This window comes from Haploplasma modicum ATCC 29102, from assembly GCF_000687835.1.
GTDB classification, from domain to species: domain Bacteria; phylum Bacillota_I; class Bacilli_A; order Acholeplasmatales; family Acholeplasmataceae; genus Haploplasma; species Haploplasma modicum.
In genome coordinates this window covers 115,343-173,013 of sequence record NZ_JHYB01000003.1, presented here as the reverse complement: position 1 = coordinate 173,013, position 57,671 = coordinate 115,343, and the positions used below count along the sequence as shown (strand labels likewise).

Genomic DNA, 57,671 nt, shown 5'->3' with positions numbered 1-57,671 from the left:
TAACATCTAAATTTTTCTCAAAGTAAGTTGTTAATATTTTTGGTCGTTTATCTGGAATGTTATTTAAAATATCATCATCAGATAAACCAATATTTAAGTCCTGTTCAACAAAGTAAGCATGAATTTTATTGTCTTTCACTTGCATTTTACTAACCTCAAAGAACCTATCTCCCCCTGGTTCACGGTATCCTTCCCAACCGCCTTTTTTAATAATTATTCCGAATTTGGTTGTCTTAGTTAAATTTTCTTCAGATAAATTGACTTCCCTGAATGCTCCAAATTCATCAATATCATTTTCATAAAATTCAAAATCTTTTCCAGGCATATCTTTTGGTTCCTTTTCCCATAAATGGAAATTGAATCCTTCATAGTTATTATCATATCTATAATAATGAACTACTAATTTCATATTATTCGTGTTTGCTTGAACTAAAACTAAAAAATTAAGAAAAACAATCATAGTAGTAATTAAAGCAATAAATATTTTTTTCATTTTTTCCCCTCCCGAAGTTTTGATATGCTTATTATAGTTTATAAAAATATATGGTTCAATGTGGTAACGGTTGCAAAAAGGAAAACCTCCTAAAGCGTTTACACTATCTAGGTTATGTGATATTATAAAAATGTAATATTCAAAAAAAATAAAATAGTTTAGGGAGGAAAGAAATGAAAAAACTATTATTATCTTTATCGATAATATTTTCAGGAATTTTAATGTCTTCATTTTTATTTGCTGCAGAAGAAGCAGATAAAGCGACATTTATAGTTCATTATCAAAATTGGGAGAGTGACTATACTAATATAGGAGCTCATGCATGGGGTGGAACAGCAGGTCCAATGGCAAAACCAACAGGAACCGATGATTTTGGGATATTCTTCAAATATGAAAATATGCCAGTTCAAGGGGAATTAGGTTTTATAGCTGTTAAGTTTACAGATACCGAAAATAACAGTAGTCAAGACTGGAATGGAAAACAAACAGATGATGTTAAAATAAAATTAGATGACTTTGCAAAAGATCAAACACATCATATTTATGTATTCCAAGGTGCAGCAACATCAGCAACTAATCCAGCATACTATGCAGCTAAAAATGATAAATATAATTTATTATTAGTTTATGCAGACCCTGCAAATAAATATGAGGAAAACTTAGGCGTTCACATGTGGAATTCAGATGCTGATCCAGGATGGGGAGAACCAGCAAAAGTGTTTACTAAAGGTGGGTCACATACAGCAATTTCAGAAATTAAGGTTGCAATGATTTCATCATCAAACGCTGATTTAGGAATGTTAATTTATGCTGGTGGAGATGAAAACAAAAAAACAGGTGACGTTACATTTAAAAATGCAATTGGCGAAGAAACAACAGCTGCTTTAGGTCAAGTTGGCGTTGCTTATGTATATAGTAAGGGTGATGCATATACAAAGAATGATAACGTTGTATATAGTGTTGAAGAATTTGCACGTGAAGCATTTTCATTTAGATTACTTCCTATGGGAAGAGATAACCAAGGTTTATTAACTGGTACATATGCACCAAGACCAAATCAAGTTTTTGTTGAAACATCTTCAAACGTTGCAAATCCAGTTAAAGATGCTGTAGATAAAGAAGCAGCAACAAAAGAAGTTGCTTCATGGTTTACAGTTAAAGATAGTGCAGGAGCAGTAGTTAAGATTAAAGAAGTTCAGTTCAATGCTGCTGCTGAAACATTAAATAAATTTGTTATTATCTTGGATGCAAACTTAGATAACACTAAAGAATATGTAGTAACATTTGATTTAAAATTAACAACAGAGGATAACAAAAAAGCATCATTAGCAATAGATTTAGATAAAGAAGCTCCAGTTATTTCTTTTGTTTCACCAAGTGAAATCGTAGGGGAAGAAGAAGGAGACCGTATTATTATTGTAGAATGGAATAAAAAATTTGACCAAAATAAATTCCCAGGATTCATCTCTACAGATGATAGAGATGGCGATTTAACAAAATTAGTTTTCGTTCCAAAAGGGGAATTCTCAAAAATTAATACAAATGTTTTAGGCGACTATAAAATTGTATTAAGAGTTGAAGACACATGGGGTAATGTAACAGAAGAAACATTCATTTTCCGTGTTCAGAAAGTCAAATAAGGGGGGAAGAACTATGAAAAAACTATTAGGAATATTAATTATTTTAACATCTGTAGTTCTACTTGTATCATGTAATAAAAATGTTGGTAAGAACGGTGAAATTATTGACTTTTCAGAACAATATGGACAAAAGAGCAAAATTAGAGTTTGGATTGATGATGAAAATGGCGATTACATGAAAGAAGTAATTAAAGAATTCAATAAATTATATCCAAACATTCAAGTTGAACATCAACATAAAGGTTCTGTTGATGGTAGAGAACACTTAAAGACATTTGGTCCTTCAGGAAATGGTGCTGACGTATTCCAATTCCCACATGACCACTTATCACAAGCTGTTTTAGAAGATTTAGTACTACCATTACCAACAGCAACACAAGAAAAAATTGAAGAACGTACACACGAATTAGGAACAAGTATTGCAACACTATACTATGACGAATCAACTGGATCATTTGATCCAAGTAATCCTAATGCACAACCTAAGTTATATGCAGTACCAATGTCAATTGAGTCAGTAGGTTTATTCTACAATAAAAAGTTTGTTGAAACACCAGCTGCAACATATGAAGAATTAATTGCTGCTGCAAAAATTTGGAATGATAAGAAAGATGCTTCAGGAATAACTAATGCAGTAAACGGTAACTATTATTTAGGTATCTCAAGTCACTGGGCAGATAGTTACTTTATTCAACACATCTATTCAGCATTTGGTTTCTTACCATTCGGTGAAAATTTAAATGATCCAAGTGCTGTTGGATTTGAAAATGCAAAAGATGCTTTAACATGGATGAAAACTGAATTACAACCAATTACAACAGGTACTGGTGATCATAATTCAATTGAAGGTGGGAAATTATTTGAAGAAGGTAAAATTCCTTACGTTATTGGAGGACCATGGAATCACGAAGCATACCTTAAAGCAGGAATTGACTATGAAGTGGCAAGTCTTCCAACAATTAATGGAAAAGAAGCAAAACCATTTGCAGGTGCTATGATGGCTGCAGTATATAAATATTCAAAAAATCAAGCAGATGCAATTAAGTTCGTTGAATTCTTAAACTCAGACATCGCAATGGAATTACAATACAAAATGAAATCTAAATTGCCAGCTTTAAAAACTGAATTATTAGATAACATTGAAGGCATTAAAGCAGATAAAAACTTAATGGCTATGTCAAAACAGTTAGAAAGTGCTATCCCAATGCCAACAATACCTCAAGTAACATACTACTGGGGACCAGGTGAAACAATGATTAAAGAAGTTTGGAATGTTGGAAAAGATATTTTAACTGCAACTAAAGAAGCAGAAGCATCATACCGAACACTATCCGGATTAACATCTTAAAATTATTAGACAAAGATAAATCAGGGTGTCAGTAAATACTGCACCCTAATTTATTTTTATAGAAAAGAGGAGAGTATGAAAAAAAAGAGCTATTTAAAAGGGACAGCATCAGCGATAATACCAGGTTTAGGACAACTTTTAAATAAACAAGTGCTAAAAGCAATTTTCTTTTTTCTAATATTTGCTTTATTTATTAGTTTAGAATTGCAAACAGGTAATTATTTTGTTAAAGAAGAGTATGAAAATCAAGTTGCATATAATAAAATACCAGGTAAGGATTTTGGTGATTCTTGGTATAATTCAATGCTTGAGAACTATTATGGAGTCAAAATCAATTCATCTGTTTCTTCTAGTGATAAAGCAAGATATTTAGATTTAGAGTTTGAAGAATACTTGGATGAAATAGGTGTAGATGTTGTTTTTAATGAATCAAAAGGAAAATACGATATTAAAGGAATGGAGAACTTAACGGAAGATAAAGCATTAAAATATTTTGCAATGCAACTATCCAAGTCAAGTCCTAGAACCTATACTAACTTAAAAAATGGTGATGTTATTTCTTATGAGGATTTTGATTCAACAAATTACAAAAATATTAAAACAAAAGAAGTTTTATTCTATAACGAAGAAAGTGAAATATTTTTCTATGAACTAAGAACAGAACTTCCAGACAAGTCAGTCAAAAAAGAGTATGTTCAAACAAATTTGTTTACAAATAATATGATTGAAAATCCAATTGTTTTAGACAAAAATGATGGATTAATAGAAGTAAATAAATTAAATAGTTTTTTTACTGATGAAAATAATAATATCTATTTATCAGTAGAAATTAAAGAAGGAGAAACAAAAGAAGTTAAGTTTATCAAAATAAATTTTGATAATAAACTTGAATATTCGTTAGAAAACATAACTTTAACTAAAAAAGTGATCCAGGGACCAATTTATATATCTGAAACAGATTTCTTTGAGTACTATGAGCCATCATTATTACATAATGGGGTTAGATTACAGTATAAAGAACCAAAAATTATGAATATCTTTAGATTTACAATGGGTCAAACATTTAGAACACCAGGTAACAACTATAATGCAACTGATTTTGAAAAGTTAATGTTGAAGGTTTATTTTGAAATAAATCCTGATATTAGGGACAATTTTGTCTTACAGTATGATAATTTCTTTCATGATAAGGCAGGAATGTTTATTAAAGGTTATTGGTCAGTTGTAACACTAGGTAATGCAAAAAAACAAAACTTTACTAGTTATAATGCACTTAGAGAAGCAATGATCGGTAAAGCAACAAGTAAAGATAACATAAGTCAATATATAAGTTTAGTGGAAAGTGTTCCAATCCAGGGACATATCTCAACTATGATGTTAATTGAAGGACTTATTGCAGTAATTCTTTCTTTATTCTTCTTTATTTTTAATGTATGGTCAGCAATGGACGCATACAAAGTTCAAGAACAAAGAAGAAAAGAAGAAAAAGTTTTTAAGACAAAAGAATATTTTAAATCTGTATGGGATAATGGTTTTGAATATATAGTATTATCTCCAGCATTATTTGTTTTAGCGTTTATTTCAATTATGCCGATATTGTTTGGATTTATTATTGCATTTACATCAATCAGTGGTAACCAATCAATGGTTGAGAACTTTAATTATGTAGGGCTTAAAAACTTTATTGCTTTATTTGATTTTAATAGTAGTCTAGGTTCGTCATTTGGTAAAGCATTTTGGGGTGTTCTAGGCTGGACTATTATATGGGCAGTTTTATCAACAGTTACCGTATTTTTCGGTGGATTTATTCAAGCTTTAATTTTAAACAGTGATAAAGTTGTTTTAAGAAAATTATGGAGAACTATTCTAATTCTTCCATGGGCAATTCCAGCACTACTATCACAAATGGTGTTTTCAGTTATGTTTAAAGAAGTTGGTTTTATTAACCAAATATTAAGAGATATTGGCGTATATAATATCTTACAAAACATTGGAATATTAGGTAAACCGTTTAGTGAAATGACGGGATTCTTAAAATATTTCTGGCTAGGAAATGAAAACATTCAGTGGTTTACTAATGCATTTAACACCAACTTTGTTAAAACAACTTTAGTTGTTGTAAATATTTGGTTAGGTTTCCCATATTTTATGGCTTTAATGACTGGAATTATGACAGCAATTGATAAGACACTTTATGAAGCATCAGATATTGATGGTGCAACCGGATTCCAAAAAATAACTAAAATAACGATTCCACTTGTATTATATTCAACCGCTCCAATTTTAATTATGACATTTTCAGGGAACTTTAATAACTTTGGGGTAATCTATTTTATAACGGGTGGGGGACCGAATACAGGACTTGCATCTAGGGGTTATGCGGGATCTACCGATATTTTAATTTCTTGGATGTATAGTTTAACGGTAGATTACAGTATTTATAATATGGCTTCGGCATTTAGCGTTTTAGTCTTCTTGTTTGTAGGATCCATTACAGCATGGAACTTATCTAAGACAAGAGCATTCCAGGGGGACTGATTATGATAGGATTAATTATAATATTATTTTTAATTGTTTGGGCGTTATTATTTCAATATTTCTTAAATAATGATATTTTAAAAATGAAAAATATTGATGATAAAAGAACAAAATTACTATCATATATTCCAGTATATGGATATATCTATGTTAAGAAGCTTGAAATTAGAAGTAGAGAATATAAGAAAGAAAATATAAAATATTTATTTACTAGAGAACAAGTATTAAAAAGAATTGGTATAACATTTGTAATTTCACTATTAATAGTTATAGTTTTAGTACCAGTTATTTTAATATTATATTTACAAACCAAAAATAATTTAATTAGAAAAGCAGTACTTTATTATTTGATTTTATTATTAATATTATTAAATCAAGGATTAACTGTTGATTTCGGAAAAAAGAGAGATACAGAAAATTTAAAGATTGCATTAATTGGTTTAATTCCAATTGCAAGTTTCTTTATAGTTAATAAAATGTGTCCAAGCAAACGAACCTTTGTTAAAGGAAGAAGATTAATTGATTGCTTTACGCCTAAAAACATTATTAGTAGAATATTAATTCAGGGCCAAGTAGCATTAATGGCAATTATCGTTATAATACCAGTTATTTATATCTTTGGTATGGCATTTAGTGATTTAAAATCGGGTGTTCCAAACTCAATCTGGCCAGACAAACCAACATTTAATGCATTTGTAAGACTATTTAGTGAAACTAAATTTACAATGTGGTATAAAAATACAATTATTATTGCTTTAATTAACATGGTTGCTGGTACTGTAATTATTAGTGGTGCTGCATACGTTTTTGCTAGATATAATTTTAAAGGAAAGAAAGCAGGATTACTATCTATTTTAGTACTTCAAGCATTCCCTTCATTTATGGGATTACTTGCAATGTATGTATTGTTTTGGAAGTTTGGCCTATTAGGTAAACCAACGGCATTAACCATTCTTTATATTGGTGGCAGTATTCCTGGTAACCTTTGGTTAATTAAAGGTTTCCTAGATCAAATTCCAAGAGATTTAGACGAATCGGCAGAGATAGATGGTGCAAGTAAATTAAAAATATTTACATCAATTATCTTGCCACTTTCTATTCCAATTTTAACCTTTGTTGCTGTATCAATGTTTATGGGTCCTTGGATGGATTATATGCTACCAGGTTATTTATTAAACCATCCACCAAAAGGTGCCCCAGTTGATTATGATATTCAGCAGCAATGGACTTTAGCTGTTGGTATATTTAACTTTATTAATGATATTAACAATATTGATTATTCTGCCTTTGCAGCTGCATCATTAATTGTTGGTATGCCAATTGCGATACTTTACATGGTTTTCCAAAAATATTTAATTGAAGGAATCATGGCTGGAGCAACAAAAGGATAATTATAGAGGTGATATAATGGCATTAAATACAAATATTAATTTAAGAAATAAATCAATTTATCAAGTTTTTGTTAGGCAACATAGTAAAACTGGAGACTTTAAAGGTCTTCTAACTGATTTAGATCGTATTAAAAATATGGGTTTTGATATTGTATATTTACTTCCATTTCATCCAATCGGTAAAATTTCTAGAAAGGGTTCCATCGGGAGCCCTTATTCTATTATTGATTACTATGAAATAGATGAAAATATTGGTAACTTGGAAGATCTAATCTTACTTAAAAAAGAAGTAAATAAACGTGGTATGGATTTAATGATGGACATTGTTTTTAATCATACATCAAGAGATTCTTATTTAGTAAAGCATAAGCCAGAGTGGTTTTATAAAAATGAAAATGGTTTATTTGCAAATAGAGTCGGTGACTGGAGTGATATCACAGATCTAGATTTAAACAATTTAGAGGTTAGAGAATATTTAATTGACGTCTTAAAATATTGGGCTAAATATGTTGATGGTTTTAGATGTGATGTTGCACCACTATTACCAATTGATTTTTGGAGTGATGCAAGAGTTCAAGTAAATAAGGTTAATGAAAATATTTTATGGTTAACAGAATCAGTTGAATTAAGTTTCATTAAGTATATAAGAGACTTAGGTTTTGATGCATCAAGTGATTCACAAATGTATGACGTCTTTGATGTTTGTTATGACTATGATATTTTTAAATATATGGATAATTATTTAGATGGAAGTATGCCATTAAATAGATGGCTTACAAAAATAATTGAACAAGAAAGTATTTATCCCAAAAATTATGTAAAACTTAGATCATTTGAAAACCATGATCAAGCTAGAATTGCAAGCAAAGCCAAAAACAAAAATCAATTAATTAACTTAACTGCAATGCAATTTTTCATTAAAGGAATGCCGATGATTTATGCCGGTCAAGAACATCAAATTAAGCACCGACCAGACTTATTTGAGACGGATTTAATTATGTGGGATGAAAAGAATTCAATTGAAGACTATATTAAGACATTAAATGAAATTAAGAAAGATTTAGTATTTAAAGATGGAATTTTTAATCTAGAACATGAAAATGAAGCTGTCTTTTCATATCTTAAAGATCATACATTTATGTTAGGTATTTTTAATCTTGAAAATAGTAAAAGTATTAAAGTACCATTAAAAGATGGTCTATATTTAAATCTAATCAATAATGATATGATTAATATTAAAAATAATCTAATAAGTGATTATCTTGAACCAATTATTATAAAGACTGAGGTTATTAATAAAATATGAAAGCATATGTTGATAATTTAAATTTAATTAGAGTTGAAACTAACGAACCAATTAATAAAATTTTGTTACCAAAATATAAGTTAAAAAAAATATCAGATAATTTATATGAAACTGATAAAGAAATAGAACTACATTTAAGAGATGAAATAGTAATTAATGAAGTAGCGATTCCACTACTTTTAGGAAATGTTACTATAACTAATGAGTTTGACCAAAAATATCGTTATGATGGGACTCTTGGCTATAAATATAGTAAAGAAGAAACTAGTTTTAAGATTTTTAGTCCAGTTGCTAAAGATATAATTATTGTAATCGATGAATTAGAATATCAAATGAAATATCAACAACCAATCTGGCACTTAACAATTAATGAAGATTTACTTGATAAAAAGTATTACTATAAAATTAAGATTGAAGATACTTATGAAGCTGTTTTAGATCCTTACTGTTTTTCAATTGCAGAAGGTGAATGTTATATTATTGACTTTAGTAAAACAATCAAACTAGATAAAACACCTATTAAGATTAAAGAATATGCTGATGCTGTAATTTATGAAGGTCATGTTAGGGATTTAACCTTAAACCTAGATGTTAAAAATAAGGGACTGTTTAAAGGTTTAACTGAAAAAAGCAAAATATTAAATTCTACAATTCTTGATTACATAAAAAACTTAGGAATTACAAATCTTCAACTCTTACCTGTCTTTGACTTTGAAGATGTCGATGACTTAGATAAAGAAAAGTACTATAACTGGGGATATAATCCAAGTAATTATTTTAGTGTTGAAGGTTGGTACAGCAAAAATCCTAAATATCCCTATGCAAGAATTAATGAATTTAAGTCAGTAATTTCTTATGCTCATAGTATTAAGTTAGGAATTAACATGGACGTTGTTTATAATCATGTTTTTAATCATGAAACTTATCCTTATAATAAAATAGTACCTAACTATTTTTATAGACATGACAAAGACCATAAAATGACTAATAGTTCATATTGTGGCAATGATATTGAAACAACTAGATTTATGGTTAGAAAATTAATTGTTGATTCGTTAATTCATTTTACTAAGAATTACAAAATAGACGGATATAGATTTGATTTAATGGGACTTATGGATTTAGAAACAATGAGAGAAATTGAGTTGAAACTAAGAAAAATCAATCCATATATTATGTTGTATGGTGAAGGTTGGAATATGGATACAACCATTAAGGAAGTTGCTGCTAATATGAGTAATCAACATATGTTAGATGGATATGCTCATTTTAATGACTTTTTTAGAGATACACTAAAAGGTGATCTTCATGGAAATAATAAAGGTTATCTAAATGGCAACAACAAAAATATTGATAAAGTATTTAAATTATTAGTAGGTAGTCCTAATTTATTTGATAGTATTAACAAAAGTGTTAATTATATTGAATGTCATGATAACTTAACAGCATTTGATAGAATGCTTCTAACTAAAACTAAAGTAGATAAAATTAAAGATTATCTTGATTTTGGGAATAGTATTATTGCTATAAGCATGGGAATTCCTTTTTATCATGCTGGGCAAGAAAGTTACAGATCAAAAGAAGGAGATGAAAACTCCTATAAAAGTAGTGAAAAATTAAATGCTATTAAATGGAACTTTAAAGGACAAAACATTACTAACTTTAAAGAAATATTAAAGATAAGAAAGAAATATTTAGATCATTATAAAAATCCAAGTGATGCATCAATTACATATAATAAAAAAGTATTAAGATATGTTGTTGAGCATAATGGAATTATTTTAGAACATATCTTAATAAATGACTACAAACGAAGAAAGATTAAATTTGATGGCAAACTAATATTTAAAAATAAAGAAGTAAATATTAAAAAAGATTCATTCATAATAAATAAACCAGGTGTTTATATCTTATTGAAAAGTAGATAAAAACAATACTAAAATTAAAACTAAGGACTATTATTAATAGACTTTAGTTTTTTTTACATAAAAAAATCCCTAGAATACTAGGGATAAATATTAAATTGAATCTCTTTCAATTAAATCAACATCAATGACATCATGAAGTGTTTCTAATTCATAGTTTCTAATTAGTCTAGCAAGCTTTATAAATGTTTGTTGCCCCATTAGTCTTACAGGTTGATTAATAGTTGATAGCCTTGGTGATGACCAACTAGCAAAAGCAGTATTGTCATAGCCAACAATAGAAATATCTTCAGGAACTTTTTTTCCAATCTTTTTAATGATATTCATTGTTGCTAGGGCTATTGTATCAGAAAATGCAAATATTGCATCAGTTTTTGGATTGTTAATAAGAATTTGTTCAATTAATTTTGTATCAGGCTTTACTAAGTCAAAATCAAAAATATCAACATATAAATTATTATCTTTAAACACATTTAAGGCACCAATAGTACGTTCAACAGTTGTTAGTAAGAAAGATGGACCGCGAAAGACCATAATATTTTTTCTGCCACGTTTTACTAAGGCACTTGCTCCAAGTTCACCACCTCTAATGTTGTTAGAAGTAATTGAGGGAATATTTTCATCTAAAATATGATCGATTGTAATAATTGGGATATTTAGAGTTTCTAATTTATCTTTATTAGTAAAGTTAGAAGCTATAATTAAACCATCAACACTATATTCTTCAAAGAATCTTAAATATTCTAATTCACGTTCAGGATCATCACCAGTATGACAAAACATTGTTTTATAACCACTTGATGCTGCTTGTAGTTCAATACCTTCCAGCAATTCCCCGTAAAAAGTCGGTCCAATATGTGGAACAATAACACCAATGATTTTTGATGATCTACTTGATAAGCTTCTAGCTAACTGATTTGGAACAAAACCTAACTCATCAATAATCTTTAAAATAATATCTTTTGTATCTTTATGAACATAACCTTTTTGATTAATAACTCTAGATACAGTAGACACACTAACATTTGCCTTTTTAGCAACATCTCTAATTGTTGGTTTCAAAAAATCACTCCTTATATAGTAAAATAAATTTGTATTTATCTAAACTTATTTTATCATAAAACATCGTTTTATTTGTAAAGAGATTTAGATATGTATCACTAAGATTTTCATTCAAGTTAAAATTAATACTATCAGTAGAATTATTAATAACTACTAATAATGTTTTTCCATCTATTTCCTTAGTAAATGCTAATACGTCCCCATCAATAAAATTATAATCAGATAATTTAAATACCTCATAATTATTTCTTAAAGTTATAAGCTTCTTTATAAAATCAAAGAGTTCTAAATCTTGTTTGTCTTTATCCCAAATCATTGGTCTTCTATTATCAGGATCATGATTTCCTGTTAAACCAATTTCCCCACCATAATAAATATTTGGTGCACCTGCCGATAAGAACATAAATAAATAAGCTAATTTCACACGGTCTTTATTGTCTTTTAATCTTCTTAGTATTCTAACTGTATCATGACTATCAATTAAGTTGAACATATTATTAATCACATTTTTAGGTGTTAATGCTAAGTAAGTATTAATGATATCTTTAAATGTTTGTAGATCTATTTTATGTTCAAAATATTCCCAAATTGGATAAGCTAAATCATAATTCATTACAGAATCCATTTGGTCACCTAATAGCCATGGAAGTGATTGATCCCAGTTTTCTCCAAGAATAAAACTATCTGGGTTAGCTTTTCTTGCTGTTTTCTTAATCTCTCTTAAAAAGTCATGACTAATTTCGTTTGAAACGTCTAAGCGCCATCCATCGATGTTATATTCTTCTAGCCAGTATCTAATTACTTCATTTAAGTGAATTTTAGTATAAATATCATCAGTATTCCACTTAGGCATAAAAGGAGTATAAGCAAACGTTCTATAATTTAATTTATTATCTTCATTTAAGTAGTGATTTCCAAGTTCATCTTTAAGTTTAGGTTCACCATTTTCATCTAGAGGAAAATTAAGGACTGGATAATCTAAAATATGAAAACTATTTTTATAAACACTATTTTCATTGTTTTTAATGACATCTAAAAAATATGGATGTAAAAAACCACAATGATTAAAAACACCATCTAACATTATCCTAATGTTATTTTTATGACATTCTTCGACTAACATTTTAAAGTCTTCATTAGTTCCAAATGAAGGATCAATTTTAAAGTAATCAATTGTATCGTATTTATGAGCTGTTCTTGCTTCAAAGATTGGAGTAAAATAAATCCCTGTAATACCTAATTCCTTTAAATAAGGAATTTTTTCCATAATTCCTTTTAGATTACCACCAAATATTTGGTTATTTCTAACTGGATATGTATCAAAGCTTAATTTTGGATCACTAGTATAAAATCTATCTGGGAAAATTTGATACCAAGTAGTATCTTTAATCCACTTAGGTGAGTGGTGTAAATCTTCATAATTGATATATGGGTAATTAAAGTAGTTTGATAGATTAAATGTATCTTCAATAGTTGGATTAGTAACTAACCTTTTAGCCCCATAAAGACTAAAATTCCCATTATTATCTTTAAGACTAAAAATATATTTTACTCTTAAATCTACTAATGAAACCTCAGCAAAATAATAATCAAAGTCACTTGTTTGATATCTTTTTACCATTTTTTCTTTCTTATAAACCCAACCATTTTTGTTCCATTCAAAAGGATCCCCGTAAATAAGTTTAACTTCTTTTAAATCATTTCTTGCAGTTCTTAGAGTTAAATGAACTCTGGATTCATCATAAGCATAGGCATATTCAGATTTTGACCTATGTAATAAAGCATGTATATTCATATTATCACCAACCATATTATAACATTTTTAAAAGGGCTTTCATTGTGAGACCGATAACACAATTTACTAGTTAAAAACTTATGATAAAATATACATAGTAAAGGCGGGCGATTTGATTGAGAAAGTGGTGGATGACTAGAAACGGTTATCAAATTTATCCAAGAAGTTTCTTTGACTCTAACAATGATGGAATTGGTGATATTAAAGGTATTACTTTAAAGTTAGATTATTTGAAAGAACTTGGTATTGATTTAATTTGGATTTGTCCTTTTTATGATTCGCCGATGGATGATAATGGATATGATGTAAGAAATTTTTTTGATGTAGCAAAAGAGTTTGGTACCTTAGATGATTTTAAAGAATTATTGAAGAAAGCTAAAACTTTAGATATTAAAATAATTTTAGATTTTGTCTTAAATCATACATCAGATGAACATCCTTGGTTCATTGAATCAAGAAGTAGTATAAATAATGATAAAAGGGATTATTATATTTGGGAAGAGGGTAAGTTAGTTAATGATAAATTAATGCCACCAACAAACTGGGGTTCTTTTTTCTCGGGAAGTGCTTGGAATTATGATCAACAAACAAATATGTTTTATATGAAAATTTTTTCAAATAAAATGCCTGATTTAAACTGGAAAAACAAAGAAGTAAGAAATGAAATGATTAATGTTGGTAAATGGTGGTTAGATTTAGGTGTTGATGGTTTTAGAATTGATGCTGTAAGTCATTTAGATAGAGCACCTTTTATTGATTCAACTAAAAGTAATGAAATAGTTCTAGATTGGAATAAGTTTTCTAATCTTCCTAAAGTACATACATATTTAAAAGAATTAAATGAAAAACTATTTAGTAAATATGATGCTTTAACAATAGGTGAAGTTGGAGGTGCAGCCTCAATTAAGTCAGGATTAAAATATAGTGCATTTGATAGATTTGAATTATCAATGGTATTTAATTTTGATCATAATTGGTGCAATAATCTTAATGATATTACTGACTATAAGGATTTAAAGACTGATGTTTTATCACTTAAGAGAGTATTTAATAATTGGCAAACGGCCTTTACGGATAAAGGGTGGTTACCACTAAACTGGTTAAACCATGATCAACCAAGACTAATGAGCCATTATGGTGACTTAGCATTTTTTAAGGAGTCTGCGAAAATGCTTGCAACCGCACTTTATTTAATGCGAGGAACACCGTTTATTTATCAAGGTGAAGAAATCGGTATGACAAATTATCATTTTACAAAATTTAGTGAGTTTAATGATGTTTCAAGTATTAATCATTATCATTCGTTAGATAAAGATTTAAGTGAAAAAGAAAAGTTGAGAATTGTTGCTAAGAGTTCTAGAGATCACGCTAGAACGGGAATCCAGTGGGAAAATAGTGAGTTTGCTGGATTTAGTAAGGTTAAACCTAAAGTATTAATAAATAGTAACTATAAAGATATTAATGTATTAGATAACATTAGTGATGAATCATCTATTTGGCACCATTATAAAAAAATTCTAGAACTTAGAAAAAATAGTGAATATCAAGAAGTTTTAGTTTTCGGTAAATATAAACAATTAAAATTAAAAGATCCTAATTTATATATTTATGAAAGAGAAAGTAATGATAAAAAGATATTAGTAATTAACTCTTTTTCTAAAGATGTATATGAGTATAAAGTTACTTATAAAGTAAAAAACATTTTATTAAAAAATTATGAAGATATCTTAATAAAAAATAATATAATTAAATTAAGACCGTATGAGTCGGTTGTCTTGGAGGTATTCAAATGAAAAGGGAAACAGGAATATTATTACACGTAACAAGTCTACCTAGTGAGCATGGAATTGGTACATTTGGAAGAGAAGCTTATAAGTTTGTTGATTTTTTAGAAAAAACAAATCAAACTTATTGGCAAATTTTACCACTCGGACCAACATCTTATGGTGATTCACCATATCAAAGTTTTTCATCAAATGCATTAAACCCATATTTTATTGATCTAGACTTTTTAGTAATTGATCATTTATTGAAAATAGAAGATATTAAAATATCTGAGTTTGAAGATAAAATAGATTACGGAAGACTATATCAAGAAAGATATCTTATTCTTAGAAAAGCATTTAAAAACTTTGACTTAAATAAACATGAATTTAAAGAGTTTGTAAGAAATAATGACTGGTTATATGACTATGCACTTTTTATGGCTATTAAGAAGGGATATGACGATATCTCGCTTCTTTATTGGCCAAATGAAGTAAGACTAAGAGATCCATTAACTATTAAAGAGTTAGAGGAAAAATATCACGATGAAATTAACTTCCAAATGTTTATGCAATATATTGCTTATTTCCAGTATTTTAATCTAAAAGAGTATGCAAATAGAAGAGGCATTAAAATAATCGGTGATATTCCAATATATGTATCATATGACAGTAGTGATTGTTTTACAAATCCTAAATTATTCCAATTAGATAAAGATAATAAACCAACCCATGTTGCAGGAGTACCACCAGATAACTTCTCAAAAGATGGACAGTTATGGGGGAATCCATTATACAACTGGGAAAAACATAGGGAAGAAAACTTTAAATGGTGGATTGAAAGAATTAAACATCAAACTAATCTTTTTGATATGATTAGAGTAGATCACTTCATTGGATTTGTTAACTATTTTAGCATTCCAGCAAATGAAGAAACAGCAAAAAACGGTAAATGGGAAAAAGCATTAGGAAGGGAACTATTATTAAAAGTTAGTGAAGAGTTAGGTAACCTTAATATTATAGCTGAAGATCTAGGAGTTATTACTGATGAGGTTAGAGCACTGCTTAAGGAAACAAACTATCCAGGAATGAAGCTATTGCAGTTTGCTTTTGATTCAAGAGAAGAAAGTGATTATATTCCTCATTTATACTCAGAAAATTCAATTGCTTATACAGGAACTCATGATAATGAAACAACAAAAGAATGGTTTACAAAGCTAAATGAAAATGATTTAACTTATTGCCTTGATTATATTAATTGTGATAACCTAGACTTAGCAACCGATTCTTTAATTAAAGAAACGTTAAAATCAAAAGCACGAATAAGTATCATTCCAATGCAAGATTACTTAAACTTAGGAAGTGAAGCAAGAATGAATACACCTTCAACACTTGGTGGTAATTGGCAATGGCGCTTAAATAAAGATTATCAAACAGAAAAACTAATAAATAAGGTAAGACACTTCACAAATCTTTATGGAAGAAACAGATAAAATAATATGGTCAACTGAATTTATAATTCAATTGACCATTTTTTAAATACTTATTTATTCAATTATTTTTTGATTATCTTGTAAAAAGAGTAATTAAAAGGTATTATATATAAAGATAGAAAGAAGTGATTAGATGAGAAGCACAGCATTTAAAATAATATATGGAATAATGGTTTTATTAATAGGATTTATGTTTATCTCAAATGCCTTAATGGATAGAACAAGAAATTTCTTTGAACAAGAAGCACTAGTAAATTTAAACGAAGGAAAAATAACAGACTTTGTTGATAATACAATGTTAATTGTTGGTTCAAACAAATACTTAGAAGAACCGATTTATAGATTTGTTTATAATAGTGAAGATATTAACTTTAAAGTTTATATTTATCATTTCACAAAAGAAAGCAAAAAATCAGTAACAGAAGGAATAATGTTATATCTTCATGATTTTAGCTCAAAAGAAAATTTTGATGGAATAAGATTAGAAATAAAAGAAAACAGTAGTACATTTATTTCAAACAATTATAACCTAAAATTCAAAGAGGGAATATTAAAAGGATTTGTAGCCGAACCTATTTATTTTAGTGAAGTCAAATTTTATAACGATACACAAAATAATTCAACAAGTTTAAGTAAAATCAATCAAATTAACTTCAAAGGAATTAAAGAAGATAAAGTCTTAGACGATAGTTTCCTAGAAATAAACAACGATGATTTATATGACCTAAACTCAGCAAGTGAACCTGAATACAAAATAGAAGGAAAAACAATCATTTCAAATAGTTTCAATGGTAATACTGATGCCTATAAATCCATCATTGAAAAATATGAATTAGAAGAGAGAACAAAAACACCAGATTTTACAACTCTTTCAAAATATAATAACGTATTAACTAGAACACTTATTCTTTATGCGGTTGTATCAACACTAACAACAGCCTTAGTATTTTTCGGTAGACCACTGTTAAATAAAATAAAATCACGTAAAGTTTCAAAAGATATTGACAAAGACAACTAAATAGATGTATAATAGTTGTTGCGCGGGTGTGGCGGAACTGGCAGACGCACTAGACTTAGGATCTAGCGCCATTGGCGTGCAGGTTCGATTCCTGTCACCCGCACCATACAAAACTGAACTGACTCCCAAAAGTTGGAGATAAGGTATAATAACCATACCTAATCTTAAACAAAGGAGTCTTTTTTTATGAGATTAACATTAGAAGAAAAACTAAAGATGTGTGAGGAACATGTTTTAAACAAAAAATCTCTATCACATATTTCAGAAGATAACGGAAATTATAATATAGGAAATTTAAAGTATTTAATAAATTTTTATAAGAAATTTGGGAAAGATGTTTTTTAAATCGGGAAGATAAAATATATTATAGAGATACAAAACTATTAGCGATTTCAAGAGTATTAAAAAATGGAGAATCAATAAGAAGTGTTTCTTTAGATTTAGGTTTATTAGATCCAACTATACTAGGTGGATGGTTAAAGATTTATAGAGCTAAAGGAGAAGCAGGAATAGAAGATACTTACCCTGAAAGAATTATGTTTTAAAAGATGAAAGAGCAAAAGTAATAGTTGATAAAAAACTTATTGAAGAAAACCAAAGATTAAGAGCGGAGATAGAGTATTTAAAAAAATCTCAATCCTTAACCAAAAAACTAGAAGGTGTAACAAATAAAGAAAAAGCTTTAATTGTTATGGAGTTAAGGAAAGAGTTTAAATTAGAAATCCTTCTAGAAATAACAGGAATGGCAAGTTCAGTATATTAATATCATTTATCAGAGTTTAAATAAGAGAAACCAGATAAATATGAAGAGATTAAAAAAGTGATAGATTATCTTTATAAAGACAAACATAAGAAAATAATGGGCTATCAAAGAATTCATATAGAACTTATAAAGTTAGGCTATCATATTGGCAAAAACAAAGTAAACGATATAATGAGGGAAAAGGAATATCTTAAGATTAAAAAAAGAAACTGGCGCAAATATAATTCATATGAAGGTGATATGGGAGGAGTAAAAGTTAATGAAATGAGTCAAAATTTCAAAAATCTTTTCCATATGAAAAAGCAGGTACAGATATAAGTGTGTTTCCTTTGGATGAAGAGTCAGTTTATCTATCGCCAATTATTGATTTTGATTCACGTGAGGTACTAGCTTATAAGGCAGGAAAAGACGTGAAAATGGATAAAAAAATGTTAATGTTAGATGACCTTGAAAAGATACATGGAAATAAAATAAAAGGGATGATGATCCAATCTGATCAAGGAGTGCAATATCAAAACTCTAGGTATAGAGAACGTTTATAAAAGTTAGGGATTATTCAATCAATGAGTAGAAAAGGGAACTGTTTGACAATAGTCCAACTGAAACTTTTTTTGGAAGAATGAAAGAAGAAATGTGGTATGGCCATGAACACAAATATAAAAATGCTGATGATTTACTAGCAGCAATTGATGAGTATATAAATTACTATAATACAACAAGAATAGTGTCTAAATTAAAAATGAGTCCTGTTGATTATAGACATAAAATAATAAATGAATTATAATAGGTGTGGATTAATTGATTTTATCTCCAACTTAATAGAGTCGATTCAATAGTATAGGTTTGATACATATGTATCAGACCTTTTTTTTATGCAAAAAATGACGCTTTTGACTGTTTTTAGCATAAAAACCACTTATTTTTTTAGAAAATAGAAATTTCAATAGTAAAAACTATGAAAACGATATAAAACCAACAAGTTTTTATAAAAAATAATGATAAATATTATTACAAAGATAAGGAGTAACTATGAACAAAGGCCAAATTAATCCAACAAGAATGGAATTAATGAAACTAGGGAATTAAGTGAAGAAGTTGATTTACTTTTTTCTGATGTTTTAGGTGTGTTTGTTAAAATGAAACAAAAAAAGGCCTTAGTAGACATTTATGAAATGTTAATGATTCTTAGTAGTAAAATTGAAATTGATTATAAACATAAATCAATTATGACTGTTGAAATACCTAAAATTGATTTAAAAGAAATTGATACAAAAGGTAATCAAATATATAGTGAAATAAGTGCACCAATGGAAATTAATGAAGTAGAAAATAAAATGAATGATCTATTTCCTAAACTAATTAAACTATCCGAAATGGAACAAAGTATTCACTTAATGACGGAAGAAATAGCAAAAAATAGAAGAAGAGTTAACGTTATTGAAAATGTAATGATTCCAGACTTAAGAGATAATATTAAAAGAATAACAATGAAACTTGAAGATACTGAACGTAGTAATACAGTTAGAATTATGAAGAGTAAGGATATTGTTATGGAAAAGGTATTAGCTGAAAGAGCTAAGAGAAATAAATAGAAAAAATGCCACTTTTTAAGCTGCAAGCTTAGAGGTGGTTTTTTATTCAATATAAAATAAATATAATTATAAGGTATATATTTTTTCAATTAATTGGCGAAATTGTGTTGATACTTTCTTTATGATATAATTATAATAGTTAATAAACAATTGATAGGAGAGAATGATGAAATGATGAAACCATTTGTTAAATGGGCAGGCGGTAAAAGACAGATTTCCGATATAATTATTGAAAAAATTCATATGTTTACTAAGTTCAATAGTGGTGATTATACTTTTCATGAACCGTTTGTTGGTGGCGGCTCAATATTTATTAAGTTAAAGCACGATAAAACTATAATTAATGACTTAAACAACGAACTAATTAATGCATATAAAATTGTAAAAGATAATCCTAAAAAATTAATTGAAAAACTTTCTGAACACAAAAAAAAATATAATGAAATAGAAAATTATTATTATGATATTCGTAAAATAGACAGAGATAAAGAAGAATATAACAATATGGAAGATTATGAAAAGGCTGCAAGAACTATTTTTCTCAATAAAACATGCTATAACGGTTTGTATAGAGTAAATTTAAGAGGTGAATTCAACACTCCAGAAGGCAAGTATAAAAATCCTAGCATTTATGAAGAAGAAAACATTTATAAATTATCAAGTTATTTTTCCAAAAGTGTAGAAATACTAAGCGGAAATTACAAAGATGCACTTATGAAAGTAAAAAAAGGAGACATAATTTATGTTGATCCACCTTATGATTATGGTGGAGAAAATGGCTTTACGGGATATCAAAAAGAGGGATTTACATTTGATGATTTCAAAGAACTTAAAAAAATGTTGGATAAACAAATTTCTAAAGGAGCTTATGTGATAATATCAAATAATGCAACAGACAGAGTAATTGAACTATTTGAAAATGATATAAATTATGAAATATTTTTCAACATTGAACATATAAATACACTTAGAACAATAAATAGTAATGGTTCTTCAAGAAAATCCGGGAAAGAAATTATTATACTAGGATATGGCACAAATTTTCCTGAAGATATTTCCTTCGATGAGCTGATGAAAATTATTTCTACAAATAACATTAAAATATACGAAGATGATTCATTACAAAAATATCTAAACACTTTAAGATACCTTGGCCTAATTACTAATAAAAAAAATTTCACTAAAAAAGGAAAAAAACTAAAGAAAAGTTCTAATAACGCAATTAAAAAATATATATATAATGAACTAATGAATAAAGAAGTCTTTAAGGAAGTTTTTAATATGGATACAACCGAAAAAGATTTTTCTAAAAGGGTAAAGGATGTTATTAGTAATAAGTTTGAAAATTATTCAAAGGAGTTATTAGAAGAAAAAGTGAAAATTACCAAAAAATGGGTATCTTATTTTGAAATTAACTAAATCTATAATAATTGTATAATAATTTTTAATAGTTTTTTATTGTATAAAATTTACTTAAAATATAATAGATGCATAAAAGAAATAGTTTAAATGTATAAAATTAAAATAGGAAGTGATAAAATGTCATTTAAAGATTTAGAAATAACAATAAAATATAGTTCTATAAATAATGACATTATTAATGATTTTTATGTACCAACTTTAAATAAATCAAAGAAGTATGATCGGGCAGTAGGATACTTTTCGTCTGCTGCTCTTTTAGGTTACATACAAGGTTTAAGAAAGTTTGTATTAAATGATGGAGTTATGAGACTTATTATTTCACCTGTTTTAACAATTGAAGATTTAAATGCTGTTATTGAATCAAGAGAAAACTTAACTAAAATAACCGAGAATATGTTTGAGAATTTTTTAATAGATGAGGGAAGTATAAAATCATCACAAATACTATTTTATCTTTTGAAAAAAGGTGTTTTAGAAATTAAAATTGCTGAACCAGTTAATGAAAAAGGAATATTTCACGATAAAATAGGAATTTTCTATGACAATAATGGTAATAAAATATCAATGATAGGTTCAAACAACGAGACTTTGTCTGCATTAAAGTTGAATACAGAATCATTTATGATATTCAAAAGCTGGGATAAATTGGGGAATATGTATGTTGAGGAAAACATTAAAGATTTTGAGAATTATTGGGAAAACAAAATGAATAATGTTAAATTCACAAATATAAATGAAATACTACCTGCTGATTTTTTAAATAAATTTAAAACAAATGACAGTATTGACGAGTTGTTTGATAGTATACTTGATGAAGATAAAATTCCTAATAGATTTAAGCCGAGAGATTATCAGATAGAAGCTGCAGAAAGATGGCTTATTGATAAAAGAGGTATATTGGAAATGGCAACAGGAACAGGAAAAACTAAAACAGCAATATACATAAATAATATTTTAAGAACTTCCTGTAACAAATTATTTACTATAGTTGTTTTACCTGATATTACATTGTTAAATCAATGGGGAAACGAAATGAAGGATGAGTATTCAAAAATACTAAAATGTTATTCAAAAAATCCTGGATGGGAAATTCAACTTAAAGATGAAATTGGTTTATATAAATATAGTGAAAAGCAACAATCTCTTGTATTAGTAACAATACAAAGTTTCTATTCTGACAAATTTAGACGACAATTGGATAAACTTAAAGGTGATTATTTTTTGATTGCTGATGAAATGCATCGATTTGGAACATATAACAAAGTAAGAAGCTTACCAAATCCAAATATGATTCTTGGCTTGAGTGCTACACCAGAAGTTTATGGAAATAAAGAGCTTACAAGAGTACTTTATGATTTTTTTGGTGGAGTAATATTTAAATATGACTTAGAGAAAGCTATAAAAAATAGATACTTAGTAAATTATAGTTATCATCCGATAATCGTAGATTTAACAGATTCAGAAGTGGAAAGTTATAAGGAAATCACGCACAAAATTGTTAAAATGATAGGTTCAGATGAGGATGTTGAATTTTCAAACGACCCTATTATTAGTTCTTTATTGTTTAAAAGAGCCCGAGTAATTTATGGTGCTATGAATAAACTAGTTATCTTGGACAATATTATTGATGAAATAGAAAAAAAAGGGAATCTTGTAATATATAGTGGGATTACGTCAGAAAAAGAAGTCGAAATAAATCAAACACTTAAAAATGATGATTTAAGATACCAAGACAAACAAGAAGATGAAATTTTTATGAAACAAATAGACAGTGTAGGTAAAATATTATCCAAAAGGAATATTAGGTTTTCCAGATATACAAGTAAAGAATCTGAAGAGGAAAGAATTTCATCAATTAAAGCATTTAAGGACAAGACTTACTCTACCCTTTTAGCAATAAGGTGTCTAGATGAAGGTGTAGATATACCATCAATTGAAAGAGCGATAATAATGGCTAGTTCTACAAATCCAAGAGAATTTATACAAAGAAGGGGTAGAATTCTAAGAAAGCATTATGATGAAAACGGGAAAGCAAAAGAAAAGGCGGAAATATATGATTTTATCGTTCTTCAAGAAAACGATAATAACACAGATTTTACTAGCCTTAACAGGAAAGAATTACAAAGATTTTATGAATTTTCCCAGCTGGCGGAAAATAAAGATGAGTTAAATTACAAGTTAGAAAGATTTGAAAAATTATACTTAAGAGAAGGGGTAAAAGTATATGACTGATAAAAATATAGAAAAATTAATGGATGAACTTTTAAATGAGGTAGAAGAGATTCTTTATGCAACAGACAAAATAAGTAAATCAACTAAAACAGAAAAGATTATTAAGATTTTGGAGGATAAGTATGATTTTTAGAAAAATTAAGCTAAAAAATTTTAGACAATATAAAAATGAAGTAACCATAGATTTTGCAGTACCAGATAATAATAATTCTCAAAACATAACATTAGTAATGGCAGACAATGGTGTTGGGAAAACCACATTATTGCAATCTATTAGATACTGTTTTTTTGGTTCTTCAGCAAATTATTTAAATCTTCCAGAGCCAGACAATCTTTTAAACAACTCGTTACAAAAAGATTTAAAAGAGGTTGAGGAAGCACAAATGTTTGTAGAAGTAGAGTTTTATCACGAAGGAAACACCTTTATAGCAAGAAGAGAAGAAGTTTTTCAGAAACTTAATGGTAAAATAAATAGTTTTAAAGAAGAAAGATTTATTTTGAGAATTTCGGATGAAATTGCTGGATATAGAGATATTGACACTTCTAAGGCATTAGATAAGATGCATAGTATTCTTCCCCCAGGTTTATCCTATATATTTATGTTTGATGGTGAGAGAATGGAGAGAAACATTACAGATAGGGCTTTTAAGTCGGATTTAAAAGAGTCAATACTTGGAATTCTAGATATAAAAAAATATGATGAATTAATTGATTTGTTAGGTACAAAAGGGAAGTCATCTACAGTAATCGGAAAACTATATGGACGGAGACAGGGGGCTACTGATCAAGATAATAAAATTATTAACGAAAATAAACAGCTTGAAATAGCAAAACAAAATTTAATAAGTAAAATTTCTGAGATTGACGATCAAATATCTGTACAAAAGAAAATTATAGATAGCAGCCGTGTCATGCAATCAAAAATTGAGGAAATAAAAAAATTGAATGATCGATTAAAAAACCTTGAAAAAGATTATGATGAAAAAAAAGAACGAATAGATGAATTGTCTGAGGATTATATTTCGAAAAGTTTATCAGTTTATATTAATAAAATACTTAATTCAGTATATACATCATATAATGATTTTGCAAACAAAGATTTTGAAAGCAAGGTTAGGTATAGAAACCTTCATATAGATACAATTGAAGATATATTGTCTAGTGGGATTTGTCTTTGTGGAGAAGAAATTTCGGTTAATCATTTGAAACGTCATAAAATCGAGTCTTTGAAAAGTAGTGCACTTCCATTTGAAACAGCTCATAATTTAAGTGAAATACAACAAATGTTTAATAGAGCTAAAGAATTTAATGATATGTTTGTTAAACAAAGTGATATGCACAATAAAATAAGTGGAGAAAAATATGAGCTTGAACAAATAAATGGTGAGATTAAAAATCTTGAAATTAATATTAAAAGACTTGAAACAGAACATAACATAAATTACTCAAGTGAAATTGATAAAGCTAGCGATAAAATGATGGATCTTAGAGAATCTAGAGGAGAACAAAAAAGGGTTTTAGACTCGGTTGAAGACAAACTTAGAAAGCAAGATAGGAAACTTTTGGAAATTAATCAAAATAACATTCAAAATAAAAAAATTATGAGGGTAATTGAGGTTCTAGAAAAGGTGATTGAAATCACAGAAAAAACTAGAGATGAAAAAAACAAACAGGCGTGTGAAACTTTAGGTAAACATTTTCAAGAAACACTTTCAAAGGTAATGCAAGGTAAATATCGAACCGAAATAGATGAGTTCTATAACATTAAAATATTTGATATTAATGAAAATGATGTAACTAGTGTTTTATCAACTGGTCAAAATGTGGTTGTATCAATATCTTTAATATCAGCATTGATTGAAACCGCAAAAGAATTATCAAATGATATTGATAAGGATTCGAAATATGGAATAATAATGGACGCCGCATTATCAAACTTAGACTCAACTCATATAAATAGACTATCAAAACATAGCTTAAACAATATGGAGCAATTAATATTCTTGTCTTTTAAAAAGCAATTAAAGAATGAGTTGATTGCATCAATAGGTGACAATGTTGGGAAAGCGTATGAATTATATTTAAATGAGGAAGGATCGGTTGATTATAACGAAATTGAATTAGTAAATTTATCAACATATATAAACGAAAGTGGTGAATTATAGAATGTCAAGAATTAATAATGTACAAGATTTTAGATTGAAATACAACTCTAAAAAATATAAAGAAATTGAGAAACGATTTGAACAAGATAATAAATTTCACTCTTTACATTTTCTTTTATCTCTTTTAGGAGTGATTAATAAAAAGAGAGTCACATTGGAAGTCAATAAAGCTGCAGATGACACAGAGTATTCAAGAGAATTCTCGCTAAGAACTACTTATGATAAGTATCGAACAGAGATGGATTCTTACTATGCTTTAATTACTATACTAGATAATTTAGATAAGCAATATGATGAGGTTATTCCTGAGATGGCGTTTGAAGTTACGTCCACTAATGATAAAAAGTTTTATGAACTAACAAATATAATCACTTTCTATGAATATATGCTCGGAGGAATTGATATTTTATATGATATTATGTTCGTTTATGACGATAAGAATGTTAATGTTGCCGATGCAATTCAGGAGGTTTTGGAAAGTTCTTTAAGTCCGAATGAGAAGATGAATGATATATTAATTGAGGAGATTTTAGATTGAAGATGGCCAAAATATCAGTAATTTTGAACATTAAGAAACCGCAAGAATATAAGTTCCCACAAGCGAATAATATATATTATATTATTAAAAAACTTGATGAAATGACATATAAAAGATTCCAAAGTGCATTATTTAAGGTCGAAACTGAACTATCAAAAAGGCAACAAGATTATTATAAAGATGCCATGATTTTTCTTGGATTAATTGAAGATGGCAAAACAACTGAATTAGCAAAGTTTGTTATGAGTTTCCCTTTGAAAAATATTTTTATTATTTTTGTTAAATTGATTTTAGAAAACCACATATTCTACATGTATTATAAAAATAGAAATTTAGAATTTGTTGAAACAGAAATTCAAAACATATATAAACTTTCAAAAGTTACTGCTAAAAGGAGAGGCAGTACAGTTAAAAGTTGGATTAAGTGGTGTGACAATATAATAAAAGAGCAAGGAATAAGTTTTGAGGTGAATTGAAATTATGCATGAAAATAAAAGCCCCATATTTGAAAACGAATTAATGATTGTTAAAAAAATTTATGTTGACATAGGTACCGGCAATATAATCAAAAGAGTATCAAAAGTGATTTGGAAATCTGTAGGTGATACCCCGTACTTTGATATTAGAACGTATAATAAAAAGAAAAATGAATATTACAAAGGAATTAGTTTTAAAATAGACGAAATAGATGATGTTAAAAATGCAATAAAAATGATTTTAGAGGAGAAAGATTAATGAACATAGATGATGTGATTTTAGAGTCTATAATAAAACCATTAGAAGAAAATGATTATTACATAATAACAAAAGAATATTGTAGAATTGGGAATAAAAACATTGTTAAAAGAATTAGTAAGCTTATTTGGAAAAATTCACCAATCAAAGAAGAGGTTATTGATTTTAGAAAGTATAATATTAAAAGAAATAGGATGATGAATGGAATTTCAGTTGAAAAAAATGAAGTATATAAAATACTTGAAGCTATATTTCAATTTCAAGAAGAGACCACATGATAAATATTCATGTTTTTAATAATTTAGACATCTAAACTTAGTAAATATATAAAGTCTTATTTAACATAAAAGTTAAGTGAGATTTTTTTATTATGTAGAACAGATATTATTAATATTATTCTATAATTAATTTACTATTACCGATAATAGGTGTTAACGGACATGCAAGTAGTATAACTATATATCAGTAGAGTATTTTAATAATAAAACACACTATTATAAATGTTTAAATAAGAGTACACAATAGGAGGTGCGGACTATTTATTGGACTTTCTATTTGTAATATAAACTCCTATATTCATTTGGAGTAAGTCCGTTTAAACTTCTTTTTCCTCTAGAATTATTATACCAAGTTAAATATTTATTAAGAAGTATAATAAAATTATTAATACTTACGTTAGTCCAATCTCTTCCATAGAAAAATTCATTTTTTATTCTACCAAAAAAACCTTCACATGCAGAATTATCAGGTGAACAACCTTTCTTTGACATTGATCTTATAAGTCCGTTGTTCTTGGTAATATTAATCCACTCGGGCCATCTATAATGACAACCCCTGTCATTATGGATTATTGGTTTTTCATTTTTATTTAGTTTTTTAATTCCATTTAATAACATTTTATTTGCTAGATTAGCATTTGGTGTGGTACCAGTAGTCCAACTTACAACATAGCCTTCATAACAATCAATAATTGGTGATAAATAGACTTTACCAGCTGGTATATGAAATTCAGTTATATCTGTTAACCATTTTTTATTAGGTCTATCAGATTTAAAATCTCGTTTGAGTAGATTATCAACTGCAGGAGATATCTCTCCAAGATAGGACATATATTTTTTCTTTTTATGATTAACAACTATTATATTTTCTTCTTTCATCAAACGTCTTATAATTTTTTCAGAAACTTTTAAACTTGTTTTTTTAAAATAATCATACAATCTTCTATATCCAAAAGCTTGATAGTTTGAGTTGAAAACATTATGAAGCTCTTTTCTTAGTTGTTCATAGGGATCTTTCTTATCCCTATTGTTATAATGATAGAAGTATGTGCTTTTTGCACAATGGAGTACTTTTAATAACACATTAAGCTGATAATTATCTTTTAGGGCATAAGCAATATCAGCTTTTTCTTTATTAGTTAAATTACTAATGCTTACGCCCTTTTCTTTTTTTAATATTTCTTGTGCTTTGATTAAAATATCATATTCTAACTGCAAATCATTATATTTCTTCTGTAAAGTATTTATTTTATCCTCTAAAATATTTTCAGTAGTATTACTTTCACCTTTTATTTTATTCATAATTGCACCTGCATTTGTTAGTAGTTTGTTTCTCCAATTATATAAAGTAGTAGCAGAAATATTCAAATAACTACTTGCTCTATGTAAAGGTACATCATTTAAAATGATATCTTTTGTTATCTCTTTTACTAAAGTATTGTTATATTTTACTACAGGTTTATTAGCTAAACAATGACTAGGTTTATTTTTATCATATTCTGAAATCCATTTTGATAATGTTGCTCTAGATGGAAAACCAAAATATCTAACTGTTTTAGAAATGTTTTCACCGATTTCATAGTAATATTCTAATACTTTTGATTTTGTTTCTTTGGAAAATCGTACTCTAGTTGTTTTCTTGTTTACAAAATAACCCTTCTCTAAATAATACAAATACCACTTTTTCAATGTTTTTGTTGAAGGATACCCTAACATTATTATTGTTTTTGTATATTGAAAGTCAAGTTTTACCAATAAATTGATTGCTATATTTTTCTGCTCAGAGTTAAATATCATCTTAAAAGCTCCTTTATTAAGTCCAACTTTTTGTCCTCACCTCCATTTGTCCATTCTTAACTTGACATTTATAGAAGCAATAGATTGAAAATAAAATTATCAAATGTAATTATTGATTTATAGATATACTTAATGTAAAAATGTTATAATTAAATTATAAATTACAACATTTTTAAAATTTAGGGGGATAATATAATGAAAAGAAAATATTTGGATTATGTTTTGACAATAAAAACACCAGAAAATTTAATAAAAAAGATTAAAAATATTACTACTAATAATATTTTATTTTGGTTATAAATATGAACTATTATGATTTTTTAAACAAAGAAATGTTTAATTTTAATGATAGGATAGTAATGAGTCCAGCAAATAATGCAAACTTATTATTTAACTTATTATTTTATTCAATAAATTTAAGATACTCGTATAATTATTTTTATGATTTTGAGCATCAAATCATATTTGATGAATGTGATCAAGATTTAAATAAATTTGTAAAAATTTTTAAAATTATGAAATTAAGAAAAATCACATATTTAGAGTATGTTAAATTACTAATTTTTGAAGTTTTTGAAATTGAAATTAATGTTATTGATTTTAAAAAATTTAACGAACAAATTAAAAATATATTTAATGAGTTCAGGGAAAAAGGATATCTTACTTATACAACAGGTTTTTTTGAACCTTACGGTAAAGAAAATATTTTTATATTTTCTCTTATTAATGGGTTAATGGACTTAATAAGAACAGAAAATAGAAACAAAAAAGAAAAAAGAAAAATTCAAACAAAATTATTAGAATTATACTATTTAAAATTTGATTTTAATTTAATTCATTTTCCTAGTGAAGAAGAACTAGGATATTATAAGAAAAACATTATATATCATTTTAAAATAATTTCACGATTTCTACTAAATGAAAATAATTATAATAACGAACAAGTAAAAAAACTTATTGAGTTTTTAGACAGTTTCTTTTCAAATAATAGTTATTTTTTATATGATTTAAATGTATCCTATTATGATTTTTATAAAATATATTTTCAGGCAGTTTTATTACTATCATTTGATTTTGATAAAGTCGATAATTTCTATCTAACATCAAAAATTTATGCTATTACGCCTAAATTTATTAATATCTTTGATAGTATATTTCCAAAGAATAAACTTAATAAATTTAGACTATCTAATCTTAAATATCTTGAAAATATTAAATTAGCTGATTTAAAGGAAACAATAGATATTGATCAAGAAGAATCAAACTATATTATAAAAAACCCATATGAATATTACTATAAAAATATTACTATATCAGAAATTGATGAACTAAATACACTAGAAAAAGATCAAATGAACATAAAAAAAAATATAAATGAGTATTTTAAACATGAAGATTTCGATTTATTTAATAGTAATAATAATGAGCTAATATCTACAGCTATTAGGGATCAAAATTTAATTAATGATAAAAAAATTAAAATTTATGAGAAACTTTATAATAAAATTGAATCATTAGAAAAAAATATTGATCTGAAAAAGGAAGAACAGCAAAAATTATTTGATCTTTACAACTTTATTAGTAGGATCAAGAGAGATTTAAAATACGATGTGGAAGAAACATTTAATTTACAACTTACGGAAACAATTGAAAAAGTTATCGGTGAAGCAAATCCTGATGTTCTAGACCTCATTCTTTTTGGAGATTTGAAATTAAAATTAAGAAATTATCCTAATGAATTTTCAAAATTAAGTAAAATAATAGATTTAGGTAATAAGTCAGAAAAAAAATTAGATTTATATAGAAAAGATTTTGATAATACATCTTTTGAAACCGAAGAAATATGTGATGAGTGCGGTAAACCTCTTGCTATAAGAAAAGGAATATCTAGTTTTTTTTATGGATGTACTGATTTTCCTAAATGCAGATTTACTAGGGAGGTAGAAAAAATTGAATTTTTAGAAAAGAGAATTTATGAAAAAAACAAAGCTTTACGAGCCTTGGATAAATTAAAAATATTAGTTGGTGAGAAGTATGGTGATAAAAAAACAAATGAAGAAACATTAAATGAAGAAAAAATAAATGCTATATCATCGTTCGATTTTTCTAATACTAAAATAGATATTATTAATTATTTATATTTTGAGATTTCATCAAGTACTTTTTATTCAAATTTTAAAAAACTATCAAGAGTAGAAATAGAAGATAGAATGGAAAAATTAAAAACTAATAAATTATATGATTGGACTTATACATTAGGTCTTTCAAAATATTTATTAGATTATTATGAAATTAATCAAGAAAATCTTTTTAAAGATAAAACCTCGATTGATTGGACATTTATTTATGTATTGCTAACTAAATCATTAGAAAACCTAATTGCAAACCTAATTGAATATAAGACTAGTTTGAATAATGATAGCAATACATTGATGATAAAAAAAAATAATCAGTTTAAATCGATAAATCTTAAAGTTGATAGATGGAGAGAAGGTTTAACTATTAATGATTTTAGATATATACTTGAAAGAAATTTTAATACTAATAATGTACACTATAATGATTTATCAAATAGAATAAAGGTATTATTACAGGATGATAGAAATAAATATCTTCATCACAATAGTTTGATAGGATTTAACAACTTAAAGAATATTTATTTTGTTAAGATTTTTGAACTTATTTATTATGTTTTAACAGAAGTATAATGTTTAAGTATAAATCTTATCTACAAATAATTAAATTGAGTATCAAATATATTGTCATAAATTTTCTGGCTCAAACATTTTTTGGTTTATTATTGAGACGAAAGATTCACATAAAAACCAATTTGCTTTTACTACATCAAATTTTTTACATAAACTTTACATTACCTTTACTTTTAATGGTTATTGTAGAGTTTTTTATTTCCTATAATATAAGTGAATTAAAAAAATGGAGGAAATAAAATGAAGAAGATATTATTTGTAATATTTAGTATATCAGTATTAACTTTAGCAGGATGTAAACAAAAAGAAGTTGATTATACTAAGGCAGAAAAGGAAGAATTAATAGTAAAGGCATTTGTTAGTTTTATGGAAACAAGTGAAGGAAAGGCTACTATTCAAGGAAAAGGTGGAATTGTTTTAGTTACTGCAACTGATAAGTCATGGGATGAAGTTAAAGAAAATCATCCAGTTACTAAATTAGATAATAGTGATATCACAATTAAGTTTGGGGGATCAACATCTGTTGAATCAGTAGCAAAAGCTCTATCTGTTCAATTTTCACCACTTGCAGGTAACTTTATTGCAAGTCATGAACATACAGGAAGTGGTGATGCAGTAAAAAGAACTGTTGGTACTGAAAGTGAAAGTGCTAATAAAATTCATATTGGGTTTGCATCAAGAGATTTTTCAGATGATGAAAACAAACTTATCGGAAACAAAATAAGTGGTAGATTAGCATATGATGCAGTTGTTGCGATTGCAAATTTAAACAACTTAATAAATGATGTATCGAAAGAGACTCTAACAAACATTTATAATGGAACAATTACAAACTTTAATCAAATTAGTGGTGATAACTTAGATATTAAAGTATATACAAGAGATACAACATCAGGAACTAGAGAAGCATTCTTTAGTGGAATTGGTTTTAAAAAAGCAGAAAAAGATAATGCAGTATTAGTAGATGGTTTTATGGAAGTAGAATCTAATGGGGCAATGTTAACTAATGTTAAAAATGATTTAAATGGATTAGGCTATGCTTCACTTTCATCAATTGAAAATAGTGGAGTAAAGGGATTGAGTTTTGAAGGAGTTATTGCTTCAACAGAAAACGTATTAAACAATACATATCAGTTAAAAAGACCATTTATGTTTGTTACAAGATATTAAATAGAGGTTTATAATGAAAGATAAAAAAATTGATGCCAAAAAAATAAATCATAAAATAATTTATGCTTTACTACTAATAGCAACCATTACTTCAGCATCGGTAATTATCCTAATTATTTTCCAAATTGCGGAACGAGGAATTCGTCCGCTTTTTAGCACTTATTTAGTAGATGGTATTAGCGTTAAAATAAATGTTTTTGAGTTTTTATTTGGACTTAAATATGGGGGAAGGTTTTTTTACGGGATTGGTTATTTAATTATTAATACAATTTTTAACGTATTTTTAAGTATCATAATAGCAACGCCAATTGGAATTTTAACAGCTATATTTATTGTTAAGTTATCACCTAAAGGATTATCTCATGTTTTTCAAATAATTGTAGAAATGCTAGCAGCTGTTCCAAGTATTGTAATAGGGATGTTTGGCCAAGGCTTTATTGCAAGCATTCTTAGGAAAATTACCCCGATTACTGGTAACTTATCGCTACTTAATACAATATTAGTACTAAGTATTATGATTCTTCCGACTATTACAATGATGAGTGTAACAGCCCTAAAAGGAGTTCCTAAAAATATAGAAGAGGGCTCTTTAGCACTAGGAGCAACCGAGATTCAAACAACCTTCAACGTTACGTTAAAAGCTGCTAAAAGTGGAATATTTGCAGGAATTATTCTAGCAGTTGGTAGAGCACTTGGTGAGGCTACTGCAGTTAGTTTAGTATCTGGTGCTTCTGGAAGTGGTCCTAACTTTGATTTTTTCAAAACTACTAACATGCTAGCTTCTAGAATCTTAATTGGCTTTAAGGAAGTCTCTGAAGGTTCACTTGATTTTGAAATTAGATTTACAATGGGGCTTGTTCTTATTATTGTTATATTATTTTTTAATATCGTACTAAATAAAATAAAAAATAAGGTGGCAAACTATGAAATCTAATCAAAGAAAAAAAGACTTAGTAATTAAAATAATTACCTATTTGTCATCATTAGTTTCAGTATTAATACTTGGTTCAATCTTAGTGTTTGTTTTGGTAAAAGGACTACCATTACTAAGTATAGATATCATACTAGGTGATAATAGTAATACAGCAAGTGTTTCTATGAGAATTGATCCAGTTGATAGAACTAATAACTTTACGTATGAGACAAAAGAAAATGAGTATTTTTCTAAAAGGTACGGAGTCTCTTTCATTGATACATATAGCTTAGAGGGAAATAAAACTATTACCATAAACTATGTTGATGAAAACTCACCCTTTACAAAAGCAATCGGTAAGGGAAATAATAGTGGTGAAATATTTAGACTAAAAAGTGGTGATGTATTATCTGATGTAGGACTACTCTTATTCGGTGATGATTTAATTGATAATCCAAATGCTACAAACATTATTTTTGATATAAGAGAAGGCGCAAGCGTACTTGTTGAGAGACTAGAAGAGACTTATTATATTGCTAATATTACACCGATGATTTTAGGTGGAGGAATAAGAGGTTCAATTATAACAACTCTATACCTAATTGTATTAACACTTTTAATCGGTCTTCCAATTGGAATAGGAAGTGCCTTATACTTACATGAACTTGCTCCTAAAAATAAGATTACCAATCTTCTTAGAAGTTTTATTGATATGTTAACAGGAGTTCCAAGTATAATTTTTGGTCTAATGGGAGCAGCATTTTTTATTCCCCTAACGGTTAAATTATCTGGGGGAAGAATAAGTGGTGGTAATTTAATATCAGGAGCCTTAACTCTCTCAGTCATTATTTTACCGGTAATTATAAGAGCAACAGAAGCAGCCCTAGATTTAGTTCCTAAGGATTATAAGCTTGCATCACTTGCTCTTGGAGCAAACGAGACGCAAACAACGTTTAAGGTAATGTTACCTAATGCAATTCCAGGAATTCTATCAGCAGCCCTTCTTGGAATAGGACGAATCATGGGAGAGTCAGCTGCATTAATATATGCAATTGGGTCAGTAGTAAAAGATGATATTAGTATCTTTGGTAATGGGACATCACTTTCTGTTCATATTTGGTCAGCAATGAGTGGTGAGAGACCAAACTTTGCCCTTGCTAGCACAATATCAATTATTTTATTAGTAATAGTTTTAACCCTTAACTTAATAGTTAAATATATTACTTACAGTCTAAAGAAAAAATATAAGTGAGGAAATACATGAATACATTTGAAATTGATAATCTAGATTTATATTATGGCGATAAAAAAGCCTTAAAAAATATAAAAATAGCGATTAAAGAAAAAGAAATAACAGCATTTATTGGACCATCTGGTTGTGGTAAATCAACCCTTCTTAGAACATTAAACCGAATGAATGATTTAATAACTGGCACTAAGATTGATGGATTAGTTACGTATTACGGAGATAATATTTATAAAAACAAATACGATATTATAGAACTTAGATCAAAGGTTGGAATGGTATTTCAAAAACCTAATCCATTTCCAATGAGCATTTATGATAATATCGCTTATGGACCAAGAGCACATGGGATTAAAGATAAAAACATTTTAGATGAAATTGTATCATCATCGCTAAAACAAGCAGCACTTTATGATGAAGTTAAAGATGATTTAAAAAAATCAGCATTATCATTATCGGGTGGCCAACAACAAAGACTTTGTATCGCAAGAACGCTAGCATTAAAGCCTGAAGTTATTTTAATGGATGAACCAACAAGTGCACTAGATCCAATTGCGACATTAAAAATCGAGGAGTTAATTTTAGAACTAAAAAAAGACTATACAATAATTATTGTAACGCATAGTATGCAACAAGCAGCAAGAGTATCAGATAAGACAGCTTTTTTTTACATGGGTGAGTTAATTGAGTTTGGCGAAACAGAAAAAATGTTTACAAATCCAACTAATAAACAAACCTTAGATTATATAACGGGTAAATTTGGATAGGAGGAATTTATGAAAATACTTAGACCATCAATGGTAAAAGCCATTGAAGAATTAAAAAATGAAGTAGTAAAAATGGCGGATTTAGTTTTAAATAATATTAGTGAGTCCTTTAAAGCTTTTAAGACTAATAATCTACCTCTAGCATATGAATTAGTAAATCTTGATATTGAAGTAGATCGATTAGAAGAAGATATTTCTAAAAAAGCTTTAAGATTTATTTGGAAGGAACAACCATATGCAAGTGATCTTAGAATGGTAACAGGAATCTTAAAACTAATTACTGATTTAGAGCGAATCGGCGATCACGCAAGAGATATTGCAGAACAAACCTTACATATTGGTAATATTAAAAATGAGAGAATATTAACAAATACAACCTTAATGAGTGAATCAGCCTATCAAATGGTTCTAAATGCTATTAATGCTTTTGTCAAACAAGATTTAGCTATGGCAAAACAAGTAATAACTGATGATGATATTGTTGATAATCAGTTTAATCAAATAATGAAAAGTATTACAGAACAAATAAAAAATGATACAATAGAACCAGAGTATGCAGTATCGGTAATTATGGTTGCAAAGTATATGGAACGTATTGCTGATCATGCTGTAAACTTGGCAGAGTGGACTAAGTTCATAATTACAGGTGAACATAAAACAACACCACTTTTTTAGGAGGGTTTATGTTAATATATTTTTTAGAAGATGATGAGCAAATTGCATATATCATCGAAAAAACAATTACTCATGCAGGATACCTACAAAAAGGATTTGATCTTGCTAAAGACTTTTTAAAAGCACTAGAAAAACAAACCCCTGATTTAGTAATATTAGATATAATGCTACCGGATATGTCAGGATTTGAAGTAATAAAAAAAATTAGAGAGTTTTATAAAGATTTACCAATCATTATGCTATCAGCCTTAAACAGTGAAATGGATAAAGTTAAAGCTCTTGATATGGGTGCAGATGATTATATTACTAAACCATTTGGTATTTTAGAATTAACTTCAAGAATTAATGCAAAACTTAGAAGTGTTGGTTCAAAAGAAATATATGTTAAAGGAAACTTAGAACTAAATAGGGAAATCTATAAATGTTATATTAATAAATTAGAAATTAATCTAACAACTAAAGAATTTGAAATTCTTGCTTTATTACTTAAAAATGAAGGTAAGGTTGTTACTAAAGAAACCTTGTTTAACGAAATTTGGCAGATGGATAATTCCGTTGAAACAAGAACCTTAGATGTCCATATGAAGTCTTTAAGAGCTAAAATTAAAGATGCTAATTTCGAAATTGAAACAATTAGAGGCGTTGGATTTAGTTTATGAAAAAGTTATTATTAATTATTAATTTTTTAGTATTAATTTTATCTTTAATTATATACGCCTTCACTGATTTAGTTGATCTTACTATGTTATTAGTTTTATTTATTTTGGGCTTAGAGTTAATCTTTTTTCTTATATATAAATACTATGGTAATATTTTTAATGAAAAAAATGAGTTAGAAAAAAATGAGTTTGAAAAACAAATAAGGCTAATAAAAAATGAACTAGATAAGAAGAATAATCAGTTAAATCTAATTAGTAACTTTACCGGTCAAGGTTTAATACTAATCTATAAAAATGGTAATCTAGGATATTTAAATGAGCTTGCTATTACTTTTTTAGATTTAGTAATAAATGAAGACTTAACTTATTACTCAAAGATTAGAGATATTAAAATTAAAGAACAAATTGAAAAAACTTTTAAAGAACAAAAAATGATTAAAAATGAATACATGATTAATCATAAACACTTAGAAGTAAAAACATTTCCTTATGTTTTAGATGAAGATGAACATGTTTTAATTTTAATCGATAATTTAACAGAAAAAATTCAACTCCAACATATGAAAAGAGATTTCTTTAGTTTTGCTGGCCATGAACTTAAAACTCCAATTACCGTTTTAAAAGGGTATGCAGAATTAATTAATTCAGAAATCGTCAACGAAGATGAAGCGAAAAAACTAAGTGGTAAAATGATTGAACTAACAGATTATATGACACTCTTCGTTGATGATATGTTAATGTTAAGTAGACTTGAAGTTTTCTTTGATGAACCCCTTGAAGATGTTTATGTCAAAACTATTATTTTAGATGTAATTGATAATCTTTATGACTTATTAACAAGCAAAAATATTAAAATTAATTTAACTGGTGATGATTATTTAATTAAAGCTGATAAAAGAGATATATATAAACTATTTAGAAATTTAATTGAAAATGCCATTAAATATAATAAGGAAAATGGCTTAATTTCAATAAACATTAGTAAACATATTAATAAAACAAAGATTGAAATAAAGGATACAGGAAAAGGAATTCCTTATACAGAAATTGATAGAATCTTTGAAAGGTTTTACCGTATTAATGAAACTAGAAAAACGCCTGGAACCGGACTTGGTTTAGCAATCGTTAAACATATTGTAAATAAATATTCAGGAACGATTCAAGTCGAATCAAAGGAAGATTTATATAGTATTTTCACCGTAATTATCTAATAATAAAGGAATAATAGTTCCTTTATTTTTTTATTAAAGCCTTAATATGATAAAATAAACTAAAGGAGAAATAGATCATGTTAACTTTATTAGACAATCAAAAAAAATTCTTTAATGAGCATAATACAAAAAGTTATGAATTTAGAATTAAAAATTTAGTTATTTTAAGAGAAATAATTAAAAATAATGAAACTTTGATTAAAGAAGCCTTATATGAAGATTTAGGTAAGTCATATGGTGAGAGTTATATGACAGAAATCTCTATGGTTTATAGTGAAATAAACTATTTAATTAAAAACCTAAAAAGACTTATGAAACCTAAAAAGGTTAAAACACCAATTAGTCTTTTTAAAGGTAAAAGTTATAAAGTTTATGAACCACTTGGCAATGTTTTAATTATTAGTCCTTGGAACTATCCTTTTTTACTTGCAATTAATCCTCTTGCAGGAGCAATCGCTTCTGGAAATACGGCTATCTTAAAATTAAGTGAATATTCAAAATCTACAAGTAGCTTAATTTTAGAGTTAATAAATACTAATTTTGATGAATCATTTATTAAGGTCATAAATGGTGATAAATCAGTTAGCGAATCATTATTAAATCTAAGATTTGATCATATCTTTTTTACTGGTAGTACAACTGTTGGTAAGATTGTGATGGAAAAAGCAAGTAAACACTTAACCTCTCTAACCCTCGAATTAGGTGGTAAGAGTCCACTTTTAATTTTAGATGACGCTAATATCAAGTTAGCAGCTAAAAGAGCTGTATTCGGCAAATTAATCAATGCTGGACAAACATGCATTGCTCCTGATTACTTAATTATTAATACCTTAAGATTAGAAGAATTTAAGAAATGGTTTATATATTATGTAGATAAGTTTTATAAAGATCCACTTAACAATGATACTTATCCTAAAATTATAAGTGAGAAACATTTTGAAAGATTAATTAATTTATTAGAAGGAGAGAATATAATTTTAGGTGGGAAACATAAAAAACAAAAACTAGAACCAACCTTAGTTAAGGCTAAAAAAGATTCTAGTTTAATGAGTGAAGAGATATTTGGGCCGATTTTACCGGTTATAACTTATAAAGAAGAAAATGATTTTTTAAAATCATTTAAACTTGCAGAAAAACCTCTTACTATGTATGTTTTTACAAATGATAAAAATAAACAAAAAGAAATACTTACTAACTATAGTTCAGGAAGTATAGTTTTCAATGATACATTAATGCAGTTTGCGAATAAGAACCTTCCATTTGGTGGGGTTGGTTTAAGTGGACAAGGTAAATATCATGGTAGTGAAACTTTTAAAACTTTTAGCCACTTAAAAAGTGTCTTAAAAAGAAGTGATAAAGTAGATATTAATGTTAGATATATGCCATTTACAGATGAGAAAATAAAAATAATTAAAAGGTTGAATAAATGAAAGCAATTAAACAAGATAAAAAAATACACAAAGATGATTTAATCAAACATGAAATAAAAGATGAAATAAGACTTAATAAATATATAAGTGATAGTGGTTATTGTTCAAGAAGAGAAGCTGATAAAATTATTGAGCTTGGAAAGGTTAAAATAAATAATGAAGTTGCTGTAGTTGGCTCTAAAGTTAAAGTGGGTGATTTAGTAACGGTTAGTGGTAAAAAAGTAACTAACAATCAAACAAGAATTTACTTAATGCTAAATAAACCTGTTGGTATAACTTGTACTAATGATTTAAATGTAAAAGGAAACATTCGTGACTTTGTAAATTATAAGGAATTAGTATTTCCAATTGGTAGACTTGATAAAGATTCAAGTGGATTAATCTTACTTACTAATGATGGTGATATTGTTAATAAAATTTTAAGGGCTGAGTATGGTCATGAAAAAGAGTATGTAGTAACAGTAGATAAAGATATTGATGATGATTTTATTACAAAAATGGCGAGTGGTGTAACAATCTATAATCAAGCAGCCCATAAGAAACAAAAAACTCTAGAAACAACGTTAGAGAAATTAGATAATAGAACGTTTAAAATAATTTTAAGACAAGGATTAAATAGACAAATTAGAAGAATGACTAAAGAATTAGGTTTTAATGTTGTATCGCTTAGAAGAATTAGAATTATGGATTTAAGATTAGGTGATCTTAAGGTTGGCGAATATCGCTATTTAACAGATAGTGAATTAATCAATTTAAACAAGAAAATAAATGCGAGGTAATTATGTTAGAAGTTGGAACAAAAGTAAAAGATTTTATGTTAAAAGATAGTCTAGGGAATGAAACTAGATTATCAGATTATTTAGGTAAAAAGATAGTATTATATTTCTATCCTAAAAATAATACGCCAGGTTGTAATAGTCAAGCATGTGGCTTTAGAGATAATTTTAATGAATATGAAAATGAAGATGTTGTAGTTTTAGGAATTAGTAAAGACGACTTAGAAAGTCATGTAAACTTTAATAATAAGTTTGATCTACCATTTAAAACATTATCAGATGAAAGTCTTGAAGTAATTAAATACTTTGAGGCGTATGGTGAAAAATCAATGTTTGGCAAAAAATATATGGGCGTATTAAGAATTACTTACATTATTGATGAAAATGGAATTATAATTCACACAATGCCAAAAGTAAGTGCTAAAGATAATGCTAAAGATGTTTTAAGAGTGCTTAAAAAACTAAAGTAAAATATGAATAAAATATTTAATGTAATACTTTTAATCTTATCAATCTTTCTTCTTGCATCATGCAATAAAAAAGTTGATGAAAGATTAAAAGACGAGATTGTAAAAACAAACTTTATAAACAATTCACAAGAGTATGAAATTAGTGATAATGTAATTGACTTATATTATTTCAAGGATGATGCACTTTCTTATGTAGAAGTTAGGGATTATTTAAATTTACTAGATGGCATTTATTATAGTGATAACTTTGAGTATATTATAAGTATGGAAGAAGAAAATATCTTAATTAACTTTGAAGTGACATCTAATTTAGAATCAGATAACTATCAAATGATAATTGATGCTAAAACAGATGAGATAAAGGTTAATAGTGAAGACTTCTTTTATGCATATTTAAAGGAAACAGAAACTAACTTTTCTGAAGGTTTAATTAATCTTGGTCCGGTATATACAAAAGGTAGTGGAATTACTTATAATTTATCAGAATATGATTTTGATATAAAACTCATTGAAGATAATTTCATAATGCCTCTTCCAATAATAAATCTTATTTTTAATCAAGGTAGCTATTTTGATACCTTCTTTAATGGTGATGTGATATACGGAATAGATACTGCTTATACGGATGATTTATCTTATAAAAAAATCTTAAAGTCTAGTTATAATAATAAAAAAGAAACGGATCAGATGAAGCTAGATAACTATAATTTCTATTTATTTGTTATTGATTACTTTTATGGGTTGAAGGAAGAAAGAAATATTATTAAGGCAAAAGACTATATAAATAAAGAAGAGTTTTTAAAAGAAGACTCAAACAAAAGTATTTTTAATGTAACAATGAAACTAGATGATCTACATAGTTCACACAGAACAAAAGGTTATATTAATAATAATTTATGGAGTCTTAGCTTTAATAGTAAAAATTTGAGCCCAAATACTAAAAACTTTTATGATGGAATGGATTTGGTAGTTGATAGTGCATTTAAACATTTTGGTGTTAAAAATGGTTATATAAATTTAAATGATATGGATTTTGAATATATTGATAATAACGAAACGCTTATTATATATATATTAGAATTTGATGTTGATACACCCGTTAAATTAGAAGAAGTAATTAAAAATGCAAAAATAGGAACAAAAAACATTGTTATTGATTTAAGTCTAAATACTGGTGGCAATCTAGGTGCTGTTTTACGCATGTTTACTTTATTTACAAATGATGAAATATGGTACCATGCTAAAAACCCGTTAACAAATGAGAAAGTATCTTATGGAGTTAAGGGAGAAAAAAGTGCATACGATAATTACAAATATTATTTTAAACAATCTAGCGTAACATTTAGTGCAGCTAATTTAGCTATAAGTATTGCTAAAGAATTAAATATTAAGACACTTGGACAAAAATCTAGTGGCGGTGCATCTTCAATTGGATTTTTTATATTCCCTAATGGATCTGTAATTAACTTAAGCAGTAATATGGTTTTAACTAATAAAAGATATGAATCTATTGAAACTGGAATTAGCCCCGATTATTATTTGGATAATATTTATGATGCAAACGAACTAAAGATATCAATAAATTAGTGTTTTAAATGAATTAAGTATAATTTTTATCATAAATAATTATATAATTAAGGCAAATATTTAATATTTAATGATAAGAAAACGCTTTCATTCTTGGAAATGCGTTTTTTTTGTTGAAAATCTTGACTATTGAAAAAAAATGATATAGAATAACTCAAACCATATTTTGGAAGGAGAGAAAAAATGAAAAGAATATTATCAGGATTATTAGTTGTGATATTAGCAGTTACTTTAGTAGCATGTTCAAAAAAAGAACTAAAAGTAACATTTGATACACAAGGTGGATCTAAAGTTGAAACACAAATAGTGGCTAAAAATAAATTTGCGATTGAACCAAATGTTCCAACACACGCAACACTAAATTTCTTTGGTTGGTTTACAAACAAAGAAGGTAAAGGTGAAGAATTTAATTTCGAACATAATGTAATTAAAAAAGATACAAAACTTTATGCTGTTTGGACAGACGAAGTTGTTGTAAGATTCAGATCAAGAGTAGCTGAACAAGTAAATACTTTAAAATTAGGACATACAGGTGGAGAAGTTACTGCTCCAACACAACCAAATAGAGAAGGTTTTAGATTTGGTGGTTGGTTTACAGGTAAACCAGGATTAACATGGTTAGAAACAGAAGCAGTTAAATTCCCATTAAATACTAAAAAAGCTCTTACTCTATATGCATATTGGGAACCAATTAATTCAAAAACTGCATCATATACAGACGGTGAAACATACTTCTCAAGTATTACATCTGATGCATCATTAATTTTAAACCCTCTAACAACAGAGTATAGTCATGAATCAGATTATATGGACTTAATGTCAACACCTCTTTACTCGACAGAAGTTGACTGGGATTTAGCAATCAAACAAGGTGTTGCTGATTATCCAGCGGATTTTTCAAAGATTGAAAGAAAAGAATTCTCTGTTGAAGCGTTAGACTATAAATATATATTAGTTGGTGCTACAAAATACCCAACTGACGCTGAAGGAAATGAATACTTAGATGAAAATGGGAATTACGACCGTGATCAAGCTACGAAAATTAAAAAATCAGAATGGGTATTCCACTTAAATAGAGATGTTAAATTTGAAGACGGGACTCCTGTTACTGCAAAAACATGGGAATTTACATTAAAACAATTCTTATCAAAAGAACAAAATAACTTCCGTGCAAACTTATACTATAAGACAGAAGAAAATAAAAATGGTTTCCCTATCTTAAATGCTTACGAATACTATAAAGGTGATGTAACTTGGGATGAAGTTGGTTTTGAAGTAATTGATGATTATACATTTGCGTTAAAAACAAATGAAGCAATTAGTCAATCACAAGCAGTTGGATTTGGTGATATGAATTTAGTTCACCCTGACAAATTTACAAAATCATTAACAGCAGACAAAACAAAATCAACTTATGGTACACCAGAGTCACCATTCGTATCATATGGTGCTTACATTATTAAAACATGGGATGAAAATCAAAAGTTAGTTTTAAACAAAAATTATGATTATGTATTAAAAGGAACGATTAACTATAAGAGTCAAGTTATCCAAGTTGTTGATGATATTCACCAAAGAATGCAATTGTTCGATCAAGGTAAATTATCAGTTGCTGGATTAAACAAAGATTACTATGCAAAATACAATGAAAGACCAAACGTATTTAGTTCATGGAATGGTTTTCCATCAAATATTTTAATTAACTTAGCAGAAAGAACAGATAAAAAAGAACAATCAACAATCATGTTTGATGCAAGATTTAGACAAGCATTGTTATATGGATTTAACAGAAACTATTATGCAACAAACGTATTTGCACCAAACACACCATCATTAACGGTTACACCACTTGATATAAAAGCATATGTACAAGATCCATTGTTCTATTCACAATCACCTGATCACTTGGCAGTTTTAGAAGAATTAGGTATTAATTCTGAAACAAACGGATTTATGCAGGACCGTGCAAAATCATTATTTAATGATGCACATGCAGCATGGTTAGCAGCAGGAAACACTGGCGCAGCACAAATTGAACTGTTGAGTGAAGATGATGATTTCTCAAAATCACTAGCAAATTATATTAAAACATCATACGAAGAATTATTTGGGAAAGATAAACTAACAATCAATATTACATACAATACAGGTCAAGCATTTAGAAAAGAAATTAGAGAATGGAACTTTGATATCACAATGAATGCTGTTGGATTTGGCTCAAGTGCTGGTGTTCAATGGCAATTCCCAGCTATCGCATTCTTAGGCGATATGATTGGTGGTGGATCATTAGGATTATCACAACCATATGATAAATCAAAAGTTTCAGAAGCAAATCCAAAAGGATATGCTGACTACTACTTTGAAGAAGTAACAATCGATTTAACACCAACATATGAATTCTTAATGGAAAATCCTCGTCAATACTATGTTGATAAAGAATTAGATGGAACATTAAGATTATATGACGCATTACAAGAAAAAGATGGAAAAGCTGCAGGTATTTATGTAGGGGAATTAAATGATATTGCTGATATCATGATTAACTACGATAATCCATATGATGGAACTGCATCAGAACCATTTGGTGGAGCAACACAAGAAGTTTGGAAAGTAGTTGCTGCAATGGAAAAAGTATTCTTTAAGCATGTTCCAGTTATTCCAACAGTTACAAGATCATCAGCAACAATATATGCACCAAACGTTGTAGTAACATGGCCAGAATACCATTCAGGATTTGGATGGGGAGCTGCAAGATACCGTTACTTAAACACAGACAAAGATTTCTTTGGTTAAACATTAGAATAACTAATTTTTAATAAGAAGGCCTGGAGGGTAATAAAACCTTCCAGGATTCTTTTTATGAACATTAAAAAGAGGTTTTAGAATTTTTATGTTGATTAAAAGGATTATTTTTGTTAAAATATAAAATAACATAATTATTATTTAATAATAAAATTAAGAGGAGATGACAAAATGTTAAGATATTTACTAAAGAGAATAGGATTAATGTTAATCACGTTTGTAATTACAGTATTTCTTGTTTTCTACTTTATAAAATTATTACCTGACAATTTCGTTCAGCCACCAATGACAGGTGATGACTGGTATGAAACCTACAAAAAAATGGAAGGATGGGACAAGCCTATTGTCGTTCAATTTTTCTATTGGATTAGAAATATTTTTGTAAATCATACTTTTGGATTCTCAACAATTTTAAAAAGAGATGTTTCAAGTGTTTATTTTAGTAAAATTCCAGCAACAATTAAAATTAACTTAATCCCATATATTTTATCTATTCCACTTGCTATTGGTTTAGGTGTTTTATCAGCCTTAAAGAAAAACAAATTACCAGATACAATTATATCAATTGGAATAATGGTTTTTATATCAGTACCTTATTTCGTAACTGCTATTCTATCACAGTATGTTTTTTACTTTAAATTAGGATGGGCTCCAAGTTTATTTATTGCTACTAGTTCGGAATTTGCTGAAAAAGGATTCCTATATGGTATAAGTACCTATATCTTACCTGTTGCGGTATTAACTATTACAAGTATTCCAGGCTTTGCAAGAAGCGTTAGAGCTGAATTAACAGAACAATTAACACAAGATTATATGTTGCTAGCAAGATCAAAAGGATTAACTAAACGTCAAGCAACATTTAGACACGCCTTAAAGAATGCTATGGTTCCATTTTTACCAGGAATTTTTATTGGTATTATTGGTGTTATAAGTGGGGGCATGATTACTGAAAAGATTTTTAGAGTTGATGGAACAGGACGACTTTATTTACAAGCATTTAATGGACGTGACTATGCGTTGTTAATGTTAATTACAGTATTTAGTCAATTTATTGGACTATTATCAAGTATCGTTGGTGATATTTCGTATTCTCTTGTTGACCCAAGAGTAAGAGTAGGGAGTGGAAAATTATCATGAGTAAAAAAATAGATAAATCAAAATTAGTTTTTAGTCATGATGATGACTTCATTATTAAAGATCAACCATTAGAAACAATCGAAATTGGTTATTATAAAGATTCATGGAATAGATTTAAGAAAAATAAAGCATCTTTAGTAGCATTCATTATTATATGTTTCATTTTCTTTTTAGTAATTTTTGGCCCTTCTTTAAAGAAATACACTCTGCCACAGGATAACAAAACTGATGCACAAAGATTTCAGTTTTTAACACCGAAAATCCCAGGTTTAGAAAAACTTGGTATTTTTGATGGGACAAAAAAACTAACAGTAGGGAAAGAATTCTTATTACATATGGCACAAAACGAGTATGGAGAAGGAATTATCTTATCAGGTCTTCCACAAGAACTAATGGATAATCCAAATCATCCGGACTATGCAAATGTAAGTGATTTTGTAGTAAAAGTTGATTATTATAAATTTGTTAACTACACTATTTCATATATGCCAATTGATTATTTTGGAATAATAAAAGAAAATGAAAAAAGTGGTACAAATAAAGATCCGAATGAATCGGTTAAAATTATTTTAACAAAAGAACAATTTGAAGAATATTTAGAAAAAAATTATATTATTGAATTATTAGATATTATTGAATCAAAGGATATTAATGATCCTTCAATCACTAATTATCAATATATCGTAAAAGTTGATAGATTTAAACAAGCACTTAACCAATTACCAGAAGATACATATTTTTGGTTTGGAACAAATGAAAGAGGAGAAGATTTATTCCTTGAAATTTGGAAGGGTGCAAGAATATCACTAATTATGGCTCTTTTAGTTTTAATTGTTAATACATCAATCGGTCTAATATTAGGATCTATTGTTGGTTATTATGGTGGTGTTTTAGATTTACTATTTGATCGATTTGTAGAAATAGTTTCATCCATTCCATTCATGACGGTTATTACCTTATTAACCTTGAGATTTGGTACTGAACTATGGGTTGTTGTTATAGCCTTTACTGCAACCGGATGGATAGGTTCGTATGGAACCGGTAGAATGCAGTTTTATCGTTTCAAAAATAGAGAATATGTTCTTGCAGCAAGAACTCTTGGTGCATCAGATGCACGTATTATGGTTAAACATATTTTCCCTAATACATTAGGTTTAATTGTTACAGGATATGCTCTAGCAATTCCTGCCTTTGTATTTACTGAGGCATCATATTCTTTCTTAGGAATTATTAATTATAAAGATGCAACTAGTGTTGGTATGCTAATTGATCAAGGACAAAAAGTTATGCAATTACATCCACATGTATTATTATTCCCATCACTTTATATTGCTATATTAATGATAGCATTTAACTTGTTTGGTAATGGTTTAAGAGATGCATTTAATCCATCTTTGAGAGGAGTTGAGTAAGATGAATAAAGATACAATTTTATCAGTCGAAGACTTAACAATTTCTTTTAAAACTCAATACGGTATTTTACACGCATTAAGAGGTGTTTCTTTTGATTTAAAAAGAGGAGAAACACTTGCAATTGTAGGTGAATCAGGTTCAGGTAAAAGTGTTACATCAAGAGCAATCTTAGGATTACTTGCCGGGAACTCAATTTATGAAAAAGGTTCTATTATGTATGAAGATAGAAACTTAATGCATTTACCAGAAGATCAGTTCCATGAAGTACGTGGTTCAAAAATCTCAATGATTTTCCAAGACCCAATGAGTTCATTAAACCCTATTGTTTCAGTAGGTAAACAAATTGCGGAAGCATTGATTTTTAAACTTAACATGCCAAAAGATTTGGCAAAAAAACAAGCTATTGAATTGATGGAAGCAGTTGGAATAAATAATGCTGAGAAAAGATATAGCCAATATCCATTCCAGTTTTCTGGTGGGATGAGACAAAGAATAGTTATTTCTATTGCTCTTGCAAATGATGCTGAATTATTAATATGCGATGAACCAACAACAGCTCTTGACGTTACAATTCAAGGACAAATCTTAGAATTAATTAATGATCTTAAAGTAAAGAAAAACTTATCAGTGATTTTTATTACTCACGATTTAGGTGTTGTGGCTAACGTTGCCGATAGAATTGCTGTTATGTATGCAGGTAAAATTGTTGAAATTGGAACTGCAGAAGACATATTCTATAATCCAAAGCACCCTTATACATGGGCATTATTATCTTCAATGCCAAACCTTGCTAGTTCAAAAAAATTAGATGCAATTCCTGGTACACCACCAAACTTAATTTATGAAGTTAAGGGAGATGCATTTGCTCCAAGAAATAAATATGCAATGAAAATAGATTTTGAAGAAGAACCACCTTTATTTAAGGTAAGTGATACTCATTATGCAGCAACCTGGTTATTACATCCAGATGCTCCAGAAGTTGATTTACCTGAGGCTGTTAAAATCTTAAAAGCTAATAGAGGGAGGATTTTGAAAGATGTCCAACAAAAATAATAAAATTGATTATAATGAAACAGTATTAGAAGTTAGAAATTTAGAAAAACATTTCAATGTTGGGCGTGGTAAAGATAAATTAATTGTTCCAGCAGTAGACAATATCAGTTTTGATGTTTATAAAAGAGAAGTTTTTGGTATTGTTGGTGAATCTGGTAGTGGTAAAACAACTGCTGGAAGAACAATAATGAAGCTTTATGAACCTACTAATGGATATACAATTTTGAATGGTGAATTAATTGGTGCAGGTTACAGAGGAAACACAGTACAAATTCGCAAAATTAAACGTGAAACTAAAAAAGAAATTAGATTTTTAGATAAGTATAAAACAGAAGTCTATAATATTAAATCTGCAACAAGAAAAGAAATAGCTCTTTTAACTAATAAAAAAGATATCTTAAAAGAAAATGCAAATAATGAAATTAATAAAATAAATTCTAAAAAGGTTCATTATAAGAAATCATTATATGAATTAAAAAATCAATTAAACGTAGATATTAATAAAATTATTTTTGACTTTAATCAAAAAGAAGAAAATATTTTAAACAAGTCAAAAAATCAAGCGGAAATTGAATATAAAAAAGAAGTATCAATTCAAAATGTTGTTTTTAGCCAAAAGAAAGATGCAATAAAAGATTCTGCTGCATTAACTAAGGCACAAAGAGAAGAAGAGTTAAGAAAAGTAAATGAAGAAAATAATTCAGCATTAGAATTACTTATTAATAAGTTTACGCCATTGATCGAAGAAGCAAAAAAAGATATTATTGAACTTTCAGTTGCAAAAGAAGAACTTAAAAAACTTAATATTGAAAAAGAAAATGATATTAATGTTTTAAAACAAAAATATGAAGAAGATAAGATTAAAATTATTAATAATAAACCCAACTTTGAACAAATTAAACGTGATATTACTAATGTTAAAACTAAATTAAAAGAAGATCTTGCAGAACTTAATATTAAAATTAAAGAGTTGAATGATCAGGCTAAAGAAAATATAGGTAAACTTGAAAAGAACAAGAAAACTATTCAAGAATTAAAAACTTATTTGGATGATAAAAAATCACTATTAAATAAATCACGTGAATTAATCAATATTGAAAAAGAAAAAATTGCTAAAGCTATTAAAATTAATAAATCAAAAGAATCTTTAGTTCATTCTAGACAAATGCAAATGATCTTCCAAGATCCAATTTCGTCACTTAATCCAAGAATGACAGTTAAGGAAATTATTTCTGAAGGTTTAATTATACAAAAAAGACATACTGATGCAGAAATTGATGCTAAGGTTAAAGAAGTATTAGAATTAGTTGGTTTAGCACCTGAATATGTGTCAAGATATCCACATGAGTTTAGTGGTGGACAACGTCAAAGAATTGGTATAGCAAGAGCACTTGTTATGAATCCTGATTTTATTATTGCTGATGAACCAATCTCTGCTTTAGATGTATCAATTAGAGCACAAGTAATTAACTTGTTAACTGAACTAAAAAATGAATTAGGATTAACAATTTTATTTATTGCTCATGATCTATCATTAGTAAGATTTTTCTGTGATAGAATTGCCGTAATGAATAATGGAAAGATTGTTGAACTTGCAACATCAGAAGAGTTATTTAAACACCCTATGCATAAATATACAAAATCACTATTATCTGCTATTCCCCAACCTGATCCAGACTATGAAAAAGGTAGAAAAAGAATTAACTATAATCCAGCTTTAGAGCACGATTATAGTGTTGATAAACCACAAATGCGTGAAATAGCACCAAACCATATGGTTTATGCAAATGATAAAGAATTTAAGGAAATGTTAATTGAATATCAAAAACAAAATGATTTAGCTAAAAAGAAAGGAAAAGGTGAGTCAAAATGAAAAAAATAATACTTTTAGTTTTTATGACTTTTCTAAGTGTAACACTTGTTGCATGTAGAGATAAAAAAGTATATGACGATAGTTTAAATGTCATTTTCTTCACTTATAAAAATGATCAGGCTCCACCACTTTCTTATTTCAATTTAGAAAAAGGTTCACTTATAGAAAAACCTGAAGAAGATCCAATTAGAGTTGGTTTTACATTTAAAGGTTGGTTCGAAGATGTATCTGGAACTATTCCGTTTGTTTTTGAAACATTTGAATTACAGACATCAATAATTATTTATGCAAAATGGGAAGCTGCTATTTATAATATTGAATATGAAGTTTATGGTGGAGTGCTTCCTGACAATGCTCCAACTAAATTTACTGTAGGCGAATCAAAAACATTACCACGTCCTACAGGAAAAAGAGGTTATACATTTGTATCTTGGTATTTATATGAATGGCTAGATTCAAATGGTAATATTGCAACAAAACCAGGTGATTTTGGTTATCAATCAATCCCTTCAAAAGAACCTAAAGACATTAAACTTTTTGCACACTGGAAACCTTTAACAAGTAATGTTACTTTTAATGTAAACTTCCCAGTTGAAAATGAAGGACCTGAAAAACCAAGTTCAAGATCAGTTCAATTTGATTCTATAATTTCATTTGAAACATTTAGTAGTTTTACACATGAAAAATATTCATTCAAAGGTTGGAATACATCTGCAGATGGAACTGGTGTATGGTTTAATAATGGTGAAACATTTGATCATATTGGTGCTCTTAGCATATATGCAATTTGGGAACTAAAATAAAATGGATAAATTATCAATGTATAAAAGAAAGAGAAATTTAATTCTCTTTCTTATAATTTTTTTGCTAATATTGAGTGTCTGGTTGTTTTTTATGCTAAGACGTTACTCTCGTATAGAGGATAATTTATTTTATTCTTTATACTTAATCTATGGACTTTCTATATTATTTTTACTTAATTATTTAAGAAATAAGTTAAATTTTTACTCGATGAATTACTCATATCTACGTATGGTTAAAGAAGATTTAGGCGTAATCCAGTTGGAGAGAAAAATTTATACTGAAAGTTGGCTTAATAATTTTAGAAATTTAGGATTTGAGAGAGGCTATCAAGATACAACTTTTGTTTTATTTTATAAATTTGACAAAAAACTTAAGGACTTAATTGGTAATGGTGAAACACTAACAATAGTAATTGTTGCTAAAACCTATGACTTTAATTTCTATAGTGATACAGTTGATGGTGCAATTAATAAATTATACATGGATTATAAAAATGCAAAAAAAGTGAGAAGACAAATAGTTCTCCAATTTAAAAAATATAATGATTTTAATAAAGATAATAAAAAAGAATTAGAATCAGTTATTATGTTTAAAGAAAGAGCAAATTATTTAATTAATTTAAATGTAGGATATTTTGTTAAAAACAATTCAGTCTATTTTTTAAGGGCTAAGAAAAGATATCCTAATAAGGCTTATTATTATGCTGTAAAGCAAATATGTAAATATTGTTTTTTAGATGGGGCTGAATAAATGAGTAACAAAGATAAATTTAAGTTTATAAATGAAGAATCTTCAAATGATGATTTTCTTATAAAGGAAGAAGTAGTAGAAGCTAAAGAAAAAGATGCCTTAGTTAAAAAAGTACCTAATAAGAAAAAAAGTATAATAAAAAAAATAATTATACTAAATATTTTTCTTACTTTGTTTGCTGCATTTTTAGTTTGGTTTTCTTTAAAGTGGCAATATAGATCCGACTCGATGGCTATAACTAATGCATTATGGTTTGCTTTTGTTGTGGAATTTACTGTTGCTTGGGCAATGTTTGTGTATAACCACAATGTATTTTCACCACTAGTTCATGGAACTAAAACATTTTTAGGAATGCTTATAGGGAAAAAACCCAATGTTAGTTACTATGATTATATGAAAAACATTCAAGATAATCCGCTTCCGCCATTTTATTATAGAGTAATATTCACTCACTCATTATTATTATTATTAATACCATCCGTAATTTTGTTAATAAAACATTTATAAGCACTTTAAATTTTTTTGTTGAATGTCAAAATAGGGGTTAACAAAATAAATCTAAATTAAGACTTGGTTCTCACAATGTGATAATCAAGTTTTTTTATGCTTTTATCATGAACTCTTGATTGAATGATGATATTATTCTAGTTTTAAACCTATTTAAATCTCTAATGTTATAAGACATTCTTCTAAATGTCTTTATAAAATTATTAACACCTTCAATAAATCCATTAGTATATCTTTTATTGTTACTGTGATTGTTTTCTAAACATAAAGAAAAAGCTATTTCCTTCTTCCAATTAATAAATAACTTTGCTAGAGAATAGAACACTGGTATTTTTGAATTAAACATTTTATTGACATAGTCATTAATAAATATAATTGCTTTATCATAACTTTCAAATACGTGATTAGTACTAGTTTGAAAATAATCATATAGTTTGTATACTTCATTTAATTCTTCACTTACACTTAAACACTTTTTAATTATTGTAGATTCACTCATGAGTTTTTTACTACTTTTATATAAGCTTTATCTTTTAAATGGAATAAATTACATATTTATTATATAATAATAAAGAACTTAAATTAAGGAGATGAAGTATGTCGAAATTAGTAATTAATGATCTTCAAGTTAAAATTGAAGACAATCAAATATTAAAAGGAGTTAATCTAGTAGTTAACTCAGGAGAAGTACACGCAATTATGGGACCAAACGGTACAGGTAAGAGTACTCTTGCTAGTGCATTAATGGGACACCCAAAATATGAAGTGACTAGTGGTGAAGCATTTCTAGATGATGAAGATCTATTAGAAATGGAAGTAGATGAACGTGCAAGAGCAGGTTTATTTTTAGCAATGCAATATCCATCAGAAGTTCCAGGTGTTACAAATAGTGACTTTATGCGTCAAGCTGTAAGAGCAACAACTGGTGCTGAAATGGGATTAATTGATTTCATTATGATGTATGAAGATAATGCAGCCGATTTAAAAATGCGTAAAGATTTACCACATAGATACTTAAATGAAGGATTTAGTGGTGGAGAACGTAAGAGAAATGAAATCTTACAACTTAAAACATTAAAACCAAAAATTGCTATCTTAGATGAAATAGACTCAGGTCTAGATATTGATGCATTAAAGATTGTTGGTGAAAATGTTAATAATATGGTTGGTCCAGATTTTGGTTGTGTTTTAATTACTCACTACCAAAGAATTTTAGACTATATTAAACCAACTCACGTTCATATTATGATTGACGGAAAAATTGTATTAACAGGTGGAGCTGAATTAATCGCTAAGATTGATGCTAATGGATATGAATGGGTTAGGGAAGAATTAGGTATTGATTTTAAGGAAGGTAATTAATAATGGCGGTTATTGTTATTAAGAACCATGAAATTGTTGAAAATACATTAAGTACTTTTATAAAACTTGAAAATGGAAGACTGCTTGTACCAGATAATACAGTACTTGATGAACCACTTAAAATTACTTTATTAAATGACTCAAATGAAACATTAGAATTTGTAGTTGGTAAAAATAGTGATTTAAAAGTTATTTTAGAAGTACTAGGTAATGATAAATCTGATGATAATTACAGTATTAAATTTAATGTGCTAGATAATTCTAATGTTAAATATTTACTAATTTCTGCACTTGAAAGTAATAAGGCAGTAATTAATCATGAGTTTAACATTAATAAAGATTCGAACGTCTTAATACTTGCAGGTTTAGTAAGCAATGTCTTAACTGCTAAACTTGATGTTAATGTCTTAGGTCGTGGTGCAACCGTTAAAATTAAGGCTGTTGCGGTATCAAGTGATTCTCATGATCAAAAGATTGATGTTTATATGAATCACAAAGCACCTTACACAAATGGTGAAATGACTTGTGTTGGGATTGCAAATAAAAAAGGTAGAGTTATTTTAAATGGGATTGAAAAAATTGATAACGGCATGAAACATTCAAACGTCTATCAAACATTAAGAGGTATTATTACATCAGATGATGCAATAGTTGAAGTAAACCCAATTTTAATAATTGATGAATATGATTTAGAAGGTGCTGGACATGCAGCAACCGTTGGTAAGTTAGATGAAGATGCAATGTATTATCTTCAAAGTCGCGGACTTAGAAAAGAAGATGCAGAGCGTTTAATTATTAATGGATTTTTACGTCCATTAATTGATGAAATTGATGATGAAGTATTAAAAGATAAATTTGTTGAATTAGTAAACGTAAGGATCTGATTATTTTGAATTTAAAAATTAAAGAAAAATTTCCATTTTTTAAAGAAAACAAAGATGTAAGCTACTTAGATAGTGCTGCATCTAGTTTGAAATTACAAACAGTTATTGATAGTCTAAATGACTATTATGTAAATAATGGAACAAATGTTCATAGGGGTGCCTATAAACTCTCATATTTAGCCACAGAAGCATTTGAAGAGACTAGAGAGTTAGTTTCAAAGTACATCAATTCAAGTCTTTCTGAAGTCATTTTTACGAAAGGTACGACTGATGGCTTGAATAAACTTGCTAATAGTTTAGCAAACATGATTAATGAGGGCGATGAGATTATAACATCAGAACTTGAGCATCACTCAAGTATTCTTCCTTGGATGAATATTTGTGAGATTAAAAAAGCTAAGTTAGTTTATATTCCACTAGATGAAGAAGGAAGAATTACCATAGATAATTTTAATAAAGTTTTAAGTGATAAAACTAAGGTAGTAGCAATCAATCAAATGTCTAATGTACTTGGACATTTAGTAGATGTTAAAAGCATTGCGAAACTAGCACACGAAAAAGGTGCAATAGTGATAGTAGATGCTGCACAATCGGTTGCTCATACAAAAATAGATGTTAAAGATTTAGATGTTGATTTTTTAGCATTTAGTGCGCATAAAATATTTGGACCAAATGGTGTTGGTGTTTTATATGGTAAGAAAAAGTTATTAGAGGAAATTAGACCATTTGAATTTGGTGGTGAAATGGCCAATAGCGTTAATATCGACTATATGGATTTCAAAGATATTCCCTATAAATTTGAGGCTGGAACTCCAGTTATTGCTGAAGTAATTGCTTTTAAGGAAGTTTTTAAATTTTTAAATGAAATTGATACAGATAAAATGTTTAAACATGAAATAAAACTTAAAGATTATGCGTTAGAACAAATGAAAAATATTAAAGGAATTAAAATATACAATTTAAATAGTGATAGTCCTTTAATTACATTTAACATTGCAAATATTCATCCCCATGATATAGTAAGTATCTTAGATAGTAAAAATGTCTATGTAAGGGCAGGTAAACACTGTAATGATTTAACACATCGTTTTTTAAAGGTAAATGCAACACTTAGAGCTTCTTTTAGTGTATATAACACAAAAGAAGATGTTGATAAATTTATTAGTGCATTAAATGAAGCAAGTAATTTTTTTGAAGGGTTTGGCGATTAATATGGATTTTAGTAATTTATACCGTGATATTATAATGGATCATTATAAATATCCACATAATAAAGGCTTAGTAGATGATAGTACTTATTTAACAATACATGTTAATAATCCCTCTTGTGGTGATGATGTTGTTATTCAGTTAAAGGTAGAAGATAATGTCATTAAAGATATTAGACAACTTGGAACTGGTTGTTCAATTTGTTGTTCATCAGCAAGTATTATGACCAACACTTTAAAAAATTTAAATAAAGATGATTCATTAAATATTATTAATGAATTTTATAATCTTGTAATGGGTAAAGAATACAATAAAGATATTTTAAAGGGTGATGCCCTAGCATATAGTACAGTTTCTAAGTTTCCAGCGAGAGTAAAATGTGCAAGTCTTGCTTGGAAAGCAATTGAAAAAGGGTTATTAAACGAGGAGGTTTAATATTATGGAAGACAATTTAAAAAAAGTAGATAATATTGTCGGTGAGTATCAATTTGGTTTTAAAACTGATGCTAAACCTACAATTGATATAGGTAAAGGTTTAAATGAAGAGATCGTTAGAACGATCAGTAAAATAAAAAATGAACCAAAATGGATGACAGATTTTAGAGTTGAAAGTTTTAAGAACTTCTTAGAAATCAAAAATCCAACATGGGGACCAAATTTAAATGATATTGATTTTCAAGAAATTACATATTATAAAACTTATGTTGATGGCGTAAAAAACACTTGGGAAGAAGTACCTGAAAAGATTAAAGAAACATTTGAAAGACTTGGTATTCCCCAAGCAGAAAGAAACTATTTGGGTGGTGTTGTTGGTCAGTTTGATAGTGAAGCTGCATATAGCGCAACCGAAGAAGAATTAACAGAGCTTGGTGTTGTTTTTCTAGACATGGATTCAGGTCTTAGAGAATATCCTGAATTAGTTAAAGAATATTTTGGAACAGTAATTAAAAATAATGATAACAAATATGCAG

Annotated in this window: 51 protein-coding genes, 1 tRNA gene and 1 pseudogene (2 of these 53 running past the window's edge); 48 read left to right on the top strand and 5 right to left on the bottom strand. The window is 27.7% G+C overall.

Annotation, left to right across the window (positions count from 1 at the left end; all coding sequences use genetic code 11):
- Positions 1-493, bottom strand: partial view of a type I pullulanase gene (gene pulA / locus T352_RS06880; RefSeq protein WP_162151162.1) — the 5' end (the start) only. It extends 2,438 nt beyond the left edge of the window; only the first 493 of its 2,931 coding nucleotides appear in the window; the start codon lies at positions 491-493; the stop codon falls past the left edge of the window.
- Between the two features lie 173 nt (positions 494-666).
- On the opposite strand from pulA, the gene T352_RS0103360 reads away from it, so the two are divergent.
- The 6 genes from T352_RS0103360 to T352_RS0103335 all read left to right on the top strand — a co-directional run bounded on the left by T352_RS0103360 (position 667) and on the right by T352_RS0103335 (position 10,644).
- Entirely contained in the window at positions 667-2,133 is a 1,467-nt protein-coding gene (locus tag T352_RS0103360) for a pullulanase-associated domain-containing protein (protein WP_026391763.1), read from the top strand.
- A gap of 13 nt (positions 2,134-2,146) precedes the next feature.
- Positions 2,147-3,481: a sugar ABC transporter substrate-binding protein gene (locus T352_RS0103355; RefSeq protein ID WP_026391762.1), complete on the top strand. Its 1,335-nt coding sequence runs from the start codon at positions 2,147-2,149 to the stop codon at positions 3,479-3,481.
- A gap of 75 nt (positions 3,482-3,556) precedes the next feature.
- Positions 3,557-6,019 carry a carbohydrate ABC transporter permease gene (locus T352_RS07260; RefSeq protein ID WP_162151161.1) on the top strand — a complete coding sequence of 821 codons (2,463 nt, stop codon included), beginning with the start codon at positions 3,557-3,559 and terminating at the stop codon, positions 6,017-6,019.
- A gap of 2 nt (positions 6,020-6,021) precedes the next feature.
- Positions 6,022-7,410, top strand: a complete 1,389-nt coding sequence (locus T352_RS06870; RefSeq protein WP_051615803.1) for a sugar ABC transporter permease — start codon at positions 6,022-6,024, stop codon at positions 7,408-7,410.
- A 16-nt stretch (positions 7,411-7,426) separates the two neighbouring features.
- Positions 7,427-8,716: an alpha-amylase family glycosyl hydrolase gene (locus T352_RS0103340; protein WP_162151160.1), complete on the top strand. Its 1,290-nt coding sequence runs from the start codon at positions 7,427-7,429 to the stop codon at positions 8,714-8,716.
- On the top strand, positions 8,713-10,644 hold the full coding sequence (locus T352_RS0103335) for an alpha-amylase family glycosyl hydrolase (protein ID WP_026391759.1): 1,932 nt from the start codon (positions 8,713-8,715) through the stop codon (positions 10,642-10,644). Before T352_RS0103340 ends, T352_RS0103335 begins: the two co-directional genes overlap by 4 nt.
- Positions 10,645-10,734: 90 nt before the next feature.
- Here the strand turns inward: T352_RS0103335 and T352_RS0103330 are convergent, their stop codons facing one another.
- Positions 10,735-11,703 carry a LacI family DNA-binding transcriptional regulator gene (locus tag T352_RS0103330; RefSeq protein ID WP_051615802.1) on the bottom strand — a complete coding sequence of 323 codons (969 nt, stop codon included), beginning with the start codon at positions 11,701-11,703 and terminating at the stop codon, positions 10,735-10,737.
- Between the two features lie 4 nt (positions 11,704-11,707).
- Positions 11,708-13,498 (bottom strand): glycoside hydrolase family 13 protein, encoded by a 1,791-nt coding sequence (locus tag T352_RS0103325; protein ID WP_162151159.1) that lies wholly within the window; start codon positions 13,496-13,498, stop codon positions 11,708-11,710.
- Positions 13,499-13,614: 116 nt separating this feature from the next.
- Here T352_RS0103325 and T352_RS0103320 point away from each other — a divergent pair, with 116 nt between their 5' ends.
- The 17 genes from T352_RS0103320 to T352_RS0103240 all read left to right on the top strand — a co-directional run bounded on the left by T352_RS0103320 (position 13,615) and on the right by T352_RS0103240 (position 27,497).
- Positions 13,615-15,291 carry a glycoside hydrolase family 13 protein gene (locus T352_RS0103320; RefSeq protein ID WP_210994351.1) on the top strand — a complete coding sequence of 559 codons (1,677 nt, stop codon included), beginning with the start codon at positions 13,615-13,617 and terminating at the stop codon, positions 15,289-15,291.
- Entirely contained in the window at positions 15,288-16,754 is a 1,467-nt protein-coding gene (gene malQ / locus T352_RS0103315; protein ID WP_035345082.1) for a 4-alpha-glucanotransferase, read from the top strand. The genes T352_RS0103320 and malQ overlap by 4 nt, the downstream gene beginning before the upstream one ends.
- Before the next feature lie 133 nt (positions 16,755-16,887).
- Entirely contained in the window at positions 16,888-17,772 is an 885-nt protein-coding gene (locus T352_RS0103310; protein WP_026391754.1) for a hypothetical protein, read from the top strand.
- Positions 17,773-17,794: 22 nt separating this feature from the next.
- Positions 17,795-17,878: transfer RNA gene (locus T352_RS0103305), tRNA-Leu, on the top strand.
- A gap of 80 nt (positions 17,879-17,958) precedes the next feature.
- Positions 17,959-18,117, top strand: coding sequence for a hypothetical protein (locus T352_RS07105; RefSeq protein WP_156951186.1), 159 nt, complete (start codon positions 17,959-17,961; stop codon positions 18,115-18,117).
- Between the two features lie 466 nt (positions 18,118-18,583).
- Positions 18,584-18,853 carry a hypothetical protein gene (locus T352_RS0103295; RefSeq protein WP_330981586.1) on the top strand — a complete coding sequence of 90 codons (270 nt, stop codon included), beginning with the start codon at positions 18,584-18,586 and terminating at the stop codon, positions 18,851-18,853.
- Positions 18,854-18,864: 11 nt separating this feature from the next.
- Positions 18,865-19,077, top strand: a complete 213-nt coding sequence (locus T352_RS0103290; RefSeq protein ID WP_026391752.1) for a hypothetical protein — start codon at positions 18,865-18,867, stop codon at positions 19,075-19,077.
- A gap of 38 nt (positions 19,078-19,115) precedes the next feature.
- Positions 19,116-19,319, top strand: a complete 204-nt coding sequence (locus T352_RS07045) for an IS3 family transposase (protein ID WP_026391751.1) — start codon at positions 19,116-19,118, stop codon at positions 19,317-19,319.
- A 280-nt stretch (positions 19,320-19,599) separates the two neighbouring features.
- Positions 19,600-20,127, top strand: a complete 528-nt coding sequence (locus T352_RS06375; protein ID WP_084301380.1) for a V-type ATP synthase subunit D — start codon at positions 19,600-19,602, stop codon at positions 20,125-20,127.
- A 171-nt stretch (positions 20,128-20,298) separates the two neighbouring features.
- Positions 20,299-21,546 carry a DNA adenine methylase gene (locus T352_RS06370; RefSeq protein WP_051615800.1) on the top strand — a complete coding sequence of 416 codons (1,248 nt, stop codon included), beginning with the start codon at positions 20,299-20,301 and terminating at the stop codon, positions 21,544-21,546.
- Positions 21,547-21,666: 120 nt separating this feature from the next.
- Positions 21,667-23,781, top strand: a complete 2,115-nt coding sequence (locus tag T352_RS0103270; RefSeq protein ID WP_162151158.1) for a DEAD/DEAH box helicase family protein — start codon at positions 21,667-21,669, stop codon at positions 23,779-23,781.
- On the top strand, positions 23,774-23,914 hold the full coding sequence (locus T352_RS07100) for a hypothetical protein (RefSeq protein ID WP_156951185.1): 141 nt from the start codon (positions 23,774-23,776) through the stop codon (positions 23,912-23,914). The genes T352_RS0103270 and T352_RS07100 overlap by 8 nt, the downstream gene beginning before the upstream one ends.
- Entirely contained in the window at positions 23,904-25,946 is a 2,043-nt protein-coding gene (locus T352_RS0103260; protein ID WP_026391749.1) for an AAA family ATPase, read from the top strand. Before T352_RS07100 ends, T352_RS0103260 begins: the two co-directional genes overlap by 11 nt.
- Positions 25,947-26,100: 154 nt before the next feature.
- Positions 26,101-26,484 (top strand): hypothetical protein, encoded by a 384-nt coding sequence (locus T352_RS0103255; protein ID WP_162151157.1) that lies wholly within the window; start codon positions 26,101-26,103, stop codon positions 26,482-26,484.
- A 2-nt stretch (positions 26,485-26,486) separates the two neighbouring features.
- Positions 26,487-26,960: a DUF7226 domain-containing protein gene (locus T352_RS0103250; RefSeq protein ID WP_162151156.1), complete on the top strand. Its 474-nt coding sequence runs from the start codon at positions 26,487-26,489 to the stop codon at positions 26,958-26,960.
- A 4-nt stretch (positions 26,961-26,964) separates the two neighbouring features.
- Positions 26,965-27,219: a PC4/YdbC family ssDNA-binding protein gene (locus tag T352_RS0103245; protein WP_026391746.1), complete on the top strand. Its 255-nt coding sequence runs from the start codon at positions 26,965-26,967 to the stop codon at positions 27,217-27,219.
- Positions 27,219-27,497: a hypothetical protein gene (locus tag T352_RS0103240; RefSeq protein ID WP_162151155.1), complete on the top strand. Its 279-nt coding sequence runs from the start codon at positions 27,219-27,221 to the stop codon at positions 27,495-27,497. Before T352_RS0103245 ends, T352_RS0103240 begins: the two co-directional genes overlap by 1 nt.
- A gap of 273 nt (positions 27,498-27,770) precedes the next feature.
- On the opposite strand, the gene T352_RS0103235 is transcribed toward T352_RS0103240, so the two are convergent.
- Entirely contained in the window at positions 27,771-29,294 is a 1,524-nt protein-coding gene (locus T352_RS0103235; protein WP_051615799.1) for an IS3 family transposase, read from the bottom strand.
- A 302-nt stretch (positions 29,295-29,596) separates the two neighbouring features.
- Here T352_RS0103235 and T352_RS07255 point away from each other — a divergent pair, with 302 nt between their 5' ends.
- The 20 genes from T352_RS07255 (at position 29,597) to T352_RS0103130 (ending at position 53,245) form a co-directional block, all read left to right on the top strand.
- Positions 29,597-32,002, top strand: a complete 2,406-nt coding sequence (locus T352_RS07255) for a topoisomerase DNA-binding C4 zinc finger domain-containing protein (protein WP_026391743.1) — start codon at positions 29,597-29,599, stop codon at positions 32,000-32,002.
- A 240-nt stretch (positions 32,003-32,242) separates the two neighbouring features.
- A complete protein-coding gene (locus T352_RS06865) occupies positions 32,243-33,172 on the top strand; it encodes a substrate-binding domain-containing protein (protein WP_051615798.1) in 930 nt (309 codons plus the stop codon).
- Between the two features lie 13 nt (positions 33,173-33,185).
- The gene (gene pstC, locus T352_RS0103215) at positions 33,186-34,106 is read left to right on the top strand and encodes a phosphate ABC transporter permease subunit PstC (protein ID WP_035345078.1); all 921 of its coding nucleotides are present in this window, start codon (positions 33,186-33,188) and stop codon (positions 34,104-34,106) included.
- A complete protein-coding gene (pstA, locus tag T352_RS06360; protein WP_162151154.1) occupies positions 34,096-35,337 on the top strand; it encodes a phosphate ABC transporter permease PstA in 1,242 nt (413 codons plus the stop codon). Before pstC ends, pstA begins: the two co-directional genes overlap by 11 nt.
- Before the next feature lie 8 nt (positions 35,338-35,345).
- Entirely contained in the window at positions 35,346-36,098 is a 753-nt protein-coding gene (gene pstB, locus T352_RS0103205) for a phosphate ABC transporter ATP-binding protein PstB (protein WP_026391741.1), read from the top strand.
- Between the two features lie 9 nt (positions 36,099-36,107).
- On the top strand, positions 36,108-36,773 hold the full coding sequence (phoU, locus tag T352_RS0103200; protein ID WP_035345075.1) for a phosphate signaling complex protein PhoU: 666 nt from the start codon (positions 36,108-36,110) through the stop codon (positions 36,771-36,773).
- An 8-nt stretch (positions 36,774-36,781) separates the two neighbouring features.
- Positions 36,782-37,432 carry a response regulator transcription factor gene (locus tag T352_RS0103195; RefSeq protein WP_162151153.1) on the top strand — a complete coding sequence of 217 codons (651 nt, stop codon included), beginning with the start codon at positions 36,782-36,784 and terminating at the stop codon, positions 37,430-37,432.
- A complete protein-coding gene (locus T352_RS0103190; protein WP_026391738.1) occupies positions 37,429-38,643 on the top strand; it encodes a sensor histidine kinase in 1,215 nt (404 codons plus the stop codon). Before T352_RS0103195 ends, T352_RS0103190 begins: the two co-directional genes overlap by 4 nt.
- A 77-nt stretch (positions 38,644-38,720) precedes the next feature.
- Entirely contained in the window at positions 38,721-40,073 is a 1,353-nt protein-coding gene (locus tag T352_RS06355) for an aldehyde dehydrogenase family protein (RefSeq protein ID WP_162151152.1), read from the top strand.
- On the top strand, positions 40,070-40,852 hold the full coding sequence (locus tag T352_RS0103180) for a pseudouridine synthase (RefSeq protein ID WP_084301376.1): 783 nt from the start codon (positions 40,070-40,072) through the stop codon (positions 40,850-40,852). Before T352_RS06355 ends, T352_RS0103180 begins: the two co-directional genes overlap by 4 nt.
- 2 nt (positions 40,853-40,854) lie before the next feature.
- Complete coding sequence (bcp, locus tag T352_RS0103175; RefSeq protein ID WP_026391736.1) at positions 40,855-41,319, top strand: thioredoxin-dependent thiol peroxidase; 465 nt, start codon at positions 40,855-40,857, stop codon at positions 41,317-41,319.
- 3 nt (positions 41,320-41,322) lie between these two features.
- Positions 41,323-42,906 (top strand): S41 family peptidase, encoded by a 1,584-nt coding sequence (locus tag T352_RS0103170; RefSeq protein ID WP_026391735.1) that lies wholly within the window; start codon positions 41,323-41,325, stop codon positions 42,904-42,906.
- 183 nt (positions 42,907-43,089) lie between these two features.
- On the top strand, positions 43,090-45,699 hold the full coding sequence (locus T352_RS0103165; RefSeq protein WP_026391734.1) for an ABC transporter substrate-binding protein: 2,610 nt from the start codon (positions 43,090-43,092) through the stop codon (positions 45,697-45,699).
- Positions 45,700-45,879: 180 nt separating this feature from the next.
- Positions 45,880-46,845, top strand: a complete 966-nt coding sequence (locus tag T352_RS0103160) for an ABC transporter permease (RefSeq protein ID WP_162151151.1) — start codon at positions 45,880-45,882, stop codon at positions 46,843-46,845.
- Complete coding sequence (locus T352_RS06860) at positions 46,842-48,257, top strand: ABC transporter permease (protein WP_051615794.1); 1,416 nt, start codon at positions 46,842-46,844, stop codon at positions 48,255-48,257. The genes T352_RS0103160 and T352_RS06860 overlap by 4 nt, the downstream gene beginning before the upstream one ends.
- Before the next feature lies 1 nt (position 48,258).
- The gene (locus T352_RS0103150; protein ID WP_026391732.1) at positions 48,259-49,311 is read left to right on the top strand and encodes an ABC transporter ATP-binding protein; all 1,053 of its coding nucleotides are present in this window, start codon (positions 48,259-48,261) and stop codon (positions 49,309-49,311) included.
- Positions 49,295-51,184 carry an ATP-binding cassette domain-containing protein gene (locus T352_RS07370; protein WP_269146501.1) on the top strand — a complete coding sequence of 630 codons (1,890 nt, stop codon included), beginning with the start codon at positions 49,295-49,297 and terminating at the stop codon, positions 51,182-51,184. The genes T352_RS0103150 and T352_RS07370 overlap by 17 nt, the downstream gene beginning before the upstream one ends.
- On the top strand, positions 51,181-51,987 hold the full coding sequence (locus T352_RS0103140) for an InlB B-repeat-containing protein (protein WP_026391731.1): 807 nt from the start codon (positions 51,181-51,183) through the stop codon (positions 51,985-51,987). The genes T352_RS07370 and T352_RS0103140 overlap by 4 nt, the downstream gene beginning before the upstream one ends.
- Before the next feature lie 208 nt (positions 51,988-52,195).
- The gene (locus T352_RS0103135; RefSeq protein ID WP_156951182.1) at positions 52,196-52,738 is read left to right on the top strand and encodes a hypothetical protein; all 543 of its coding nucleotides are present in this window, start codon (positions 52,196-52,198) and stop codon (positions 52,736-52,738) included.
- Complete coding sequence (locus tag T352_RS0103130; protein ID WP_026391729.1) at positions 52,739-53,245, top strand: hypothetical protein; 507 nt, start codon at positions 52,739-52,741, stop codon at positions 53,243-53,245.
- Positions 53,246-53,339: 94 nt separating this feature from the next.
- On the opposite strand, the pseudogene T352_RS0103125 reads toward T352_RS0103130, so the two are convergent.
- Positions 53,340-53,753: pseudogene (locus T352_RS0103125) on the bottom strand (transposase); the annotation flags it as partial.
- Positions 53,754-53,842: 89 nt separating this feature from the next.
- Between T352_RS0103125 and sufC the strand changes: the two are divergent.
- The 5 genes in view from sufC to sufB are tightly spaced (at most 5 nt apart) and all read left to right on the top strand, a layout consistent with a single transcriptional unit that may run on beyond the window.
- Positions 53,843-54,607 (top strand): Fe-S cluster assembly ATPase SufC, encoded by a 765-nt coding sequence (gene sufC / locus T352_RS0103120; protein WP_026391727.1) that lies wholly within the window; start codon positions 53,843-53,845, stop codon positions 54,605-54,607.
- 2 nt (positions 54,608-54,609) lie between these two features.
- Positions 54,610-55,491 carry a SufD family Fe-S cluster assembly protein gene (locus T352_RS0103115; RefSeq protein ID WP_162151150.1) on the top strand — a complete coding sequence of 294 codons (882 nt, stop codon included), beginning with the start codon at positions 54,610-54,612 and terminating at the stop codon, positions 55,489-55,491.
- Positions 55,492-55,496: 5 nt separating this feature from the next.
- Positions 55,497-56,702: an aminotransferase class V-fold PLP-dependent enzyme gene (locus T352_RS0103110; protein WP_026391725.1), complete on the top strand. Its 1,206-nt coding sequence runs from the start codon at positions 55,497-55,499 to the stop codon at positions 56,700-56,702.
- Between the two features lies 1 nt (position 56,703).
- Positions 56,704-57,135, top strand: a complete 432-nt coding sequence (gene sufU, locus T352_RS0103105) for a Fe-S cluster assembly sulfur transfer protein SufU (RefSeq protein ID WP_026391724.1) — start codon at positions 56,704-56,706, stop codon at positions 57,133-57,135.
- Between the two features lies 1 nt (position 57,136).
- A protein-coding gene (sufB, locus tag T352_RS0103100; protein ID WP_407918976.1) for a Fe-S cluster assembly protein SufB crosses the window boundary here: on the top strand, positions 57,137-57,671 show its 5' end (the start). Its footprint extends 878 nt past the window's final position; only the first 535 of its 1,413 coding nucleotides appear in the window; it begins with the start codon at positions 57,137-57,139; its stop codon lies off the right edge, out of view.

Excerpts from the sequence above, each read along its gene's own strand:
- T352_RS0103360 (WP_026391763.1), top strand. The coding sequence starts at position 667 with ATGAAAAAACTATTATTATCTTTATCGATAATATTTTCAGGAATTTTA.
- T352_RS0103355 (WP_026391762.1), top strand. The coding sequence starts at position 2,147 with ATGAAAAAACTATTAGGAATATTAATTATTTTAACATCTGTAGTTCTA.
- T352_RS07260 (WP_162151161.1), top strand. The coding sequence starts at position 3,557 with ATGAAAAAAAAGAGCTATTTAAAAGGGACAGCATCAGCGATAATACCA.
- T352_RS06870 (WP_051615803.1), top strand. The coding sequence starts at position 6,022 with ATGATAGGATTAATTATAATATTATTTTTAATTGTTTGGGCGTTATTA.
- T352_RS0103340 (WP_162151160.1), top strand. The coding sequence starts at position 7,427 with ATGGCATTAAATACAAATATTAATTTAAGAAATAAATCAATTTATCAA.
- T352_RS0103335 (WP_026391759.1), top strand. The coding sequence starts at position 8,713 with ATGAAAGCATATGTTGATAATTTAAATTTAATTAGAGTTGAAACTAAC.
- T352_RS0103325 (WP_162151159.1), bottom strand. The coding sequence starts at position 13,498 with ATGAATATACATGCTTTATTACATAGGTCAAAATCTGAATATGCCTAT.
- malQ (WP_035345082.1), top strand. The coding sequence starts at position 15,288 with ATGAAAAGGGAAACAGGAATATTATTACACGTAACAAGTCTACCTAGT.
- T352_RS0103310 (WP_026391754.1), top strand. The coding sequence starts at position 16,888 with ATGAGAAGCACAGCATTTAAAATAATATATGGAATAATGGTTTTATTA.
- T352_RS07105 (WP_156951186.1), top strand. The coding sequence starts at position 17,959 with ATGAGATTAACATTAGAAGAAAAACTAAAGATGTGTGAGGAACATGTT.
- T352_RS06370 (WP_051615800.1), top strand. The coding sequence starts at position 20,299 with ATGATGAAACCATTTGTTAAATGGGCAGGCGGTAAAAGACAGATTTCC.
- T352_RS0103270 (WP_162151158.1), top strand. The coding sequence starts at position 21,667 with ATGTCATTTAAAGATTTAGAAATAACAATAAAATATAGTTCTATAAAT.
- T352_RS07100 (WP_156951185.1), top strand. The coding sequence starts at position 23,774 with ATGACTGATAAAAATATAGAAAAATTAATGGATGAACTTTTAAATGAG.
- T352_RS0103260 (WP_026391749.1), top strand. The coding sequence starts at position 23,904 with ATGATTTTTAGAAAAATTAAGCTAAAAAATTTTAGACAATATAAAAAT.
- T352_RS0103250 (WP_162151156.1), top strand. The coding sequence starts at position 26,487 with ATGGCCAAAATATCAGTAATTTTGAACATTAAGAAACCGCAAGAATAT.
- T352_RS0103245 (WP_026391746.1), top strand. The coding sequence starts at position 26,965 with ATGCATGAAAATAAAAGCCCCATATTTGAAAACGAATTAATGATTGTT.
- T352_RS0103240 (WP_162151155.1), top strand. The coding sequence starts at position 27,219 with ATGAACATAGATGATGTGATTTTAGAGTCTATAATAAAACCATTAGAA.
- T352_RS0103235 (WP_051615799.1), bottom strand. The coding sequence starts at position 29,294 with ATGATATTTAACTCTGAGCAGAAAAATATAGCAATCAATTTATTGGTA.
- T352_RS07255 (WP_026391743.1), top strand. The coding sequence starts at position 29,597 with ATGAACTATTATGATTTTTTAAACAAAGAAATGTTTAATTTTAATGAT.
- T352_RS06865 (WP_051615798.1), top strand. The coding sequence starts at position 32,243 with ATGAAGAAGATATTATTTGTAATATTTAGTATATCAGTATTAACTTTA.
- pstC (WP_035345078.1), top strand. The coding sequence starts at position 33,186 with ATGAAAGATAAAAAAATTGATGCCAAAAAAATAAATCATAAAATAATT.
- pstA (WP_162151154.1), top strand. The coding sequence starts at position 34,096 with ATGAAATCTAATCAAAGAAAAAAAGACTTAGTAATTAAAATAATTACC.
- pstB (WP_026391741.1), top strand. The coding sequence starts at position 35,346 with ATGAATACATTTGAAATTGATAATCTAGATTTATATTATGGCGATAAA.
- phoU (WP_035345075.1), top strand. The coding sequence starts at position 36,108 with ATGAAAATACTTAGACCATCAATGGTAAAAGCCATTGAAGAATTAAAA.
- T352_RS0103195 (WP_162151153.1), top strand. The coding sequence starts at position 36,782 with ATGTTAATATATTTTTTAGAAGATGATGAGCAAATTGCATATATCATC.
- T352_RS0103190 (WP_026391738.1), top strand. The coding sequence starts at position 37,429 with ATGAAAAAGTTATTATTAATTATTAATTTTTTAGTATTAATTTTATCT.
- T352_RS06355 (WP_162151152.1), top strand. The coding sequence starts at position 38,721 with ATGTTAACTTTATTAGACAATCAAAAAAAATTCTTTAATGAGCATAAT.
- T352_RS0103180 (WP_084301376.1), top strand. The coding sequence starts at position 40,070 with ATGAAAGCAATTAAACAAGATAAAAAAATACACAAAGATGATTTAATC.
- bcp (WP_026391736.1), top strand. The coding sequence starts at position 40,855 with ATGTTAGAAGTTGGAACAAAAGTAAAAGATTTTATGTTAAAAGATAGT.
- T352_RS0103170 (WP_026391735.1), top strand. The coding sequence starts at position 41,323 with ATGAATAAAATATTTAATGTAATACTTTTAATCTTATCAATCTTTCTT.
- T352_RS0103165 (WP_026391734.1), top strand. The coding sequence starts at position 43,090 with ATGAAAAGAATATTATCAGGATTATTAGTTGTGATATTAGCAGTTACT.
- T352_RS0103160 (WP_162151151.1), top strand. The coding sequence starts at position 45,880 with ATGTTAAGATATTTACTAAAGAGAATAGGATTAATGTTAATCACGTTT.
- T352_RS06860 (WP_051615794.1), top strand. The coding sequence starts at position 46,842 with ATGAGTAAAAAAATAGATAAATCAAAATTAGTTTTTAGTCATGATGAT.
- T352_RS0103150 (WP_026391732.1), top strand. The coding sequence starts at position 48,259 with ATGAATAAAGATACAATTTTATCAGTCGAAGACTTAACAATTTCTTTT.
- T352_RS07370 (WP_269146501.1), top strand. The coding sequence starts at position 49,295 with ATGTCCAACAAAAATAATAAAATTGATTATAATGAAACAGTATTAGAA.
- T352_RS0103140 (WP_026391731.1), top strand. The coding sequence starts at position 51,181 with ATGAAAAAAATAATACTTTTAGTTTTTATGACTTTTCTAAGTGTAACA.
- T352_RS0103135 (WP_156951182.1), top strand. The coding sequence starts at position 52,196 with ATGAATTACTCATATCTACGTATGGTTAAAGAAGATTTAGGCGTAATC.
- T352_RS0103130 (WP_026391729.1), top strand. The coding sequence starts at position 52,739 with ATGAGTAACAAAGATAAATTTAAGTTTATAAATGAAGAATCTTCAAAT.
- sufC (WP_026391727.1), top strand. The coding sequence starts at position 53,843 with ATGTCGAAATTAGTAATTAATGATCTTCAAGTTAAAATTGAAGACAAT.
- T352_RS0103115 (WP_162151150.1), top strand. The coding sequence starts at position 54,610 with ATGGCGGTTATTGTTATTAAGAACCATGAAATTGTTGAAAATACATTA.
- sufU (WP_026391724.1), top strand. The coding sequence starts at position 56,704 with ATGGATTTTAGTAATTTATACCGTGATATTATAATGGATCATTATAAA.